Consider the following 47,638-nt stretch of genomic DNA (forward strand, 5'->3'; position numbering starts at 1 on the left):
GGCCGTCGGCCGGGTTGACCGAGAACTGCACGTTGGAGCCGCCCGTGTCCACGCCGATCTCGCGCAGCACCGCCAGCGAGGCGTTGCGCATGATCTGGTATTCCTTGTCGGTCAGCGTCTGCGCCGGGGCCACCGTGATGGAGTCGCCCGTGTGCACGCCCATCGGGTCCAGGTTCTCGATCGAGCAGACGATGATGCAGTTGTCGGCCTTGTCGCGCACGACCTCCATCTCATACTCTTTCCAGCCCAGCAGCGATTCCTCGATCAGCAGCTCGTTGGTCGGCGAGGCCTCCAGGCCGCGCTTGCAGATGGTCTCGAATTCCTCGGCGTTGTAGGCGATGCCGCCGCCGGTGCCGCCCAGCGTGAAGCTGGGGCGGATCACAGTGGGGAAGCCGACGGTCTTCTGTACGCCCCAGGCCTCGTCCATGGTGTGCGCGATGCCCGACCGGGCCGAGCCCAGGCCGATCTTGGTCATCGCGTCCTTGAACTTCAGGCGGTCCTCGGCCTTGTCGATGGCCTCGGGCGTGGCGCCGATCAGCTCGACCTTGTACTTGTCGAGCACGCCGTTGCGCCACAGGTCCAGCGCGCAGTTCAGCGCGGTCTGGCCGCCCATGGTGGGCAGGATGGCGTCGGGCCGTTCCTTGGCGATGATCTTCTCGACCGTCTGCCAGGTGATGGGCTCGATGTAGGTGACGTCGGCCGTGGCCGGGTCGGTCATGATCGTCGCGGGGTTGCTGTTGATCAGGATGACCTTGTAGCCCTCCTCGCGCAGCGCCTTGCAGGCCTGCACGCCGGAGTAGTCGAATTCGCAGGCCTGCCCGATGACGATGGGGCCGGCGCCGATGATGAGGATGCTCTTGAGGTCTGTGCGCTTAGGCATTCGCAGCCTCCGCCTTGTGTTTTTCGATGAGTGCCGTGAAACGGTCGAAGAGGTAGCCGATGTCGTGCGGGCCGGGCGAGGCTTCCGGGTGGCCCTGGAAGCAGAAAGCCGGCTTGTCGGTGCGGGCCAGGCCCTGCAGCGTGCCGTCGAACAGGCTCACGTGCGTGGGGCGCAGGTTGGCGGGCAGCGTCTTCTCGTCGACGGCGAAGCCGTGGTTCTGGCTGGTGATCGACACGCGGCCGTTGTCCAGGTCCTTCACCGGGTGGTTGGCGCCGTGGTGGCCGAACTTCATCTTGAAGGTCTTGGCGCCCGAGGCCAGCGCCAGGATCTGGTGGCCCAGGCAGATGCCGAAGGTCGGGATGCCGGTCTCGATCAGCTGGCGCGTGGCCTCGATGGCGTAGTCGCAGGGCTCCGGGTCGCCAGGGCCGTTGGACAGGAAGATGCCGTCGGGCTTGAGCTTCAGCACGTCGGCAGCGGGCGTCTGCGCCGGCACCACGGTGATGCGCGCACCGCGCTGCGCCAGCATGCGCAGGATGTTCTTCTTGACGCCGTAGTCGAACGCGACGACGTGGAACTTGGGCGTGATCTGCACGCCGTAGCCTGGCTTGCCATTGAGGCCCACGAGTTGCCACTCGGTCTCGGTCCAGGGGTAGGTCTCGCGCACCGAGACCACCTTGGCCAGGTCCAGCCCCGACATCGCCGGCGCGCCCTTGGCCTGGGCGATGGCGTTGTCGATGTCCTGTTGCGTCACGGCGCTGCCGGCGGTCAGCGCCACGATCGCGCCGTTCTGCGCGCCCTGGCTGCGCAGGTGGCGTGTGAGCTTGCGCGTGTCGATGTTGGCAATGGCGACGGTCTTGCCGGCCACCAGGTACTGGCTCAGGCTGGCGTTGCTGCGGAAGTTCGATTCCAGCAGCGGCAGATCCTTGATGATCAGGCCGGCGGCGTGGATCTTGTCGGCCTCGATGTCTTCGGCATTGGTGCCGTAGTTGCCGATGTGCGGATAGGTGAGCGTGACGATCTGCTGGCAGTAGCTCGGATCGGTCAGGATTTCCTGGTAGCCGGTGATGGACGTGTTGAACACGACTTCGCCGACGGTCGCGCCAGTGGCGCCGATCGAGTTGCCGAGAAAGACCGTGCCGTCAGCTAGCGCCAGGATCGCGGGCGGGAAGGATCCCTGGAGGGATGAAAGCACTGGGTTCTCCGGATGGTGACGGTCGCCCGGCGCCCTCGACAAGCACCTGGAGTGCTTCCCTGGACTGCTGCTCGAAGGGGGTGTGGCGGTGGATGCGGCCGGCGACGCGATTGCGAAAAAGCCCACGATTGTAGCGCGGGCCTCTGCTCCGCCTGCCGGCGGAGGCGCCGTCACGGGCCATGAACCTGGGATTTACCCTCGGTTTCAGGCTGCCACCAGACAAGCGCTCAGGGCCGCGGTGCGCTCGCGTGCAGGCAGATGGCCGCTGCGGCAGCCACGTTCAGCGACTCCTCGCCGCCCGGCTGGGCGATGCGGATGTGCAGATTGGCGCGCGCCTGCAGCGCGGGCGACACGCCCTGCCCTTCGTGGCCCATGAGCCAGGCGCAGGGATAGGGCGGCGGCGCCGCGTGCAACCACTGGCCCTGGTGCGAACTCGTGGCCACGAGAGGCACGCGCAGCGCGGCCACGTCCTCCTCCGTGGCGGCCTCGATCAGGCGCAGGCCGAAGTGCGCTCCCATGGCGGCGCGCAGCACCTTGGGCGACCACAGCGCGGCCGTGCCCGCCACGGCCAGCACCTGGCCGAAACCGAAGGCGCCGGCGCTGCGCAGGATGGAGCCGACATTGCCGGCATCCTGCAGGCGGTCCAGCACCACGGTGGCGGCCTGCGTGTCCAACGCCGGCGTGGCGGGCAGCGCCAGCACACAGGCAAAGCCTGCCGGCGAGCCCAGCGCGCTGAGCTGGCCCCACAGCGCATCGGCCAGCAGCAGGCGCGGCACGGCGGCGTCCAGGCCCAGCGCGGCCGCTGGTGCCTCGCCCTGCTCCGACATCACCAGCTGCGCGGGCTGCCAGCCGCGTGCCAGGGCGGCACGGCACAGATGTTCGCCCTCGATCCAGATGCGCCCCTGCCGGCGGTAGGCGCCGTTCTCCTGCGCCAACCGCCGCAGCTCCTTGAACTGCGGGTTCTCGCGCGAGCGGATTTCCAGCAGGCTCATGGGCCGACCACCAACTCCGCGCGGATCCCCGCCTCGCGCACCGGCGCGAAGGACTGGCGGTGCAGCGCGCAGGCGCCGTGCTGGCGCAGTGCCTGCAGGTGCGCTGCCGTGCCATACCCCTTGTGGGCATCGAAGCCGTACTGCGGGAACCGCACATGGATCTCGCTGCACCAGCGGTCGCGGTGCACCTTGGCGAGGATGGAGGCGGCCGAGATGGCGGGCACCAGTGCATCGCCCTTGACCACGGCCTCGGCCAGCACGTCGAGTACGGGCAGCTGGTTGCCGTCCACCAGCACACGCACGGGTTTGAGCCGCAGGCCCAGAACGGCGCGCTGCATGGCGAGCAGCGTGGCCTGCAGGATGTTGAGGCGGTCGATCTCCTCGACCGAGGCCTCGCCGATGGCGCAGCACAGCGCCTTGGCGCGGATCTCGTCGTACAGGCGCTCGCGCCGTGCCGCCGTCAGCGTCTTGGAATCGGCCAGGCCCTGGATCGGCCGCAGCTCGTCCAGGATCACGGCGGCCGCCACCACGGGGCCGGCCAACGGGCCGCGGCCTGCCTCGTCCACGCCCGCCATCAATCCGGGCGCCACCCAGCCGAGCACCTGCTGCTCAGCGCGCAAGAAGTTTTTCGATCGCATCACTTGCCAACTGTGCCGTGTCGCGCCGCAGCTCCAGGTGCAGCGCCATGAACCGTTGTTCCAGGGCGGCGATTGTCTCCGGGGATTCGTCCCGTGCGCGCAACCAGCGCTCCAGCGCCGCTGCCAGCGCCGCTGGCGTGGCTGCATCCTGGATCAATTCGGGCACGACGGTGTCGCGGCACAGGATGTTGGGCAGGCCGATCCAGGGCTGCAGGTTGCGCCCGCGCATGAGCCAGTAGGACAGCCGGTTCATGTGGTACGCGATGACCATGGGCCGCTTGTACAGCGCCGTCTCCAGCGTGGCCGTGCCGCTGGCCACCAACGCCACGTCGCAGGCCGCCAGCACGGTGTGCGACGCGCCACGCACGACCTGAAGGCGCGCGCCCAGCCCGGCTGCATCGGCCAGGCGCCGGATCTCGGCCTCCAGCGACGGCACGGCCGGCACCACGAACTGCAACGTCGGCCGGCTGCGCAGCAAGACGCCCGCCGCTGCGAAGAAGCGCGCCCCCATCTGTTGGATTTCCGAGCGGCGGCTGCCCGGCAGCACGGCGACCACGCCCGCACCGGCTGCAAGCCCGAGCTGGCGACGCGCGGCCAGGCGGTCGGGCTCCAGCGGGATCACGCTGGCCAGGGGATGGCCGACATAGGTGGCCGGCACGCCATGCACGGCCAGCAGTTCGGGTTCGAACGGGAAAATGCACAGCACATGGTCGGCGCTGCGCTTGAGCGTCTCGACCTTCCTGGCCCGCCAGGCCCAGAACGAGGGGCTGACGAAGTGCACCGTGGGAATGCCGGCGGTCCGCAGCCGCGCTTCCAGGCCGAAGTTGAAATCGGGTGCGTCGATGCCGATGAAGATCTCGGGCCTCTCGCGCAGCAGGCGGTCGCCCAGGTCGCGCCGGATGGCCAACAGGCGGCGCAGGTGCGGCACCACCTCCAGGTAGCCGCGCACGGCCAGCGTCTCGCTCGGCCACCAGGCCTCGAAGCCACGCGCCTGCATCTGGTGGCCGCCGATGCCCACGGACTGCAGTGCAGGCCAGCGGGCCCGCAGCCCGTCGAGCAGAAGGCCCGCCAGCAGGTCGCCGGAGGCCTCGCCGGCCACCATCGCGCAGCGCCGCGCCGAAGCCGCAGCCATCGCTAGCGCGCGATGCCGACGGTGGAGCTGCGCAGAAAGCCCAGCATGCCCGCCACCTCGCCAGCGGCCTCGGGGTGGGCAACGGTCAGGGCCTCGATGCCGGCGATGGCTTCGTCCAGCGTCTTGCCCTGGCGGTAGAGCAGCTTGTGCATCTCGCGCACAGCCGTCTGGCGTTCAGCGGAAAAATCGCGCCGGCGCAGGCCGACCAGGTTCACGCCGCGCACCTGCAGCGGATTGCCATCGACCACCAGGAACGGCGGCACATCCTTGTTGACATGGCTGGCGAAGCCGATCATGGCGTGGTCGCCGATGCGCATGCGCTGCAGCACGCCCGTCAGCCCGCCGACTGTGACGTGATCGCCCACCTGCACGTGGCCCGCCAGCGTGGCGTTGTTGGCCATGGTGGCGTGGTTGCCGACCTGGCAATCGTGCGCGATGTGCACGTAGGCCATGATCCAGTTGTCGCTGCCGATGCGCGTGACACCGCCGTCCTGCACGGTGCCGAGGTTGAAGGTGCAGAACTCGCGGACGACGTTGCGGTCGCCGATCACCAGTTCGGTCGGCTCGCCCGCGTACTTCTTGTCCTGCGGCACGGCGCCGAGCGATGCGAACTGGAAGATCCGGTTGTCGCGCCCGATGGTGGTGTGCCCCTCGATCACGCAGTGCGGGCCGACTTCCGTCCCCGCACCGATGCGCACGTGCGGGCCGACCACGCTGAACGCGCCGACCCGGACCGAGTCGTCGAGCTCGGCCGCCGGATCGACGATGGCGCTGCGATGGACATGGGCCATGGACCGCTCCCCGCGCTCAGGCCACCTTGCGCATGGTGCACATGAGTTCGGCTTCGCAGGCGATGGTTTCCCCCACGCTGGCCGTGCCCTTGAACTTGTAGATGCCGGCCTTCTGGCGCAGCAGCTCCACATCCAGGATCAACTGGTCGCCCGGCTCCACAGGACGCTTGAAGCGCGCGGCATCGATGCCGGCGAAGTAGTAGACCGTGTTGTCGTCCAGGTCCTTGCCGCTGCTGGCGAACGACAGCAACGCGGCAGCCTGCGCCATGGCCTCGAGCATCAGCACGCCCGGCATGACCGGACGGTTCGGGAAATGGCCGACGAAATACGGTTCGTTGATCGAGACGTTCTTGAGCGCCTTGATGCTCTTGTCCTTCTCGATGGCCAGCACGCGGTCCACCAGCAGGATGGGGTAGCGGTGCGGCAGCTTCTTGAGGATTTGGTGGATGTCCATCATGTCGTCGTCTCTTCTATTCATCGCGGGCGGGGAGCCGGCGCTCCAGCGCACGCAGGCGCTCGCGCAGGCTGGGCAGCTGGCGCAGCGTCGCTGCGGACTTCTCCCATTTGCCGAATTCGTCCAGGGGGTACACGCCGCCATACGCACCCGCCTTGCGGATGCTGCCCGTGACCGATGCGCCGCCGCCGATGTGCACGTGGTCGACGATGGTGGCGTGGCCGGTGATCTTGGCCGCGCCGCCGATGGTGCAGTGCTCGCCGACCGTGGTGCTACCGGCAATTGCGGCGCTGCCAGCGATGGCCGAATGCTTGCCGATGCGCACGTTGTGCGCAATCTGGATCAGGTTGTCGAGCTTGACGCCGTCTTCGATCACGGTGTCACCCAGCGCGCCGCGGTCGATGCAGGTGTTGGCGCCGATGTCCACATCGTTGCCGATACGCACCGCGCCCAGCTGCTCGATCTTCTCCCAGCGGCCCGCGTTCGGCGCGAAGCCGAAGCCGTCGGCACCGATCACGGCACCCGGCTGGACGGTGCAACGCTCGCCGATGCTGCAGCGCTCGCCCACGGTCACGCGCGAGGTCAGCACCGTGCCCGCACCGATGTGCGCACCGCGCTCGATCACGCAGAGCGGGCCGATCCAGGCCGTCGGATCGACCTCAGCCTCGGGATCGACGCAAGCGCTGGGATGCACACCGGCCGGCCGCGCCGGCATCTGGGTGTGCTTCCAGAGCTGCGTCAGCCGCGCGTAGTAGAGGTAGGGATCTTCGGTGACGATGCAGGCGCCGCGCGCCTGGGCCTGCTCGCGCAGTGCCGGGGCAACGATCACGCAAGCGGCCTGGCTCGGCGCCAACTGCGCCACGAGTTTGGCGTTGCTCAGGAACGTGATCTGCCCGGGACCGGCCGACGCCAGCGGCGCCAGTCCTTCGACCTGCGCTGCACGGTCGCCCTGCAGCTCTCCGCCCAATGCATCGACGATGCCACCCAGTGCGAGCGCCACGTCAGGTCAGCGCCCCGCTCACTTCGCGGGATTCGCCGCGTTCAAAGCCTTGATGACTTTGTCGGTGATGTCGTGCTTGGGATTGATGTACGCGGCCTCCTGCAGGATGGCGTCGTACTTCTCGGTCTCTGCGACCTGCTTGATGATGCGGTTGGCCTTGTCGATGACCTGCTGCAGCTCTTCGTTCTTGCGCAGGTTCAGGTCTTCCTGGAACTCACGGCGCTTGCGCTGGAAATCGCGGTCCTGGTCCACCAATTGCCGCTGGCGTGCGGTGCGCTGGCTTTCGGCCAGCGTCGGTGCCTCGCGCTCGAACTTCTCGGACGCGGCCTTGAGCACGTTGCCGGCATCCATCAGGTCCTTCTCGCGCTTGGAGAACTCGGCCTCGAGCTTGCCCTGGCCGACCTTCGCAGGATTGGCCTCGCGCAGCAAGCGGTCGATGTTGACGAACCCGATCCGGAACTCTTCAGCCTGCGCATGGGCCACCAGGGCAGCCAGCCCCAGCACCAGGGCGGCTCCGAACGGACGCAAAAAAGTCTTCATCAAAACGACGTACCTATCTGGAATTGCAGTTTCTGAATTCTATCGCCCGCAAACTTGCGCACCGGATTGGCGATGGCCAAGCGCAGCGGACCGACAGGGGAAATCCAGCTCACACCCACGCCTACGGAAGCGCGCATGTCGCTGAGTTCGAATTTTTCGTCCTCGCCGTACACGTTGCCGACGTCGACGAAGCCATACATGCGCAGCGTGCGGTCGTTGCCGGCACCGGGGAACGGCGTCAGGATCTCGGCGTTCAGCGTGACCTTCTTGCTGCCGCCGATGACGGAACCGGTCACGTCGCGCGGGCCCAGCGTGCCCTGCTCGAAGCCACGCACCGATCCCAGGCCGCCGGAATAGAAGTTCTTGAACACCGGGAACGCCCGCCCCGACAAGCCCTTGCCGTAGCCGAGCTCGCCGTTGAATGCCAGCGTGTACTGCTTGTTCAAGGCGATGAACTGCTGGTATTGGTAGCTGCTGCGCACGTAGCGCGTGTCACCGAACAGGCCGATCTCGGCATTGACCTTGTTCAAGGTGCCGGTGGTCGGCACCAGCGTGCTGTCACGGCTGTCACGCGCCCAGCCCACGGACAGCGGGAACGAGTAACTGGTGTAGCCGAACTTGTCGGCGTAGGCCAGGTAGGCGGCCGGGATATTGGTGCCCGGCTTGATGGTCGTGCGCTCCACCGTGCCGCCGAAGTACACCGTGTCGACCTCGCTGAACGGCACGCCGAAACGCAGGCCCGCGCCCGTGGTTTCGAGCTGGTAGTTGCCGCCCTGGTCGTTGTAGGGCCGCGAGTTGCGGTGGAACAGGTCCATGGACAGCGACACCCCATCGGTCGTGAAGTACGGGTCGACCGTGTTCAGCACGATGGCGCGGTTGTACTTGCTGGTGTTGATGTCCAGGCCCAGGTAGTTGCCGGAACCGAATGCGTTCTCCTGCTTGATGCCGAACGAGAGCGCCAGCTTTTCCGCGCTGGAGAAGCCCGCCCCCAGCTGCAGGCTGCCGGTGGGCTTCTCGGCCACGGTGACCTGCAGGTCGACCTGGTCGGGCACGCCGGGCACTTCCAGCGTCTCCATGTTGACTTCGGTGAAATAGCCGAGCCGGTCCACACGGTCGCGCGACAGGCGGATCTTGTTGCCGTCGTACCAGGACGATTCGAACTGGCGGAACTCGCGGCGGATGACTTCGTCGCGCGTGCGCGTGTTGCCGACCACGTTGACGCGGCGCACGTATGCGCGCCGCGATGGCTCGGCCGTCAGCAGCAGCGCCACGCTGTTGTTGGTGCGATCGATGTCGGGCCGCGCCTCCACATTGGCGAACGCGAAGCCGTAGTTGCCGAAGTTGTCGCGGAACGCCTTGGTGGTCTCGGCCACGCGGTCGGCGTTGTAGGCTTCGCCGGGGCGGATCGTGATCAAGGACTTGAACTCGTCGTCGCGGCCCAGGTAGTTGCCCTCGAGCTTCACGCTGGACACCACGTAGCGCTCGCCCTCGGTGATGTTCAGCACGATGGCGATGTCTTCCTTGTCGGGCGAGATCGCCACCTGGGTCGACTCGACCTGGAATTCCAGGTAGCCGCGCGACAGGTAGTACGAGCGCAGCGTCTCGATGTCGGCATTGAGCTTGGCGCGCGAGTAACGGTCGGACTTGGTGTACCAGCTGAGCCAGCCGCCGGTGTCCAATTCGAACAGGCCGCGCAGCGTGGACTCGCTGAAGGCCTTGTTGCCAACGATACGGATTTCCTTGATCTTGGCCGGCTCACCCTCGGTCACGGTGAAGGTCAGGTTCACGCGGTTGCGTTCGATCGGCGTGACCGTGGTGACGACCTGCGCGCCATACAGGCTGCGGTTGATGTATTGCCGCTTGAGTTCCTGCTCGGCACGGTCGGCCAGCGCCTTGTCGAACGGGCGGCCTTCGGTCAGGCCGATGTCGCGCAGCGCCTTCTTCAAGGCGTCCTGCTCGAATTCCTTGGTGCCGGCGAAGGTGACGTCGGCCACCGTGGGGCGCTCCTCGACCACCACCACGAGCACGTCGCCGCTGACCTCGATCCGGATGTCGGTGAACAGGCCCAGCCCGAACAGGGCGCGGATCGCCGAAGCCCCCATCTCGTCCGAATAGGTGTCGCCCACCCGCAGCGGCAACGAAGCGAACACGGTGCCGGGCTCCACGCGTTGCAAGCCTTCGATACGGATGTCACGCACCTTGAACGGGTCGACCGCCCAGGCCTGGTTGGCCACCAACAACAGGCCCAAGGCCGTGGTCAGTGCGCGCGTGCGAAAGCGATGCATGGAATGTTTCATGGATAAGAAAGAGAGCCGACGGCGCTGGCCGGGCCGTGCGGCCGACCGCGATGCCGGGTCAGCCGAAGATTCGTGTCACGTCGTTGAACAAGGCGATGGACATCATCACGAGGAGCAAGGCGACCCCGGTGCGCTGCATGCGTTCCATCCAAGCGTCCGACACGCCTTTGCCGGTCACGGCCTCCCAAAGATAATACATCAGGTGCCCCCCATCGAGGACCGGTAGAGGCAGCAGGTTGAGCACGCCCAGGCTCACACTGATCAGGGCCAGGAACACGAGGTATTGGGTGAGTCCGAGGCTGGCCGACTTGCCTGCGTAGTCGGCAATCGTCAGCGGCCCGCTCAGGTTCTTGAGCGAGGCTTCGCCGATCACCATGCGGCCCATCATGCGCAGCGTGAGCGCGGAAACCTCCCAGGTCCGCACGGCACCTTTCCACAGCCCATCCAGCGGGCCATGGCGCACCGTGACCATGGCCGGCGGTGCACCGACCATGGCGCCGACGCGGCCGATCCAGGCATCGCCCTCGCGCAGCGCCTGCGGCGTCACCTCGATGTCCTGGCGCTGGCCTGCGCGTTCGATCCGCCAGCGCTGCGTGAGCGGCTCTTCGCCACGCACAGATGCGCGGATGGTCTCGCGCAACTGGGGGCCGTCGACGATGGGCGTGCTGCCGATGGCCAACACCACGTCGCCGCTCTGCAGGCCGGCATGCGCGGCGGCGCCGTTCGGAACGACCTCGCCGATGACGGGCTGGGTCCACGGCGAGGCGATGCCGATGCGCCGGAACAGCTGCGCGTCCGCCTCGCGCACGCCCATCTGCGCCAGCGGCAGCACCAGCTCGCGCGTTGCCCCCTGCGCATCCAGCTCGAGCCGGACGTCGTGCCCGTCCAGCGCTCCGCGCGTCAGCAGCCAACGCAGTTCCTCGAACGAACGCAGCGGCTGCAGCTTTTCGCCATCCCAGGCACCACGCACCACACGTTCACCGCCGCGCACGCCCGCCTGCTCGGCGATGGAGGCCGGCACCGGGCTGGCAAGCACGGCCTGGGGCTCCTGCACGCCGCTCCAGTTCACCAGCGCATACAGCAGCACGGCCAGCAACAGGTTGGCTGCCGGCCCTGCGGCAACGATGGCGGCCCGCTTGCCCACGGTCTGGGTGTTGAACGCGCGGTGGCGCTCGGCGGGATCGACCGCCCCCTCGCGCTCGTCCAGCATCTTGACGTAGCCACCCAGCGGGAACGCGCCGATGACGAACTCGGTCGGCGATCCCTTCGGCTGCCAGCGCAACAGCACCTTGCCGAAGCCGATCGCAAAGCGCTCGACCTTGACGCCGCAGGCCACCGCCACGCGGTAGTGGCCGTACTCGTGGACCGCGATCAACAGGCCCAGGGCGACGACGAACGCCACGACGGTCAGCATGGGGATCCTTTCAAAGCCGGGCAATGTGCCGGTGCGCGTGTTCGCGCGCCAGCGCATCGAGCGCCAGCAGGTCTGCCAGCGACCCGGGGTTGGAGGGGGTCACGCCCTCCAAAGTTGCATGGTTCAGCTGGTGGATCTGGTCGAAGCTGATGCGGCGGTCCAGGAACGCCGCCACCGCCACTTCGTTGGCCGCATTCAGGACCGCACAGGTGCCTGACGGCGCGCGCAGCGCCGCCCAGGCCAGCGCCAGGCACGGAAACCGCGCGAGGTCGGGCACCTCGAAGGTCATGGCCGCGATGCGCGCGAAGTCCAGCCGCGGGGTGCCGCTCTCAATGCGCTCTGGCCAGGACAGGCCGTACGCGATCGGCACGCGCATGTCGGGCGTGCCCAGCTGGGCCATGACCGAGGCGTCGTGGAACTGCACCATCGAGTGGATGATCTGCTGCGGGTGGATCACGACCTCGATCTGTTCCGGCGTCACGCCGAAAAGGTACTTGGCCTCGATGACCTCCAGCCCCTTGTTCATCATGGTGGCCGAATCGACCGAGATCTTGCGGCCCATGGCGAAGTTCGGGTGCGCGCAGGCCTGCTCGGGCGTCACGTCGCGCAGCGTGGCCGGATCGCGCGTGCGGAACGGCCCGCCCGACGAGGTCAGCATGATCTTCTCGATGCGCCGGCTCCAGGTGGCGGGATCTTCGGGCAGCGACTGGAACACGGCCGAGTGCTCGCTGTCGATCGGCAGCAGCAGCGCACCGCCGGCCTGCACAGCGTCCAGGAACACCTGGCCGCCCACGACCAGCGCTTCCTTGTTGGCCAGCAGCAGGCGCTTGCCGGCACGCGCCGCCGCGAGGCAAGGCGCCAGGCCGGCGGCGCCGACGATGGCGGCCATCACGGCGTGCACGTCGGGATGTGCGGCAACCTGGGCAATGGCATCGGCACCGGCCATCACCTCGACCGGCAGGCCCTCGGCATGGATGCGCTCGCGCAGCCTGCGCGCCGCATCGGCATCGGCCATCACGGCAAAGCGCGGCCGGAACTGCGCGCACTGCTGCAGCATCGCGTCGACCTGGGTCGCTGCGGTCAGCGCCAGCACCTCGAAACGGTCCGGATGGCGGGCCACCACGTCCAGCGTGTTGGCGCCCACGGAACCCGTGGAGCCCAGAATGCTCAACCGCTGCTTCATGCCACGACGCAATACAACATCATCGCCAGGGGCAGGGTCGGCAGCAGTGCATCGACGCGGTCGAGCACACCGCCATGGCCCGGCAGCAGCTTGCTGCTGTCCTTGACGCCGGCGCTGCGCTTGATCAACGACTCGACCAGGTCACCGACCACGCTCATGGCGCACAGGAACAGAACGGCCAGGGGTGTCAACCAGGGCATGCCGACCCAGAGCCGGCTGAACAGGTTGTTGCCCGATGGCCCATCCACGAGGACCCAGCCCGCCGCCAGCAGCAGCACGCCGACGGCTCCGCCGTAGACGCCCTCCCAGCTCTTGCCAGGACTGATGGCCGGCGCCAGCTTGCGGCGCCCGAAACTGCGGCCTGCGGCATAGGCGCCGATGTCGGCCATCCAGACCAGCGTGAGCACCGACAGCAGGAAACCGATGCCGATCACACGCGCCTGCACCACCGCCAGCCAGGCCAGACACAGCGCCAGCAGGCCGCCGACGATGCGCAACCAGCGTGGAATCGGCGCCCAGCCGGGCACGCCGCCACGGATCAGCAGCACCGCCACCAGAACCCAGGCACCGCCAGCCAAGGCCCACAGCGTGAGCGAAGGCCTGACCAGCCAGCCCGCCTGCCACATCGCAGCGCACAGGCTGGCTGCCGCCAGCGCCAGCACGCAGGCGCCCGCCTGGCCCACCTGGTTGAGTCGGCCCCACTCCCAAGCCGCCGCAGCGATCAGCACGAGGGCGACGATCCCGAACGGCGTGGGGTTGGCGTAGAACAGCGCCGGCAGCAGAACGGCCAGCAGGACCAGGGCGGTGATGATGCGCGTGCGCAGCATGGCGCAGGCTCAGGCGGCCTGGTTGGCGACGACTTGCTCGGAAGTCTTCCCGAAGCGGCGCTCGCGCCGGCCATAGGCCCCAATGGCTTCGTCCAGTGCCGCGGGATCGAACTCGGGCCACAGCTTGTCGCTGAACACGAACTCCGAATAGGCCGACTGCCACAGCAGGAAATTGCTGATGCGGAACTCGCCGCCCGTGCGGATGACGAGATCCGGGTCGGGCACATGGGCCAATGCCATGGCACCGCTCAGGCTGGCCTCGGTGATCGGCTGCCCGGCGGCGGCCAGCCGCTGCGCCGCTTGCGCGATGTCCCAGCGGCCACCGTAGTTGAAGCAGATGTTCAGCACCAGGCGCTGGTTGCCCACGGTCTCGCGTTCGGCCTGCTCCAGGCCGGCTCGCACCTTGTCCGACAGCGCGTGCAGCGCGCCGACGAAACGCAGCTGCACCCCATTGGCCTTGAGCGGTTTCACTTCCTTGGACAGCACGCTGACCATCAGCGACATCAGGCCGGACACTTCGTCCTGCGGCCGGTCCCAGTTCTCGGACGAGAACGCGAACACGGTCAGCACGCGCACGCCGCGGTCGAGGCAGGCCTGCACGCAACGGCGCAGGGATTCGACGCCCTGGCGGTGACCGGCCACGCGCGGCAGGAAACGGCGGGTCGCCCAACGGCCGTTGCCGTCCATGACGATGGCGATGTGGTGCGGCACGACGCTCACTGGTGCACCCTTCGGCCTGCGGCCCGTTCCACCCAGCGCGAGCGCGCTGGCTCGGCGTGGCGCTGCGCTGCGCTCACGCGCGCATTCCCTGTTGACGGCGACGCAGCATGCGCATCAGACCGCCAGGAGATCCTGTTCCTTGGCCGCAACGATGTGCTCGACCTCGGCGATGTGCTTGTCGGTGACCTTCTGGATGTCGGCCTCGGCGCGCTTTTGTTCGTCCTCGGAGGCCAGCTTGTCCTTGACCAGCTTCTTGACCGCTTCGTTGGCATCGCGGCGCAGGTTGCGGATCGCGACCTTGGCGTTCTCGCCTTCGCCGCGCACGACCTTGGTCAGCTCCTTGCGGCGCTCCTCGGTCATCATGGGCATCGGCACGCGGATCAGCTCGCCCATGGACGCGGGGTTCAGACCCAGGTCGCTCTCACGGATGGCCTTCTCGATCTTGGCGCCCATGCCCTTTTCCCAGGGCTGCACGCTGATGGTGCGCGCGTCCAGCAGCGACACGTTGGCCACCTGGCTGATCGGCACCATGGAGCCGTAGTAGTCGACCTGCACCACGTCCAGCAGCGCCGGGTTGGCGCGGCCCGTGCGCACGCGCGCCAGCGCGTTCTTCAGCGAGGCCAGGGACTGGTCCATGCGGCTGTCGGCCGCGCTCTTGATGTCTGCAATCGTCATGCTCTCTCCGGCTTCTTGCGGGTCTGGCCGGCGGCGCACCGCGCCGCCCTGCCAACCTCAGGCGTAGACCAGGGTGCCCTCGTCCTCGCCCAGCACCACACGCTTGAGCGCGCCATGCTTGAAGATCGAGAACACCTTGATCGGCAGTTTCTGGTCGCGGCACAGCGCGAACGCGGTGGCGTCCATGATTCCCAGATTCTGCGAGATCGCCTCGTCGAACGAAATCCTGCTGTAGCGCGTGGCCGTCGGGTCCTTCTTCGGATCCGCGGTGTACACGCCGTCCACCTTGGTCGCCTTGAGTACCAGCTCGGCACCGATCTCGGCGCCGCGCAGCGCTGCCGCCGTATCGGTGGTGAAGAACGGGTTTCCGGTGCCTGCAGCGAAGATCACGACCTTGCCCTCTTCGAGGTACTGCAAGGCCTTGGGGCGCACATAGGGCTCGACCACCTGCTCGATGGCGATGGCCGACATCACGCGAGCGATGAGGCCGGCCTTGTCCATGGTGTCGGCCAGGGCCAGCGAATTCATGACCGTGGCCAGCATGCCCATGTAGTCGGCCGTGGCGCGGTCCATGCCGACCGAACCGCCCGCCACGCCGCGGAAGATGTTCCCCCCGCCGATCACCACGGCCACCTGGACGCCCAGGCGCGTGATCTCGGCGATCTCCTCGACCATGCGCACGATGGTGGCACGGTTGATGCCGAAGGCATCGTCACCCATGAGGGCCTCTCCCGACAGCTTCAACAAGATGCGCTTGTGGGCTGGCGCGAGATCGGGCATGGGCAATTCCTTCAGGTGGTGCAAATGGGGGGCAATGGTAGCGCGGGCCGACGACAGTTCAGCCGCCGCCGGACCCGCATGGCGCCATCAGGCGCCGGTCTTGGCCGCAGCGACCTGCGCCGCCACTTCGGCTGCGAAGTCGTCGACCTTCTTCTCGATGCCTTCGCCGACCACGTACAGCGTGAACGACTTGACCTGCGTCTCGCCGGCCTTGAGCATTTGCTCGACGGTCTGCTTGTCGTTCTTCACGAAGGGCTGGTTGTACAGCGAGACTTCCTTCAGGAATTTCTGCACGCCGCCTTCGATGCGCTTGGCCACGATGTCGGCGGACTGCACGGGCTTGCCGGCAGCTTCGGCGGCCTTCTTGTCTTCCTCGGCCTTGGCCGCGGCGACGGAACGCTCCTTCTCGACCAGTTCGGCCGGCACTTCGGCCGACGACAACGACACTGGCTTCATGGCGGCCACGTGCATGGCGACATCCTTGGCGGCTGCCTCGTTGCCTTCGTACTCGACCAGCACGCCAATGCGCGTGCCGTGCAGGTAGCCGGCGATCTTGCCGCCATCGGCGTAGCGCTTGAAGCGGCGGAAGCTCATGTTCTCGCCGATCTTGCCGATCAGGCCCTTGCGCACGTCTTCCAGCGTGGGGCCGAAGCCGTCCTGCTCGTAGGCCAGCGCACCCAGGGCCGCGATGTCCGCGGGGTTATGCTGGGCGATCAGGTTGGCAGCGGCCTGCGTCAGCGCCAGGAAGCTGTCGTTCTTGGTCACGAAGTCGGTTTCGCAGTTCACTTCGATCAGCGCGCCGACATTGCCCTGGATCGCGCTGGCGACCACGCCTTCGGCGGTCACGCGCGAAGCGGCCTTGCCGGCCTTGCTGCCCAGCTTGACGCGCAACAGCTCTTCGGCCTTGGCCATGTCGCCGCCGGCTTCGGTCAGCGCCTTCTTGCATTCCATCATCGGTGCGTCGGTCTTGCCGCGCAGTTCAGCAACCATGCTTGCGGTGATAGCAGCCATGTTCAGATCTCCATCTCGAATTCAAGAAACTAAAAAAAAGGGGGCCATGCAGCCCCACTTTGATCGCGCGGGATGCCGCGCGCGGGTCGGGCTCAGGCGGCCTCGTTGACCTCGACGAATTCGTCGTCGCTCTCACCGGCCACGGCCTTGACCACTTCGGCGCCAGCGCTGTTGCGGCCTTCGATGATCGCATCGGCGATGCCACGGGCATACAGCGCCACGGCCTTGGCCGAGTCATCGTTGCCGGGGATCACGTAGTCGATGCCCTGGGGCGAGTGGTTGGTGTCGACCACGCCGATCAGCGGAATGCCCAGCTTCTTGGCCTCGGCCACGGCGATCTTGTGGAAGCCCACGTCGATCACGAAGATCGCGTCGGGCAGCGCACCCATTTCCTGGATGCCGCCGATGTCCTTCTCCAGCTTGGCCATCTCGCGGGCGAACATGAGCTGTTCCTTCTTGCTCATGCTGTCGAGGCCGCCTTCTTGCTGGGCCTTCATGTCCTTCAGGCGCTTGAGCGAGGTCTTGACGGTCTTGAAGTTCGTCAGCATGCCGCCCAGCCAACGCTGGTCGACGAAGGGCACGCCGGCGCGGCGGGCTTCTTCGGCCACGATCTCGCGGGCCTGGCGCTTGGTGGCAACCATCAGGATGGTGCCGCGGTTGGCCGTCAGCTGCTTGGCGAACTTGGCCGCGTCCTGGAACATCGGCAGCGATTTTTCCAGGTTGATGATGTGGATCTTGTTGCGATGGCCGAAGATGAACGGGGCCATCTTGGGGTTCCAGAAGCGGGTTTGGTGGCCGAAATGGACACCGGCTTCCAGCATTTCGCGCATGGTGACGGACATACAGTAACTCCGAAGGTTGGGTCTAAAATCCCGCCCGTTTTGCGCCTTGCCTGCCCCGTGCTGAACGGGCTATAGAGGAAGGCGCAACACCTTGTAGTGGGCAGGTTTGCGATTTGTCTTGCGATTTCAAAGTCTCGAAGCTTGTCGGCTTCAACTTCTCGCGCGGCGCCGGCAGGCCGGACCACTTCGCAAAACCCAAAGAGTCTAGCACATCACGGGCGCCACCCGACCGGCGCCCCTCCCCCATGCACATTGCCATCATCGGTGCCGGCGTCGTCGGCATCACCACGGCCTACGAGCTGGCCGCGGACGGCCACCAGGTCACGGTCTTCGAACGCCACGCCGCGGCCGCGGCCGAAACCAGCTTCGCCAACGCCGGCGTGGTGGCGCCCGGGTACGTGACACCCTGGGCGGCGCCCGGCATGCCCGGCAAGGTGGCGCGCTACCTGCTCAAGCGCCATGCGCCGATCAAACTGGGATGGCCAATGGCCATGCGCGACCTTGCCTGGATGGCGCGCTGGCTCCGCGCCTGCAAGCTCGAAACCTACCTGGCGAACCGCGCCCGCCTGCAACGGCTGGCGTTCTACAGCCGCGACCGGCTGCACGCCCTGACGCAGGACCTGCACCTGGCCTACGACCGCAGCGACGGCTACATGGTGCTGCTGCGCTCCGAACAGGACGCCCGCCTGGTCGAACCTGGCCTGCAGGTGCTGCAGGACGCCGGTGTGCGCTTCGCGCGGCTGGATGCGGCGGCGGCGCGCCAGGTCGAGCCCGCACTGAATCCGGACGTCGACTTCCACGGCGCGATCCAGCTGCCCGATGACGAAGTCGGCAACTGCCGGCAGTTCTGCATGCTGCTGAAGGCCGAGGCGCAGCGTTTGGGCGTCGATTTCCAGTTCGGCACCGCCATTGCCCGCGTCGAGGCCGGGCCACCCGTGACGCTGCGTCTGGCGGACGGTTCGGCGCGCAGCTTCGATGCGCTGGTCTGCTGCGCCGGCCTCGGCTCCGCGCAGTTGCTGCGGCCGCTGGGCCTGCGCCTGCCACTGGCCGCGGTGTATGGCTACTCGATCACGGCCGCCATCCGCGAGCCACTCAACGCACCGCGCAGCGCGGTGATGGACGAGCGTTACAAAGTGGCCATCTCGCGGCTCGGCCAGCGCGTGCGTGTGGCCGGCAGCGCCGAGATCGGCGGCGCGCCGGACCGGCACCGGGAAGCCTCGGTCCAGACCCTCTACAAGGTGCTGCACGACTGGTTCCCGGGAGCCGCCAGGATGCAGGCTGGCGTACAGGTCTGGAAAGGCGCCCGGCCGATGTTGCCGGACGGCCCGCCGGTGCTGGGCGCCAGCGGCATTCCAGGCGTGTGGCTGAACCTGGGCCACGGCTCCAGCGGCTGGGCGCTGAGCTGCGGCAGTGCGCGCGTTCTGGCCGACCAGATCGCGGGCCGCACACCCGCCGTCGACACCGAAGGCCTGGGCATCGGGCGCCTGCGCCGCTGACGACGCAGCTGACCGCGCGGCGCGCCGCACAATGCGCGGCATGCGCCCCATCACGTTCGACCGCGCCTGGCCCCTGCATGGCAGCAGTGCCACCCGGCAACTCGAGGCCCGCGCGACCGCGGCAGCCGGACCACACGTGCTGATGCAGCGCGCCGGCTTGGCGGTGGCCAGGCTGGCGCAGGCAGTGGCGCCCCATGCACGCCAGGTCTGGATCGCCTGCGGCCCCGGCAACAACGGTGGCGACGGGCTGGAGGCCGCCATGCACCTGCAGCGCTGGGGCAAGCAGCCATGCGTGCAATGGTTTGGCGACGAACGCCGGCTCGCGCCCGATGCCGCGGCATCCCTGCAACGCGCACGCGCTGCCGGTGTGCCGTTCACCCACGCCACGCCAGAGCTGCAACCGGACGACCTCGCCATCGACGCACTGCTGGGCCTGGGCAGCACGCGGCCGGCCACGGGCGATATGGCCGCCTGCGTCGCCGCGCTCAATGCCAGCGCCGCGCCAGTGCTGGCCATCGACCTGCCGACCGGCCTGGCCGCAGACACCGGCCAGGCGACCGGGCCCGCGGTGCGGGCACGGTACACCTTGAGCCTGCTGACGCTCAAGCCCGGGCTGTTCACCGGCACGGGCCGTGACCTGGCGGGCCAGGTCTGGTTCGATGCATTGCAGGACGGCGACACCGCTCCAGCCGATGCGGTGCTGGCCGGACCACCGCCCATGCGGTTGCGCGCGCACGCCAGCCACAAGGGCAGCTACGGCGATGTGGCCGTGCTCGGCGGTGCGCCCGGCATGCGCGGCGCCGCCGTGCTGGCCGGCTCGGCCGCACTGCATGCGGGCGCGGGACGCGTCTACATCGCGGCGCTGGACGCCTCCGCGTCCGACCTGGCCACCGATGCCCCGGAACTCATGTGGCGCGCCCCTGCGGACCTGCCGCTGGCCCGGCTGGCCATTGCCTGCGGCTGTGGCGGCGGGCCGCAGGTGGCGGCCTGGCTGCCGCAGGTGCTGGCCGAGGCGGCGCAGCTGGTGCTCGACGCGGACGCCCTCAACGCGGTGGCCGCGGACATCCATCTGCAGGACCTGCTGCGCCAGCGCCGGCAGCCCACGGTGCTGACGCCGCACCCGCTCGAAGCCGCACGGCTTTTGGAAAGCAACACCGCCGCTGTGCAGGCCGACCGACTGGCGGCCGCACAGGCGCTGGCCGAGCGCTTCGGCGTCGTGGCGGTGCTCAAGGGTTCTGGCACGGTGGTCACCGCGCCGGGCCGCACGCCGGCCATCAATCCGACGGGCAACGCACGGCTTGCCACCGCAGGGACGGGCGACGTGCTCGCAGGCTTCGTGGCCGCGCGGCTGGCTGCAGGCGCCCCCGCGTGGGAGGCCGCCTGCCACGCCGTGTTCCAGCATGGCGCGCTGGCCGATGCCTGGCCCGCTGACCAGGCCCTCACGGCATCGGCGCTGGCCCGCGCTGCGGCCTGAGTTTCAGCCGCGGCCGGCGAACGGCATCTTGGTCGCCATGACGGTGTGGAACATCACGTTGGCCTCCAGCGGCAGGTTGGCCATGTAGAGCACCGACTGGCCGACGATGTTGACGTCCATCAGTGGCTCCACCGCGATCTCGCCATTGGCCTGCGGTACGCCCTTGGCCATGCGCATGGCCATCTCGGTCCCGGCATTGCCCACGTCCACCTGGCCGACCGCGATGTCGTACTTGCGCCCGTCCAGCGAAGCCGCCTTGGTCATGCCTTTGACGGCATGCTTGGTGGAGGTGTAGGCAATCGAGTTCGGCCGCGGCGTGGTGGCCGAGATCGAGCCGTTGTTGATGATGCGGCCGCCCCGCGGCGTCTGCGACTTCATGACGCGGAACGCCTGCTGGATGCACAGGAACATGCCGGTGAGGTTGATGTCGACCACGTTCTGCCACTGCTCCAGCGTCAGGTCTTCCAATGGAACGCCCGGCGCGTTGACGCCTGCGTTGTTGAACAGCAGGTCCACCCGGCCATGGGCTTTCACCGCGGCGTCGAACAGCGCACCCACCGAAGCCGCGTCGGCCACATTGGTCGGAACGACCAGGGCACCGGTGCCCACGGCCGCCTTGACCTCTTCCAGTGGCTCAGGCCGGCGCCCGGCCAGCACCACGCGCCAGCCGCCACCGGCCAACGCCAGCGCCGCCGCCTTGCCGATGCCCGTGCCCGCACCGGTCACGATTGCCACTTTTTCATTCGATTGCATTGCCATCTCCTAGTTTTGCGTTCGTCGTACAGGACACGCCGGGTTCAGCGCCGGCTGCGTCCCTTGTTCTTTGCTGCGGCCTTCTTGCCAGCGGCCTTGAGTGTCTGGGCCAACCCCGAGCTCCTGTCCTCGCGCCGTTGCTGGCCTTCCTTGCGGCCCGCTTCGCGGCCTTCGCGCGGTGCACCCTTGTCTCGCGGGCCGCGTACGGCGAGATCCTCGCCTTCGCGGATCAGCCGGAAGTCGATCTTGCGGCCGTCCAGGTCCACCCGGCTGACCTGCACCTGGACCCGCGTGCCCACGGCATAGCGGATGCCGGTGCGCTCGCCGCGCAGCTCCTGGCGGGCCTCGTCGAACTTGAAGTACTCGCCGCCCAGCTCGGTGATGTGGACCAGTCCCTCCACATACATTGCATCCAGCGTGACGAAGATGCCGAAGCTCGTGGCCGCCGTGACCACGCCGCTGTACTCCTCGCCGAGGTGCTCGCGCATGTACTTGCATTTGAGCCAGGCCTCGACATCGCGGCTGGCCTCGTCGGCACGCCGCTCGTTGGCGCTGCAGTGCAGGCCCGCCGCCTCCCAGGCCTGCACTTCGGCGCTGACCTTGCGCGGACGCACGTCGGGCTCGGCCACCTTGTCGCCCAGGCGCGCGGCCTGGTTCTTCTGCAGGCGCTTGGCCAGCTTGGCATGGGCCTCGCCGGGCGTCGGCAGGGCCGGCAGCTGGTAGCGGCTGCGCGTGAGGATGGACTTGATCACGCGGTGGACCAGCAAGTCCGGATAGCGCCGGATCGGGCTCGTGAAGTGCGTGTAGGCCTCGTAGGCCAGCCCGAAGTGGCCGCTGTTGGTGGGCGTGTAGATGGCCTGCTGCATGGAGCGCAGCAGCATGGTGTGGATCTGCTGCGCGTCCGGCCGGTCCTTGGTGGCCTCGGCGATGGCCTGGAACTCCGATGGCTTGGGATCGTCGCTGACCGTCTGCGCGACGCCGACGGCCTTGAGGTAGTTGCGCAGCGTTTCCTTCTTCTCGGGCGTGGGGCCTTCGTGCACGCGGTACAGGCCCGGGCGCTTGTTCTGCGCGATGAAGTCGGCGCTGCAGACGTTGGCGGCCAGCATGGCCTCCTCGATCAGGCGGTGCGCGTCGTTGCGCGTGCGCGGCACGATGCGCTCGATGCGGCCGTTCTCGTCGCAGACGATCTGCGTCTCCACGGTATCGAAGTCGACGGCACCGCGTTTGCCGCGCGCGCCCAGCAAGGCACGGTAGACATCGTGCAGGTGCTCCAGCTGCGGCACCAGCGCGCGCCGGCGCACTGCCTCGGGGCCGCGCGTGTTGGCCAGGATGGCGGCCACCTCGGTGTAGGTGAAACGGGCGTGGCTGAACATCACGGCCGGGTAGAACTGGTACGCGTGCACCTCGCCCTTGGAGTTGACGAGCATGTCGCAGACCATGCACAGCCGCTCGACCTCGGGGTTCAGCGAACACAGGCCGTTGGACAACTTCTCGGGCAGCATGGGGATCACGCGGCGCGGGAAGTACACGCTGGTGGCGCGCTCGTAGGCATCGACGTCGATGGCCGAGCCGGTTTCCACGTAATGGCTCACATCGGCAATCGCGACCAGCAGGCGCCAGCCCTTGCTGCGGCCCACCTTGGTGGGCTCGCAGTAGACAGCGTCGTCGAAGTCGCGCGCATCCTCACCATCGATGGTCACCAGCGGCACATCGGTCAGGTCGACGCGCTGGCGCTTGTCCTGCGGCCGCACCTTGTCGGGCAGCGTGCGCGCCAGCGCGATGCAGGCGTCCGAGAACACGTGCGGCACGTCGTACTTGCGCACCGCGATCTCGATCTCCATGCCGGGGTCGTCGACCTCGCCCAGCACCTCCTTGACGCGGCCGACCGGCTGGCCGTACAGCGCCGGCGGCTCGGTCAGCTCGACCACGACGACCTGGCCCGGCTTGGCCGTGCCGGTCGCGCCCTTGGGGATCAGGATGTCCTGGCCGTAGCGTTTGTCTTCAGGCGCCACGAGCCAGACGCCGCTCTCCTGCAGCAGGCGGCCGATGATGGGCTGCGGCGGCCGCTCCACGATCTCGACGACGCGCCCCTCGGGCCGCCCCTTGCGGTCGTAGCGCACAACGCGTGCCTTGACACGGTCCTTGTGCAGCACCGCGCGCATTTCGTTCGAAGGCAGGTAGATGTCCGATTGGCCATCGTCGCGCTGCACGAAACCGTGGCCGTCGCGGTGTCCCTGGACCGTGCCCTCCACTTCTTCGAGAAGGCTGGTTGTGTAGTTTGAATTTTTGATGATATGATCGCTTTCTTTCCTGAAATGCCCAGGTGGCGGAATTGGTAGACGCACTAGTTTCAGGTACTAGCGAGTAACATCGTGGGGGTTCGAGTCCCTTCCTGGGCACCAATCATCGATTGGAACACATCAGAAAGAACACAACGAAGCCGCTGAGTCATCAGCGGCTTTTTTGTTGCCTGCGCGACAGCAGTCGCGCATGCAGAACGGCACAAGACCATACCCTTGCGGGCTACGACCGTGCGATTTTGGCCAGCGCAGCAGCAAGGCATCGGAAATCGACGCAAAAATCTTGCTATAATCGAAGACTTCCTGAAATGCCCAGGTGGCGGAATTGGTAGACGCACTAGTTTCAGGTACTAGCGAGTAACATCGTGGGGGTTCGAGTCCCTTCCTGGGCACCAGCCATCGATTGGCAAATCGATCGGTTCAGGTCAGAAAAAACGCAACAAAGCCGCTGAACCATCAGCGGCTTTTTTGTTGCTGCCATCAAACCGGCACCGCCACGAGGTCGTGGCCCTGCGTGCCGACAACACGGGCACGCGTGAACTCACCCACCTTGAGCGTCTTGCTGATCTTCTCGGGCGGCAACAGGTGCACCACACCATCGATCTCGGGCGCATCCGCATAGCTACGGCCCTTGCCGCCCTTGCGCCCCAGACCCAGCGCCGAATCCACCAGCACCTGCATGTTGGCGCCGATGCGCCGACGCAGTCGCGCGGCCGAGACCTCTTCGGCAACCGCCATGAAACGCGCACGGCGCTCCTCACGCAGCTCCAATGGCAGCATCGGCGCGATGGTGTTGGCCGTCGCGCCCTCGACCGGGCTGTAGGCGAAGCAGCCGGCGCGGTCGATCTGCGCTTCGCGCATGAAGTCGAGCAGGTGCGCGAACTCCTCTTCGGTCTCGCCCGGGAAGCCGGCGATGAAGGTGCTGCGGATCACCAACTCGGGGCAGATCTCGCGCCAGCGCTGGATCCGCTCCAGGTTTTTCTCGCCGCTGGCCGGGCGCTTCATGCGGCGCAGCACATCGGGGTGGCTGTGTTGCAGTGGCACATCCAGGTACGGCAGAACACGGCCGGAGGCCATCAACGGCAGGATGTCGTCGACGCTGGGATAGGGGTACACGTAGTGCAGCCGCACCCAGGCGCCATGCGGCTCGGCCAGCTCGCCCAGCGCCTGCACGAGCTCGAGCATGCGCGTCTTGACCGGCTTGCCGTCCCAGAAGCCGGTGCGGTACTTGAGGTCCACGCCGTAGGCCGAGGTGTCCTGGCTGATGACCAACAGTTCCTTGACGCCGCCCTCGAACAGCGCCCGCGCCTCCTTGAGCACGTCACCCACCGGCCGCGACACCAGGTCGCCGCGCATCGACGGGATGATGCAGAAGGTGCAGCGGTGGTTGCAGCCCTCGCTGATCTTGAGGTAGGCGTAGTGCTTGGGCGTGAGCTTGACACCTTGGGCCGGCACCAGGTCCACGAAGGGATCGTGCGGCTTGGGCAGGTTGGCGTGGACCGCGTCCATGACCTCCTGCGTGGCATGCGGCCCGGTCACCGCGAGCACGCTCGGATGCATCTCCCGCACCATGTTGCCGCCGCCCTGCCCGGTCTTGGCGCCCAAGCAGCCAGTGACGATCACGCGCCCGTTGTCGGCCAATGCCTCGCCGATGGTGTCCAGGCTTTCCTTGACCGCATCGTCGATGAAGCCGCAGGTGTTGACGATCACCAGATCGGCACCTTCGAAGGTCTTGCTGGTCTGGTAGCCCTCGGCGCTCAGCTGCGTGAGGATGAGTTCGGAGTCCGTCAACGCCTTGGGGCATCCAAGGCTGACGAAGCCGATCTTCGGGGCTTTCGTGGGGGCTTCTGCAACTGTCATCGCGCTATTGTCGCCGCGATGGCGGCAACGGGCGTCAGCGCTTGACGACCAGCGATCCGAGCAACTGCTCGGTCTGCTTCTGCATCTGCTCCTGCAACTGCACGAAGACGTTCTTGGACTGCTCGACGTAGTTGCCCATCATGCCCTGCATCATGGGCGACTGCATGCTCAGGAACTGCGACCACAGCTCGGGCGACATGCCCTTGGATTGCTCGGTCATCTTGGCCTGCATGTCGACAAAGGCCTGCATGTTCTTCTCGAGGTAGGGCCCGATGAAGCTCTGCATGGTGTTGCCGTAGAAACGGATGATGTTGGCCAGCGCCTGTTCGGTGAACAAGGGAGCGCCGCCAGCCTCTTCCTCCAGGATGATCTGCAGCAGGATGGAACGCGTCAGATCCTCGCCGGTCTTGGCATCGCGCACGACCAGGGGCTCGCTGCCCATGACCAGCTTCTTGACTTCCGACAGCGTGATGTAGGTTGACGTATTCGTGTCGTACAGGCGACGGTTCGGATACTTCTTGATCACACGCTGGGCCGGCTTCTCGGCGCTGGGCTTCTTGGTCTGCACTGCGTTCCTCGGGTTGGTGCTCGTTGCACTGCAACAGATTCTAGAGAGGCACCCACAGCCAGCGCCCAAGGATAACCCTGACGGTACGCCAGGCTCGGCATGCATGCCGACAGCGGCTTGTCCGCCCACTCCTACAGAGCGCGCCAATGGATGTGCTTACGCTGCAAGGCGATGACTTCCTCCATCCCGCAGCACCCGCCCCCCAAGCAGTCCACGCCCACTTCATGCATGGAACAGCTTGGCACGCGCGGCGCGTGTGATGGCGGCCACACTGGGATGGCTGATGCGCCGCTCCACAGAGATCGCGAAAAACTCCTCGACCAGCTCTTCGGTCCTTCCCAACACGCCCACGCGGTATTGCGCCGCGATCTGCGCCTCCAGCACGGTCGGCCCCATGAACACGCCGCGACCCTCGCGGCCGAAAGCGTTGGTGAGCGCGGTGTCGTCGAACTCACCGACGATGCGTGGCCGCAACCGATGCCGCACCAGCCAGGGATCGAGCTGGCGGCGCACCGATGCCGTGGGGCCTTGCACCAGCATCGGCGCGTCGTCCAGGCACTGCGGAAAGCCCTCTGCCAGCCGCCCGCGCAGGCTGTCGGCGCAGAAAAAGCTCATCGGGCTGCGGCCCAGCAAATGGTTGAAGGCGCGCACACTGACCTTGGGCGACACGCGCTCGTCCGCGATCAACAGGTCCAGCCGGTGCAGCGCCAGTTGGGCCAACAGGTCTTCGTACTTGCCCTCGTGGCAAATGAGGCGCACCGGCTCGTCGCCGTCCAGCGCCGGCTCCAGCAGCTGGTAGACGACCGACTTGGCCACCGCGTCGGCAACGCCGACGCGAAAGTCCAGCGTCCGCCGCTCGCCGCGCTTGTGCCGCACCGAGGTCTCCAGTTCGGCGCCCAGCGCGAAGATTTCTTCGGCGTAGTCCAGCGCAATGCGGCCCTGCTCGGTCAGCTCCAACCGGCGGCCGACCTTGCGGAACAGCTTGTGCCCGATCCATTCCTCGAACAGCTTGATCTGGCCAGACAAGGTCTGCGGCGTGGTGTGCAGTTGCTCGCCGGCGCGCATGACGCCGCCTGCCTTGGCCACCACCCAGAAATAGCGCAAATGCTTGAAGTTCATGGAACCTCCAGCCGAAAGCTGGGTCAACCGCTCAGAAGGTTCCATCGCTTTTCTCGAAGAGTTTTTGTCTCAAATACGAATATACGCGAAGTGTCCCAACCTTTAGAGTTTCATCTTTCCGCCCATAGCCCGCTACAACAAGGAGCCCAGCCATGCGATTGACCACCAAGAGCCGTTTCGCCGTGAACGCGATGATCGACGTCGCCCTGCGAGAACACCTCGGTCCCGTGACGCTGTCGGCCATCGGTGCCCGGCAGAAGATCTCGCTGTCGTACCTGGAGCAGATGTTCAGCCGCCTGCGCCGCTCCGGCCTCGTCGAAAGTGCCCGCGGCCCGGGCGGCGGCTACACGCTGGCACGCAAGGCCAGCGCCGTGAGCGTGGCCGACATCATCCTGGCCGTGGACGACCAGGCCGCGCAGGATGCGCAAGGCGCCGTGGCGCTCAGCGATCCGGACGCCAAGATGGCCGGCGACCTCTGGGACAGCCTGTCCGCCTGCATGCTCGACTACATGCAAGGCATCTCGCTGCGCCAGCTGGCCGACGAGCAGCGCGCCAAGGGCGTGGAGATCGAGGCCGCACCCAGCCGCCGCCGTGCCGCCGTGCAGCCTCGGCCGCGCCAGGCCACCGTGCGCGCGCCGAATTCGGTGTTCGCCTATGGCCAGTACCTGCAACTCAAGGGCTGAGCCCCACGCGCTGCAAGGCCTGGACACAGGCCTTGCAGCAGTTGACTTCCAGGTGCATCCTGTGCGCATCGTCCCCCATTCCGGGAGCCTGCCATGCGCACCATCCGATCCGCCTGCCTCGTCCTGGCACTGGCTCTCGCACCGGCGTTCGGCCCGTTGCGCAGCATCGCAGCCACCCCTTCTCCCATACAGCAGACCATCGATGCGATGAGCCGCGCGCACGCGGCGGTGGTCGGCGTGCAGGTGCTGGCCAGCGAAGATGCGCCTTCGGCCGAAACCCTGGGACGCCAGCGCCGCGGCTCCGGCGTGGTGATCGGGGCAGACGGCCTCATCCTCACCATCGGCTACCTGATGCTGGAGGCCGAACACATCCAGATCCTGACGCAGGACGGCCGGCAGCTGCCGGCACAGGCGGTCGCCTACGACCTGGCGACCGGTTTCGGCCTGCTGCGCCCGCTGCTGCCCTTGCGCGGCGTGGCGGCGGTGCCGCTCGGCAGCCATCCCGAACTGGAACCCGGCACAGTGCTTATGACTGCCATCGGCGGCGAGGGCGGCGACGTGGCCATGACCCAGCTCGTGGCCAAGCGTGCGTTCTCGGGCTACTGGGAGTACTTCATCGACACGGCGCTGTTCACGAGCCCGCCGATTGCCAACCACTCCGGCGCGCCGCTGTTCAACCAGAAGGGCGAACTGGTGGGCATCGGTAGCCTGCTCGTAATGGACGCGCTGGGCACGGGCCGGCAATGGCCCGGCAACATGTTTGTGCCGGTGGACCTGCTCAAGCCCATCCTCGCGGAAATGCGCAGTACGGGCAGCACGCGGCTCAGCAAGCGGCCCTGGCTCGGCGTCAACTCGGTGGAGCAATCGGGCCGGGTCCAGGTTGCGCGCGTCAGCAAGGCCAGCCCGGCATCGGTGGCCGGCCTGCAGCCTGGCGACGTGGTGCTGGCCGTCGACGGCACCAAGGTGACCACACTGGAGGGCTTCTACAAGAAGCTCTGGGACCGCGCCGATGCGCAGGCCGAGGTGCAGCTGACGGTGCTGCAGGGCGCCGACGTGAAGACGCTGACGGTCAAGCCCGTGGACCGCATGAGCACGCTGCGCAAGCCCAAGGGAATCTGAACAGCTTGCTCAGCGCAGCCCGGCCGCCACCGTCGGGTAGTGCAGCACCAGCCGCAGTTCGCGCCGCATGCGCGTGTTCAGCAGCCGGCGCGACTCGGACATGAAGCTCAGCACCATCAGCGAGAGCTGCCCCCGCGCCTCCTCGGCCGCCACGCGCGGCGGGCGCGCCATGCCGTACAGGTCGGCCGCCTGGTCGAAGTAGTCGCCCATCTTCAGCACCGTGTCGTCGTTGACGTTGACCACGCGCTGCGCCCGCCCGCGCCACAGCGCGGCGATGCACGCGCGCGCGAGGTCGTCGGCGTGGATGTGGTTGGTGTAGACGTCGTCCTCGGCCCGCAGCACCGGCGTGCCCCGGGCCAGACGTTCGCGCGGCGTGCCGCCGGCGCGGTCGGGCGCGTAGATGCCCGGAATGCGCAGCACGCTGGCGCGCACGCCGCCGGCACGGCCCAGGAAGCGCACCGCAGCCTCGGCATCCAGCCGGCGCAGGGCGCGTTCCGTGCCGGGCGCCGGCCGGCGCGTCTCGGCCACCCAGTCGCCCCCGCAGTCGCCGTAGACGCCGCTCGTCGAGCCGTAGACCAGCGCCCGTGGCGGCGTGCGCCGCAGCAGCGCCTGGCCCAGCGCGCGCGTGCGCGGATCACGGGGACCTTCGCGCGGCGGCGGCGCCAGGTGCAGCACGCGGTCGGCCAGCCCGGCCAGCCGGCGCAGCGAGGCCGCATCGTCCAGATCGCCGCGCAAGGGCACCAGGCCCTGCGCGCGCAGCGCGGCCACGCGGTCGGCCGACGAGGTCAGCGCCAGCACGCGCACGCCCGCCGGCAGGCGCGCGGCAACGCGCTGGCCCACGTCGCCGCAGCCGACGATCAGCACGCGGGTGCGGCGAAAGCGCGCGGGCAGCGCGCCGAGCGGTGATTGGTTTGAAGGCAAAATCCTGCGGTTCAGTGAAGCGGCGAAAAGCCCACGAGGATACCCAAAGATGACCCCCACGACGGCCGCCGCGCCCCCGTTCAAGATCACCGTGCAGCCCAGCGGCCGCGCTTTCGAAGCCACCGAGGGCGAAGCGATCCTGGCTGCCGGCATCCGCCAGGGTGTCGGCCTGCCGTATGGCTGCAAGGACGGCGCCTGCGGCTCGTGCAAGTGCAAGATGCTCGAAGGCCGTGTCGAACATGGCCCGCACCAGAGCAAGGCGCTGTCGGCCGAGGAGGAGGCCGCCGGCCTGATCCTGACCTGCTGCGGCGTGCCGCTGTCCGACGTGGTGCTCGAGTCGCGCCAGGTCACCGACGAGAGCGCCTTCCCCATCAAGCGCATGCCCGCGCGCGTGAGCAGCCTGTCCAAGGTCTCGCACGACGTGATGGTCGTCAGGCTGCAGCTGCCGGCCAACGACACCATGCGCTTTCACGCCGGCCAGTACGTCGAATTCCTGCTGCGCGATGGCGCGCGCCGCAGCTATTCCATGGCCAACGCGCCGCACACCGCGGGCGGCCAGCCCGGCGCCGTGCCACCGGTCGGCCCCAGCGTGGAGCTGCACATCCGCCACATGCCCGGCGGCAAGTTCACCGACCACGTGTTCGGCGCGATGAAGGAGAAGGAGATCCTGCGCATCGAAGGCCCCTACGGCAGCTTCTTCCTGCGTGAGGACTCCGACAAGCCCATCGTGCTGCTGGCCTCGGGCACCGGCTTCGCGCCGATCAAGGCCGTCATCGAGCACCTGCAGTTCAAGGCCATCGCGCGCCCGGCCACGGTCTACTGGGGCGGCCGCCGCCCGGCCGACCTGTACATGGACGCATGGCTGCGCGAGAAGCTAGCCGAGATGCCGCAGCTGCGCTACGTGCCGGTGGTCTCCAACGCCCTGCCCGAAGACAACTGGACCGGCCGCACCGGCTTCGTGCACCGCGCCGTGCTGGAAGACCTGCCGGACCTGTCGGGCCACCAGGTCTATGCCTGCGGCGCGCCCATCGTGGTCGACTCGGCCCGCGCCGACTACACCGCCCAGGCAGGCCTGCCGCCCGAGGAGTTCTTCGCCGACGCCTTCACCACCGAAGCCGACAAGGCCCAAGCATGACCGCGCTCTCCCACGCCCTGCGCCGCACCGCGCTGCTGTGCACGCTGGCGGCCTTGTCCGCCGCCGCCCTGCCCGCGCTGGCCCAGACCAAGCCGATCCGGCTCATCGTGCCGTACGCGGCTGGCGGCCCGATCGACGTCACGGCCCGCGTGCTGGCCGAGCGCGTCAAGGACCAGCTGGGCACCGTGATCATCGAGAACAAGCCCGGTGCCGGCGGCAACATCGGCGCCGATGCCGTGGCCAAGGCGCCGCACGACGGGTTGACCATCGGCATCGCGGCAACCGCCACGCACGCCGTCAACCCCTGGCTGTACCGCAGGATGCCGTTCGATGCCGCGCGCGACTTCGCACCCATCACGCAGATGGTGCGCGTGCCCAACGTGCTGGTCATGAACGCCGACGCGGCCCGCCGCCTCAAGATCGAAACGCTGGCCGACCTGGTCGCGTATGCCAAGGCCAACCCGGCCAAGCTCAACTACGGCTCGGGCGGCAACGGCAGCGCCGGCCACCTGGCCGGCGAGATGTTCAAGGCCCAGGCGGGCATCTTCGCGCTGCACATTCCCTACAACGGCGGCAACCCGGCCCAGCTGGCCCTGCTGTCGGGCCAGGTCGACTTCAACTTCGACAACCTGGCCACGGCCGCGCCCGGCATCCGCTCGGGCAAGCTCAAGGCGCTGGCCGTCACCACGCTGCAGCGCTCGCCGGCCCTGCCCGAGGTACCGCCCGTGGCCGAGTTGCTGCCGGGCTTCGCCATCGACACCTGGTGGGGCCTCGTGGCGCCGGCCGGAACGCCCGACGATGTGCTGGCGCGCTTGAACCAGGCCTTTGTCGCGGCGCTGCAGTCCGAAGAAACGCGCCAGCGCTTTGCCAACCTGCTGGCCGAACCCGTGCCCAGCACGCCGGCGCAGTTCGGCGCCTTCCTGCAGGCCGAGCTGGCCAAGTACCAGAAGCTTGTGAAGGCCTCGGGCGCACAGGTCGACTGATCGCCGTCGGGCTTCGTGGCCCGGTACCGTCCGACAGCGAAAACCCAGTCCATGCACCACTCTGGATGCAGGGGCCGCGCATCCCGCGCGGCCGATCACCAGGGAGCACACCATGGGCACACTGTTGGCCATTGCCATCGTCGCCGGCGTTTGCTACTTCTGCCACCAGGTGCCGTGAGCATCTGGACAGCTGCAGAAAAAGGGCTGCCCGAGGGCAGCCCAATCGATGCATCCGCTTCCCAGAAAGCACCTTGTCTGGATGCATCGAAGACCCATCATGGCCTTCTCGCCACTGCGCGCCTGTAGGAAAGCGGCGTCTGGGCGGGCAAGTCAAGCGCCCGGGGGCATCGGCTCGACGACCAGCTGGCGCGCTTGCGGCAACCTGGCAGCGCCGCGCGCGCTGCAGTGTTCAGACAGATGGCAAGGCCAGCCTGGAGACGCCATGTCCGTCGAGCTGGAAGACACCCACGATCTGCGCCTGCTTGTGCGCCTCGGCGCGCAGCGAAGAAGCAGCGGCCGCCGCCTCCTCCACCAGTGCGGCGTTCTGCTGCGTGGTGCTGTCCATCTCGGTGATGGCGGTGTTGATCTGCTCCAGACCGCTGATCTGCTCGGCGCTTGCCGCGCTGATCTCGGCCATGATGCCGGTGATGCGCTCCACGCTCTGGACCACCTCGTCCATGGTGCTGCCGGCGCGGGCCACGAGCAGGCTGCCGGCCTCCACCTGCTGCACCGAATCGTGGATGAGGCCCTTGATCTCCTTGGCCGCTGCGGCCGAGCGCTGCGCCAGGCTGCGGACCTCCGAGGCCACCACCGCGAAGCCGCGTCCCTGCTCGCCGGCGCGTGCCGCCTCCACCGCCGCATTCAGCGCCAGGATGTTGGTCTGGAACGCGATGCCGTCGATCACCGCGATGATGTCCACCACCTTCCTGGACGAGGCGTTGATCGACTGCATGGTCTGCACCACCTCGCCGACCGCCTGGCCGCCGCGTTGGGCCACCTGCGCGGCCGCCTGCACCAGTTGGTTGGCCTGGCGCGCGCTGTCGCTGTTCTGGCGCACCGTGCCGGTCAGCTGCTCCATCGCCGCAGCCGTCTGCTGCAGCGCGCTGGCCTGGCGCTCGGTGCGCACCGACAGGTCGTCGTTGCCACGCGCGATCTCGTTGGTGGCGGTGGCGATGTTGTCGGCACCGGAACGCACCTCGCCCACGATGCGCTGCAGGCTGCCGTTCATCTCCTGCAGCGCGCGCAACAGCTGGTCCGGTTCGTCGGGGTAGCGCACGCGGATGCGGCTGTTCAGCACGCCCGAGGCCACCACCCGGGCCACCTCCACGGCATGGCGCAGCGGCGCCGTGATGCTGCGCGCGACCAGCAGCGCCACCACGACGGCCGCCACCATCGCCAGCACCATGATGCCCAGAAGCAGCGCCGAGTCGCGCCAGATCAGCGTGCGCGCCTCGCCTTCGTCGGTCGCCACGCGCTGGCTGGCCAGCACGACCACCTTGTCGATGGCGGCGCGGTGTGCCTCGTACGCCGCGTCCAGCCGCTGCAGTGCGGCAGCCACCTGGCCGGCGTCGCCCGCGCGTGCGGCGGGCACCAGCGCGTCGAAGGCCAGGCGGTAGAACTCCTGGGCCGGGCGGTAGGCATCGTCCAGCAGCAGCCGGCCCGTCTCGGGGTCCAATCCCTGCTTCTGCCAGAACGCATGGCGTGCGTCGAATTGCCCCTGGAGGCTGCGGATGCGCCCGGCCAGCGCCTGCTGCCGGGCCGCGTCCGGCGTGCGCGACAGCTGCAGCGCCAGCAGGTAGGACTCGATGATGTATTCGGGGGGCGGCAGGATGTCGGCGATCAGGTCCTTGCCCTGCACGATCCGGTCGTAGATCGGCCCGTTCACCTTGAGGGTGTCCAGCGTCTTGAAGGCCCAGGCGCCGGATAGCACGAAGCCCATGGCGAAGATGGCGATCAGCACGCCCAGCCGGGCGGACAGCTTCAGCTTTCTCAACACATGCATGCGCAGCACCTCTGATGCAGCAATTTGTAAGCGCATGATTCACCATTCCACATGGAATGTCCACAAAGACAAGCAGCACGGCGGGTGAGTGCTGCCCCATTCGATACACGGTGCTGTGACACGGACCGAAGGCAAACCAGGCCGTGCACACAAAGCAACGCCCCGGTATAAGTCGGATCAGCTGTTGCACAAAGCTGGACTTTCCCGCCATGAACCGCCCATCGCGCCCCTTCGGTCTCTCCGCCGCCGTGGCCGCGCACGGCGGGATCTGCATGGGCTGAGTGTGGCCATGGACCCGCGGATGCCCGACGCCCAGATCCTGGCGCTCGCCCTGCAGGCGACGGTCTTGGCGCATGGGCGGCTGCGCGAGGCGGCCACCGCCTTCGCCAGCGAGCTGGCCAACGGCAGGGGCTGTGCGCGGGTCGGTGTCGGCTTCGTGCGCGGCCACCAGGTCGAGCTGGTCGCCGTGTCGCACGGCAGCGGCGAGAACCTGCACCGCCAGGCCTTCAATGCGCTGACCGCCGCGATGGACGAAGCCGTGCAGCAGGGCGCCAGCGTGCACTGGCCGGCCGAGGGCGCGCCGGCCATCCGCCACGCCCACCGGTTGCTGCTGGGCGAGCGCGGCGGTGCCGTGGCCACCGTGCCCATCGTGCACCTGGGCCGCGCAGTCGGCGCCGTGACCTGCGAGTGGACCGGTGCGCCGCCCGGGCTGCCGGCCCTGGTGTCCGAGCTGGAGAACAACGTCAGCCTGGCCGGCCCGGTGCTGCACCTGATGGCCCAGCGCGAGCAACCCTGGCACCGGCGGCTGCGCCAGGGCGCGGGCCACGTGCCCGGGGCCGATGGCGGGCGGCGCCGCACGGCCTGGCTGCTGGCCGGCGCCGCCGTGGCGCTGGCCGGGCTGCTGGCCCTGCCGGTCGAGTACCGCGTGGGCGGCCACGCGCGGGTCGAAGGCCAGCAGATGCGCGCCATCGTCACCCCGGCCGACGGCTACCTGCAGGCCGTGCACGTGCGCCCGGGCGACCGCGTGCAGGCCGGCCAGCTGCTGCTGGAAATGTCCGACCAGGACCTGCAGCTGCAAAAGCGCAAGTGGAGCAGCGAGCTGGGCCAGCACGAGAGCGCCTACGCCAGCGCCCTGGCGCGCGCGGACCGCGCCGCCATGGTCATCGCGCTGGCGCGCATGGAGGAGGCCCGCGCCCACCTGGGGCTGGTCGAATCCGAGCTCGTGCGCGCACGCATCACGGCGCCGTTCGCGGGCATCGTCGTCGACGGCGACCTGAGCCAGTCGCTCGGCGCGCCGCTGGAGCGCGGCAAGCCGCTGCTGCAGCTGGCGCCGCTGGACCGCTACCGCGTCATGCTGCAGGTGGACGAACGCGACATCGGCCGCGTCCGCGTCGGCCAGCGCGGCCAGCTGTCCCTGTCGGCGCTGCCCTGGGATGCGCTGCCGATCCGCGCCGTGCGCATCACGCCCCTGGCCCGGCCCGCAGAGGGCCGCAACGTGTTCGAGGTCGAGACCGACATCACGGCCGACGCCGAACGCATCCGCCCCGGCCTGGAAGGCGTGGGCAAGCTGGACACCGGCCGCGCCGCGCTGGGCTGGGTCTGGTTCCACGGCGTGGCCGACTGGCTGCGCCTGGCCCTGTGGTCCTGGGCGGTGTAGCCATGCAGCGGCCCGGCTCCCGCGAGGCTGGCGCGCCCAGCGCAGGCGCCGCGCAGGAATCGTTGTTCAACCCGCGCTGGCACCGCGTGGCCGGGCTGCGGCCGCAGCTGCGGCCCCACGCCGAGCTGCGGCTGCAGGTGCAACGCGGCACGCCCTTTCATGTGCTGCGCGACCTCACCAACGACAACGCGCTGCGCCTGAACGGCGCTGCCTACGCCTTCGTCGGCCGCTGCGACGGCCAGTCCAGCGTGCAGCAGATCTGGGACGCCATGCTGGCCGCGCACCCCGAGCAGGCCGTCACGCAGACCGAGGTCATCGAAATGCTGGTCGGCCTGCACGGGCGCAACCTGATGCAGTTCGACGTCACGCCCGACGTGGAGAACCTGTTCCACGCGCAGGACCGGCGCCGCCGCAGGCGCCGCGTCGGCGGCGTCAACCCGCTGGCCTTCCGCCTGCCGCTGGGCAACCCCGCGCGGCTGCTGGCGCCGCTGCGCCCGCTCGGGCCGTGGCTGTTCTCGCGCACCGGCCTCGCGCTGTGGCTGGCCGCCGTGCTGCCGGCGCTGCTGGCCGCCGCCATGCATGCGGACGAACTCGCGCGCGAGGCCGGCAAGGTGCTGGGCTCGCCCGGCTACGTGCTGCTGGCCTGGCTGTGCTACCCCATCGTCAAGGGCCTGCACGAGGCCGCCCACGCGCTGGCGCTGCAGCGCTACGGCGGCGAGGTGCACCAAGCCGGCGTGACGCTGATCGCGCTGAGCCCGGTGCCCTTCGTCGATGCCTCCGCCGCCGAAGGCCTGCGCCAGCGCGGCCAGCGCGCGCTGGTCAGCGCCGCCGGCATCCTGGCCGAGCTGGCCATCGCCGCGCTGGCCATGGGCGTGTGGCTGGCGGTGCAGCCCGGCCTGCTGCGCGACCTGGCCTTCATCGCCATGCTGACCGGCGCGCTGTCGACCGTGCTGACCAACGGCAACCCGCTGCTGCGCTACGACGGCTACTTCGTGCTGTGCGACCTGCTGGACCTGCGCAACCTGGCCACGCGCAGCGGGCGCTGGTGGTCCGAGGCGCTGGGCCAGCGGCTATTCGGCGTGCGCCTGCGCGCACCGGTGGAGCCGCTGCCCGGCGAACGCGTCTGGCTGCAGCTGTACGCCCCGCTCTCCTGGACGTACCGCGTGGTGCTGTCCGTCGTCGTCGGTCTGTGGCTGGGCGGCTTCTCGGCCGCGCTGGGCGCGGCCGCCCTGGCCCTGCTGCTGGGTGCCAACATCCTGGTGCCGCTGCGGGGCATGCTGCAGATGCTGGGGCTGTCCACGCGCGAGGACGCCGAGCGCCGGCGCGCCTGGCTGCGCGCCAGCCTGGTTGGCGCGGCGCTCGCGGCGTTCGCCACGCTGGTGCCGCTGCCACAGTCCAGCGTGGCCGAGGGCGTGGTCTGGCTGCCCGAGAACGCCCAGCTGCGCGCCGGCACCGACGGCTTCATCGCCGCGCTGGACGCCGGCAACGGCCAGCAGGTGCGGGCCGGCGCGCGCATCGCGCTGCTGGACGACCCGGTGCTGCCGGCCCGGCGCGCCACGCTGGCCGGCGACGTGGCCGAAGCCGACGTGCGCCTGTTCCAGGCCATCGACCGCGCGCCGCAGGACGCGCCCGACCTGCGCCAGCGCCTGGCCTACCACGAGGCCGAGCTGGCGCGGCTGGACCAGCGCCTGGCCGTGCGCGCGGTGACGGCGCAGGCAGACGGCCAGCTCGTGCTGCAGGCGCAGGACCAGCTCGTCGGCCAGTTCCGCCACCGCGGCGAGACCATCGGTCATGTGCTGACGGCCGCGCCGACCACGGTGCGCCTGGCCCTGCCCCAGCAGCAGGCCGAGCTGGTGCGCGGCCGCTCCCGGGGCATCGCCGTGCGGCTGCTCGACAACCCGGGCCAGGCCTACACCGGCCGCATCGCGCTGCGCGTGCCCGGCACGCTGAACCAGCTGCCCAGCGCCGCGCTCGGCGAAGCCTTCGGCGGGCGCATCGCCACCGACCCGGGCGACCCGGACGGCCTGCGCACGCGCCAGCCGGTGGTGGTGATGGACATCGACCTGGACACCCGCGCCAGCCCGCGCTTCGGCACGCGGGCGCTGGTGCGCTTCGACCATGGCACGGCGCCGCTCGCGCAGCAGGCGCTGCGCGGCCTGCAGCAGCTGCTGCTGGGCCACTTCAATCCGAGAACATGAACGCCGCCATGCACGCTGCGATGCATCCCGCGCTGGCCCTGCCCGCCCCCGGCATGCGCTGGGGCAGCTACCCCGAACGGCCCGAGCCGCCCGGCGGGCGCAGCTGGCGCCGCGGCCTGCCGCTGCCGTTCACGCTGCACTGGCCCGGTGCCTGGCGCCGGCGTGCGCAGGCGGTGTGGCAGCAGGCCGCGCAGTGGCAGGCACTCGCCGACCCCGCCTTCGCCGCGCTGCGCGAGGGCATCCAGCAGCAGCTGCTGCAAGGCGGCCTGGACGGCGTGGCCGCCAGCCAGGCGCTGGCCTACGTGGCCGAGGCCGCACGCCGCAGCCTGGGCCGCCAAGCCTACGTCACCCAACTCATGGCCGCGCTCGCGCTGCTGCGCGGCCACCTGGCCGAGATGGCCACCGGCGAAGGCAAGTCGCTGGCCGCCGCGCTGGCGGCCGGCGTCGCCGCGCTCGCCGGCATCCCGGTGCACGTGCTGACCGCCAACGACTACCTGGTGCAGCGCGATGCCGAGACCTTCACGCCGCTGTACCGGCGCCTGCACCTGCGCTGCGCCTGGGTCGGCGCGCGCCACGGCGAGGCCGAGCGCCGCCACGCCTACGCCGCCGACGTGGCCTACGCCACCGCGCGCGAGGCCGCCTTCGACTACCTGCGCGACCGCATGCGCCACGGCACCGGCAGCGCGCCGCTGCAGCAGCGCGCGCGCGCCCTGGCCGGCCAGCAGGGCGACGGGCCGGTGCTGCGCGGCCTGTGCATGGCCGTCATCGACGAGGCCGACAGCATCCTGATCGACGAGGCGCAGATGCCGCTGGTGCTCGCGCGCGAGGTGGCCGACCCGGCCGCCCGCGCCTTCCTGTGGCAGGCCTGGGCGCTGTCGGGCCGGCTCGTGGCGGGGCAGGACTTCACGCTCGAGGGCGCGCCCGCGCGCGCCGTGCTGCACCCGGCCGGCCTGGAGCGGCTGGCGCGGCTGGCCGCGGGCCTGGGGCCGCTGTGGGTCAACGCCCAGCACCGCGCCGAGACCGTGACCACCGCGCTCACCGCGCGCCACCTGCTGCAGCGCGACCGCGACTACCTGGTGGTGCCGGGCGATGCCGCGCAGCGCAGCCCGCCCGCGATCGCCATCGTCGACGGGCTGTCCGGCCGCCTCGCCGAAGGCCGGCGCTGGTCGCGCGGGCTGCATGGCCTGGTGGCGCTCAAGGAGGGCATCGCCATGCCGCCCGAGTCCGAGACGCTGCTGCAGATGACCTACCAGCGCTTCTTCCGCCGCTACCACCGCCTGTGCGGCATGAGCGGCACGCTGGCCGAGGGCCGCACCGAGCTGCGCCAGCTGTATGGCTGCAGCCTGCTGCGCGTGCCGCTGCGACTGCCCGACCGCAGCACCGCCTGGCCGCTGCGCTGCTATGCCGACGAGGCCGCACGGCAGCAGGCCGCCGTGGCGCGCATCCAGGCCCTGTCCGCGGCCGGGCGGCCCGTGCTGGTCGGTTGCGACTCGGTGGCCGCCAGCGAGGCCATGGGCGCCGCCCTGGCCGCCGCCGGCGTCGCGCACCAGGTGCTGCATGCGCGGCTGGACGCGGCCGAGGCCGCCATCGTGGCCCGGGCAGGCAGGCACGGCCAGGTCACGGTGGCCACCAACATGGCCGGCCGCGGCACCGACATCCACCTGGACGCGCTGGCCCTGGCGGCCGGCGGCCTGCACGTGCTGAGCTGCCAGCACAACGCGTCGCGCCGGCACGACCGCCAGCTCTGCGGCCGCGCCGCGCGCCAGGGCCAGCCCGGCAGTCACGAGACCTGGCTGGTGCCCCGGCCGCCGCCGGCCGCGGCAGATGGACAAGCCGGTGGCAGCGGCGCCCGGCTGTCCGGCCTCCACCGACTGCTGCGCCTGCTGCGCCGCGTGCCCGGCAGCATGCGCGCCGACGGCAGCACCGCCCTGCCGCAGCCGCTGCTGGCCTGGGCCCTGCGGCACGAGCAGGGCCGCACCGAACGGCTGCAGGCCCGGCGGCGGCGCCAGCTGTTCCAGCACGACATCCGTTTCGACGCCAGCCTGTGCTTCACAGGCCAGCGCCGCTGAACCCGCTTCCGCGAGCCCTTCCATGCCGATGCCCCTCCCCCCGACGATGCATGCGCGGCCACGCCGCGGCGCCCTGCCCGGGCTGGCCCTGCTGGCCGCCCTGCTGGCCCCGGCCAGCCAGGCCCAGCCAGTGCAGCAGGCGCCGCAGGCGCTCGCCTGCCTGATCCAGCCAGCCCAGGTGGCCGAGGTCGGCAGTGCGGTGATCGGCGTGGTGCAGACCCTGCAAGCCGACCGCGGCGACCGCGTGCGCCGGGGCCAGGTGCTGGCCACGCTGCGCTCGGACGTCGAGCGCGCCAGCGCCGAGGCCGCCCAGTCGCGCGCCGGCAGCCTGGGCGAATTGCGCGGCGCCGTGGCCGCGCTCGAACTGGCCGAACTGCGGCGCGACCGCGCGCGTTCGCTCAAGGACGAGAACTTCGTCTCGGCCCAGGCGCTGGAGCAGGCCGAGGCCGAATTCCGCGTCGCGCGCGAACGCGTGGCCCAGGTGCGCGAGGCGCTGCGCACCGCCACGCACGAGGTCGGCACCTCCGAGGCCCAGCTGGCCCAGCGCACGCTGCGCGCACCGTTCGACGGCGTGGTGGTCGAGCGCTACGCCAACCTGGGCGAGCGCTTCGAGGAAAAGGCCCTGTTCCGCATCGCCGCCGTCGCCACCCTGCGCGTGGAGGTGGTCGCCCCGCTGCCGCTGTTCGGCCAGCTCCAGCCCGGGCAGAAGATCCAGGTGACGCCCGAGCTGCCGGGCGCAGCCGTGCGCACCGCCAGCATCGTGCAGATCGACCAGGTGCTGGACCCGGCCAGCAACACCTTCCGGCTGCGGCTGGACCTGCCCAACGCCGACGGCAAGCTGCCCGCCGGCCTGCGCTGCCGCGCCGACCTGGGCGGGGCTGCCCAGGCGGCCCCGCCGGCCGCCCCGGTGATCGGCGCCGCCTCCACGCGCTGAACGCCATGCCATCGCCGCCGCGCCAGCGTCCGCTGCTCGAAGACATCGAGCGGCGCATCCTGTACTCGGCCGACACGCCGGCCGGGGCGCTGGCCGCCGCGCTGCCCCATGCCGAGCCCCGGGCCGAGCAGGCCGAGGCCCACCCCACGGCGCCCGCGCAGCCGGCGGTGGAGCTGGTGGTGCTGGACGAGCGCGTACCCGACGCCGACGCGCTGCTGCAAGGCCTGGCCACCCAGGCCGCCGAAGGCCGGCACCTCGCGGTGGTGCGCGTCGGCGCGGAAGAAGACGGCGTGGCCGCCATCGCCGCCGCCCTGGCCGGCCGCAGCGATGTGGCGGCGCTGCACATCGTGAGCCACGGCGGCGCCGGCGAGGTGCAGCTGGGCCGGGGCGCGCTGGACAACGAGGCCCTGCTCGCGCGCGCGCCCGACATCGCCGGCTGGGGCAGCCACCTGGCCCGGGGCGCCGACATCCTGCTGTACGGCTGCGACGTGGCCAGCGACGCCAACGGCCGCGCCCTCGTACAGGGCCTGGCCGCGCTCACCGGCGCCGACGTGGCCGCATCCACCGACGCCACCGGTGCCGCCACGCTGGGCGGCAACTGGCAGCTGGAGATGCAGACCGGCCACATCGAGGCCCAATTGGCCTTCGGCCTGCAGGCACAGGCCCGGTGGCAGGGCCTGCTGGCCACCTACACCGTGACCAGCACGGCCGACAGCGGCGCCGGCTCGCTGCGCCAGGCCATCCTTGACGCCAACAACACCCCTGGCGCCGACACCATCGGCTTCGCCATCGCCGGCACGGGGGTGCACACCATCGCGCTGGCCTCGGCGCTGCCGGCGATCACCAGGCCCGTGGTCATCGACGGCACCACCGACACCGCAAGCTTCGCGGCCAACGGCGGCCGGCCGGCCATCGTGCTGGACGGCGGCGACGGCAACTACACCGGCCTGGTGCTGGCCGCAGGCTCCGGCGGCAGCACGATCCGGGGGCTGGTGATCACCAACTTCCAGCAAGGCGGCATCGGCATCGCCACGGGCTCCGACGGCAACACCATCGCCGGCAACTACATCGGCGCGCTGGACGCCAGCGGCACGGAAGCCGCCACCACGGTCGGCAGCAACTCGGCCAGCGCGGTCGAGGTCGGCAGCGCGGGCAACACCATCGGCGGGCTCACGGCGGCGGACCGCAACGTGATCGCCGGAGCGCGCTCGCGCGCCATCCGCATCGGCGGTGCCGTGGCCGTAGGCAACACCGTCATCGGCAACTACATCGGCACCGACGCGAGCGGCACCACCGCACTGGGCAACGGTTTCTGGGGCGTGGACATCAATGTCTCGGCCAGCGGCACGACGGTGGGCGGCACCAGCGCGGCGCAGCGCAACGTCATCGCGGACAACGGCGACGGTGTCGCGATCAACGACGCGACCGGCACCACGGTGCAGGGCAACTACATCGGCGTAGGCGCGGATGGCACCACGGCACTGGGCAACGGCAGCGGCATCCAGGTGTTCGGCACGACGGCCGGCACGCTGATCGGCGGAACCGCGGCCGGCGCCGGCAACGTGGTCGCCCACAACGGCGACGCCGGCATCGTGCTCGCCGACGCCGACAGCCTGGCCACGGTGCTGGGCAACCGGGTCTTCGCGAACGCCGGCCTGGGCATCGACCTGGCCTGGGACGGCGTGACCGCCAACGACACGGGCGACGCCGACAGCGGCCCCAACCAGCTGCAGAACTTCCCGGTGCTGGCATCGGCGAGCCTGGCGGGCGACCAGTTCACGGTGGCGGGCAGCCTCGACAGCGAGGCGGGCAAGACCTACCGCATCGAGTTCTTCGGCATTCCCTATGGCAGCGCGGACGGCAGCGGCCACGGCGGGGGCAATGTGTTCCTGGGTTTCGTGGACGTCACGACCGACGGCAGCGGCCATGCCGGCATCCAGGCCACGCTCGCGGCGTCCGGGTTGGCGGGCGGTGCCTACGTCACGGCCACGGCCACCGAGCAGACCGGGGCCGGCATCTATGGCGCCACCTCGGAGTTCTCGGCCAACGTGCAGGCCAACACGGCGCCGGTGCTCACGGTGGCGGCCAACGCGGCCTACACCGAGAAAGGCACTGCGGTGGCGCTGGCGCCCGCGGCCACCGTGGTGGACACCGAATTGGCCGCCGCCGGGAACTATGCCGGCGCCACGCTCACGCTGGCGCGCAGCGGCGGCGCCAACGCCGAGGACACGTTCGCGGCCACGGGCGGCACGCTGGCGGCGCTGGCGCAGGGCGCCAGCCTGGTCTACGGCGGCACGACGGTCGGCACGGTGGCCATCAACAGCGGCGGCACGCTGGTGCTGGACTTCAACGGCAACGCCACGCAGGCGCTGGTCGACGACGTGCTGCGCGCCATCGGCTATGCCAACAGCAGCGCAGCACCGCCGGCATCGGTGCAGCTGGCCTGGTCGTTCAGCGACGGCAACACCGGCGCGCAGGGCGCAGGCGGCGCGCTGGCCGGCTCGGGCAGCACCACCGTCGGCATCACGGCGGTCAACGACGCGCCGGCCGGCGCCGACGCGCGCGTGGCCACGCCGCAGGACACCGCGTACACCTTCACCGCGGCCGACTTCGGCTTCAGCGACGTGGACGGCAACGCCCTGCAGGCCGTGCGCATCGCCACCGTCCCGGGCGCCGGCAGCCTGACGCTCGGCGGGGTGGCCGTGGCAGCCGGCCAGGCCATCGGCGTGGCCGACATCGACGCCGGCAACCTGCGCTTCACGCCGGCGGCCCGTGCCAGCGGCGCGGGCTATGCAAGCTTCACCTTCCAGGTGCAGGACGATGGCGGCACGGCGCTTGGCGGCGTCGACACCGACCCCGTGCCGCGCACCTTGGCCATCGACGTGACGCGCGTGAACGCCCCACCCGTGATCACCAGCAACGGCGGCGGTGCGAGCGCGGCCATCGCCGTCGCCGAGAACACCACCGCGGTGACGACCGTCACCGCCACCGATGTCGACGGCCCCGGCCTGGGCTACACGATCAGCGGCGGGGCCGACGCCGCGCTGTTCACCATCGACGCGGGCACGGGCGTGCTGCGCTTCCTCGCGCCGCCGGACCACGAGCGCCCGGCCGACGCGGGCGGCGGCAACGTCTACCACGTGGTGGTGCGGGCCAGCGACGGCAGCGCCTTCGCCACGCAGGCCATCGCGGTGACGGTGACCGACGTGGACGAGGCACCCGTGGGTGCGGTGGTCGACGCCGACCCTGCTGCGAACCAGGTGGCCGGCCATGCGGCCCACGGCACGCCGGTCGGCATCACCGCGCATGCCGTCGACCCCGATGGCACGGCCACGGTGGGCTACAGCCTTGCGGACGACGCAGGCGGCCGCTTCGCGATCGACGCCGTGACCGGCGTGGTGACGGTGGCCGACGGCACGCTGCTGCAGGGCGCCGACGGCTTCACCATCCAGGTGCTCGCCACATCGACGGACGGCAGCACCAGCACGGTGGCGTTCGACGTGGCCGTGGTCTCCACCGACACGCAGGCACCGGTGATCACCAGCCCCGCCAGCGTGGCCGTGCCCGAGAACACCGCCAGCGTGCTGCAGGTCACCGCCCGCGACGCCGATTCGCCGGCCGGCGCACTGGTGTTCAGCATCGCCGGCGGGGCCGATGCGGCGCGCTTCGCCATCGACGCGCGGACGGGTGCGCTGCGCTTCATCGCCGCGCCGGACTTCGAGATGCCGGCCGACGCCGATGGCGACAACCTGTACGTGCTGCGCGTGCGCGTGAGCGATGGGCGCCAGTCCAGCGAGCAGGCGCTGGCGGTGCAGGTGACGCCCGTCAACGACAACGTGCCGCGCTTCACCACGCCGGGCGGCGTGGTCGAGGTGCTGCCAGGCCATGTGGAGGTCATCCGCGTGCAGGCCACGGACGACGACCTCCCGGCCCAGGCGCTGCGCTACGCCATCGTGGGCGGCGCCGACGCGGCGCGCTTCGCGGTCGATGCGCAGACGGGCGCGCTGCGCTGGGCCGCGGCGCCGGATGGCGAGGCTCCTGGCGGCGCTGCTGGCCCGCGCGACTACGCCGTGGTGGTCGGCGTCAGCGACGGCCTGTACGGTGCGCAGCTGGCCTTGACGGTGCACGTGCGCGATGTGGCCGGTACGGCGCTGCCCGGGGGCACCGTGCAGGTCAGCGTGCCCGAGCAGCAGACCGCCGTGACGACCGTCACGGCTACCGGCACGGACGGCCAGCCGCTGCAGTACGCGCTGGCCGGCGGTGCCGATGCGGCGCTGTTCGACATCGACGCGGCCACCGGCCGGCTGTGGTTCCGCGAACCGCCCTGGTTCACGCTGCCGCGCGACGCCGACCGCGACAACCTCTACGAGGTGCTGGTGCGCGTCAGCGACGGCGACCGCACGGGCGACTACCGGATCCTGGTGACCGTGACGGGCCATCCCGTCGAACCGCAAGCCCCATTGCCGGCCGCGCCCGTTGCCGGCACCACGCCACCTGCCGTGCTGCAGGTGCTGCCGGCGTTGCCTGCGGCAGGCACCGGCCAGGGCGTCGGCAGCGCATCCACGCCGGCGGGCAGGACAGGCCAGGGCGGCCTGGCGCTCGCGGGCGGCCCCGCGGCGGTGGAGGCCAACCAGGTGCCCGGCACCCGGCCTGCCCCCGGCGTGCTGCTGGCGCCGGCCACGCAGCAGCCGCTGCCGGCCGACCTGTTGCCGCGGGTGCCATGGCGCCAGTTCACGTTCCACGCCACCTGGGCCGAGGCCGGCACCGCCGACCTGCTGCTGCCCGCCCTGCTGGGCAGCCAGCCCGCCACGGGCGCGGCGCTGGCCGGCCGCGGCGCGCCGCCCGGTGGCGTGCCGGTGGTCGCCGGCGCGGCCGAAGACACGCGGGGCAGTGCGCTGCAGGCCAGCGCCGTGCTCGACCAGGCCCTGGCCGGCGGCATCGCCATCGGCCTGGGGGCCGCCTTCTGGGCCAGCCGCGGCAGCGCGCTGCTGGCCAGCCTGCTGGCGATGTCGCCGGCCTGGGCCGGCATGGACCCGCTGCCCGTGCTGGACCGGCGCCAGCGCGGTGCGCGCGACCCGCGCGCGCAGCCACCGCTGGCCGGCGACGCACAGGACGACCAGGCCCGCAGCGCCGCACCCGAGGCTGCCCGGAGCAAGGACGGTGCGGCCGTGCCGGAGGACGGCACGTGAAGCCGATGGGACGGTGGCGCCAGCCGTTCACACCTGCCGTGCGCATCGCACTCGGGATGGTGTCGCTCATGGTCACGCTGGTGCTGGTCGCCGAAATGTTCACGGGCTACCCGAGCGACCGTGGCGAGCTGGTGCGCCACCACCATGCCCAGGTGGCCCATGCCCTGGGCCTGGACGTGGCCAGCGCGCTGAGCACCGGCGGCCAGGGCGCCCCGCAGCTGCAGCGCGTGCTGGCCGATGCCCGTGCGCGCGAACCGCGGCTGCTGTCGGCCAGCGTGCTCGACACCCAGGGCCGGGTGCTGGGCCAGGTCGGCAACCACCAGCAGGGCTGGCACCTGGAACCCGGCGCCAGCTCCACGCTGGACAACATCCGCATCCCGCTGCTGGTGGGTGGCCAGCGCTGGGGCGAGGTGCAGGTCGTCATGCAGCCGCTGTACCCCACCACGCTGGCCGGCTGGCTGCGCGAGCCGCTGGTGCACTGGCTGGCCTTCATCTCCGTGGTCGGCCTGGTGGTCTATTCGCTCTACCTGCGCCGCGTGCTGCGCCACCTGGACCCCAACGCCGCGGTGCCCGAGCGCGTGCGCACGGCCTTCGACACGCTGACCGAGGGCGTGCTGGTGCTGGACACCGTGGGCCGCGTGATGCTGGCCAACCGGGCCTTCACGCACGTCGATGGCCAAGACGCCAAGGCCCTGACCGGCCGGGACGCCGCGGATCTGCGCTGGCTGCTGGACAGCCTGCCGGCCGGGCGCCGCAACCCGACGCCCTGGCGCCAGGCCGTGCACGACAAGGCGCCCGTGCTGGGCGTACCGCTGCATGTGGTGCGCGCGCAGCAGCCCACGCTGCGGCTGGTGCTGAACTGCTCGCCCATCGCCGACAACGGCCGCGTGCGCGGCTGCCTGGCGAGCTTTGCCGACGTCACCGAACTGCAGGAACGCACCGAACGCCTGCGCGTGGCGCTGGAGGACCTGGGCGCCTCGCAGAAGGAGATCGAACGCAAGAACGAGGAGCTGACGCTGCTGGCCACGCGCGACGCGCTGACCGGCATCTTCAACCGCCGTTCGCTGATGCAGCAGGCCGAACAGTGCTTCGCCGATGCGCGGGCCGGCGGCACCCCGCTGGCCTGCATCATGTGCGACATCGACCACTTCAAGTCCGTCAACGACAGGTATGGCCATGGCGGCGGCGACCAGGTGATCCAGGGCGCCGCCAAGGCGCTGAGCCGGGGGCTGCGGCTGCACGACTTCGTCGGCCGCTACGGCGGCGAGGAGTTCTGCGTGGTGCTGCCCGGCAGCACGCTGGCGCAGGCGCGCGAGGTCGCCGAGCGGCTGCGCGAGGACACGGCGGCCAACCTCGGCGCGTCGCTGCGCGAGCACCCCGGCGTGCGGGTGACGATGAGCTTCGGCGTGGCCGAGCTGGAGCCGGCCATGGCCGACCCGGCCAGCCTCATCGACCTGGCCGACCAGGCGCTCTACCACTCCAAGAAGAACGGCCGCAACCGCGTGACCGCGTGGCGCACCGATGACACCGACACGGCAGGAGCCTGTGCATGACCGACACCCCCATCCCCCATGCCAAGCCCACCGTGCTGGTCGTGGACGACACGCCGGACAACCTGTCGCTGATGAGCGCGCTGCTCAAGGACCTGTACAAGGTCAAGGTGGCCAACCACGGCGAGCGCGGCCTGCGCATCGCCAACGCCGAGCCGCCSCCGGACCTGATCCTGCTGGACATCATGATGCCGGACATCGACGGCTACGAGGTCTGCGCGCGGCTCAAGGCCGAGCCGCGCACGCGCGACATCCCGGTG

The 47,638-nt window shown here is 69.9% G+C and carries 38 protein-coding genes and 2 tRNA genes (1 of these 40 running past the window's edge); 15 read left to right on the plus strand and 25 right to left on the minus strand.

Features of this window, described 5'->3' with window-relative positions; translation table 11 throughout:
- The 18 genes from carB to rpsB all read right to left on the minus strand — a co-directional run.
- Window positions 1-880, minus strand: the 5' portion of a protein-coding gene (gene carB / locus ASF44_RS12480; RefSeq protein WP_056899546.1) for a carbamoyl-phosphate synthase large subunit. It extends 2,363 nt beyond the left edge of the window; the window shows 880 of its 3,243 coding nt (coding positions 1-880); the start codon lies at window positions 878-880; the stop codon falls past the left edge of the window.
- Window positions 873-2,072: a glutamine-hydrolyzing carbamoyl-phosphate synthase small subunit gene (gene carA, locus ASF44_RS12485; protein WP_056899547.1), complete on the minus strand. Its 1,200-nt coding sequence runs from the start codon at window positions 2,070-2,072 to the stop codon at window positions 873-875. The genes carB and carA overlap by 8 nt, the downstream gene beginning before the upstream one ends.
- 227 nt (window positions 2,073-2,299) lie before the next feature.
- Window positions 2,300-3,064 carry an RNA methyltransferase gene (locus ASF44_RS12490; protein ID WP_056899548.1) on the minus strand — a complete coding sequence of 255 codons (765 nt, stop codon included), beginning with the start codon at window positions 3,062-3,064 and terminating at the stop codon, window positions 2,300-2,302.
- The gene (gene rnhB / locus ASF44_RS12495; protein ID WP_056899549.1) at window positions 3,061-3,702 is read right to left on the minus strand and encodes a ribonuclease HII; all 642 of its coding nucleotides are present in this window, start codon (window positions 3,700-3,702) and stop codon (window positions 3,061-3,063) included. Before rnhB ends, ASF44_RS12490 begins: the two co-directional genes overlap by 4 nt.
- Complete coding sequence (gene lpxB, locus ASF44_RS12500; RefSeq protein WP_235579206.1) at window positions 3,674-4,834, minus strand: lipid-A-disaccharide synthase; 1,161 nt, start codon at window positions 4,832-4,834, stop codon at window positions 3,674-3,676. The genes rnhB and lpxB overlap by 29 nt, the downstream gene beginning before the upstream one ends.
- A 2-nt stretch (window positions 4,835-4,836) precedes the next feature.
- A complete protein-coding gene (gene lpxA, locus ASF44_RS12505; protein ID WP_056899550.1) occupies window positions 4,837-5,625 on the minus strand; it encodes an acyl-ACP--UDP-N-acetylglucosamine O-acyltransferase in 789 nt (262 codons plus the stop codon).
- A 16-nt stretch (window positions 5,626-5,641) separates the two neighbouring features.
- Window positions 5,642-6,082 carry a 3-hydroxyacyl-ACP dehydratase FabZ gene (gene fabZ, locus ASF44_RS12510; RefSeq protein WP_056899551.1) on the minus strand — a complete coding sequence of 147 codons (441 nt, stop codon included), beginning with the start codon at window positions 6,080-6,082 and terminating at the stop codon, window positions 5,642-5,644.
- Window positions 6,083-6,095: 13 nt separating this feature from the next.
- Complete coding sequence (lpxD, locus tag ASF44_RS12515; protein WP_056899552.1) at window positions 6,096-7,079, minus strand: UDP-3-O-(3-hydroxymyristoyl)glucosamine N-acyltransferase; 984 nt, start codon at window positions 7,077-7,079, stop codon at window positions 6,096-6,098.
- A gap of 18 nt (window positions 7,080-7,097) precedes the next feature.
- Complete coding sequence (locus tag ASF44_RS12520; RefSeq protein WP_056899553.1) at window positions 7,098-7,619, minus strand: OmpH family outer membrane protein; 522 nt, start codon at window positions 7,617-7,619, stop codon at window positions 7,098-7,100.
- Window positions 7,619-9,904, minus strand: coding sequence for an outer membrane protein assembly factor BamA (gene bamA, locus ASF44_RS12525; protein WP_369820921.1), 2,286 nt, complete (start codon window positions 9,902-9,904; stop codon window positions 7,619-7,621). The genes ASF44_RS12520 and bamA overlap by 1 nt, the downstream gene beginning before the upstream one ends.
- Window positions 9,905-9,974: 70 nt before the next feature.
- Window positions 9,975-11,330, minus strand: a complete 1,356-nt coding sequence (gene rseP / locus ASF44_RS12530; RefSeq protein ID WP_056899555.1) for an RIP metalloprotease RseP — start codon at window positions 11,328-11,330, stop codon at window positions 9,975-9,977.
- Between the two features lie 10 nt (window positions 11,331-11,340).
- Window positions 11,341-12,513, minus strand: coding sequence for a 1-deoxy-D-xylulose-5-phosphate reductoisomerase (gene ispC / locus ASF44_RS12535; protein ID WP_056899556.1), 1,173 nt, complete (start codon window positions 12,511-12,513; stop codon window positions 11,341-11,343).
- Window positions 12,510-13,340 carry a phosphatidate cytidylyltransferase gene (locus ASF44_RS12540; protein WP_056899557.1) on the minus strand — a complete coding sequence of 277 codons (831 nt, stop codon included), beginning with the start codon at window positions 13,338-13,340 and terminating at the stop codon, window positions 12,510-12,512. The genes ispC and ASF44_RS12540 overlap by 4 nt, the downstream gene beginning before the upstream one ends.
- A gap of 9 nt (window positions 13,341-13,349) precedes the next feature.
- Window positions 13,350-14,060, minus strand: a complete 711-nt coding sequence (gene uppS, locus ASF44_RS12545) for a polyprenyl diphosphate synthase (protein ID WP_255358198.1) — start codon at window positions 14,058-14,060, stop codon at window positions 13,350-13,352.
- 114 nt (window positions 14,061-14,174) lie between these two features.
- Window positions 14,175-14,735, minus strand: coding sequence for a ribosome recycling factor (gene frr / locus ASF44_RS12550; RefSeq protein ID WP_056899558.1), 561 nt, complete (start codon window positions 14,733-14,735; stop codon window positions 14,175-14,177).
- A 57-nt stretch (window positions 14,736-14,792) separates the two neighbouring features.
- Complete coding sequence (pyrH, locus tag ASF44_RS12555) at window positions 14,793-15,515, minus strand: UMP kinase (RefSeq protein ID WP_056899559.1); 723 nt, start codon at window positions 15,513-15,515, stop codon at window positions 14,793-14,795.
- Window positions 15,516-15,602: 87 nt separating this feature from the next.
- A complete protein-coding gene (gene tsf / locus ASF44_RS12560; RefSeq protein ID WP_056899560.1) occupies window positions 15,603-16,526 on the minus strand; it encodes a translation elongation factor Ts in 924 nt (307 codons plus the stop codon).
- 92 nt (window positions 16,527-16,618) lie between these two features.
- Window positions 16,619-17,368, minus strand: coding sequence for a 30S ribosomal protein S2 (gene rpsB / locus ASF44_RS12565; RefSeq protein WP_056899561.1), 750 nt, complete (start codon window positions 17,366-17,368; stop codon window positions 16,619-16,621).
- Window positions 17,369-17,613: 245 nt separating this feature from the next.
- Here rpsB and ASF44_RS12570 point away from each other — a divergent pair, with 245 nt between their 5' ends.
- Together ASF44_RS12570 and ASF44_RS12575 are read left to right on the plus strand one after the other, a co-directional pair.
- Window positions 17,614-18,864, plus strand: coding sequence for a D-amino acid dehydrogenase (locus ASF44_RS12570; RefSeq protein ID WP_056899562.1), 1,251 nt, complete (start codon window positions 17,614-17,616; stop codon window positions 18,862-18,864).
- Window positions 18,865-18,904: 40 nt separating this feature from the next.
- The gene (locus ASF44_RS12575) at window positions 18,905-20,338 is read left to right on the plus strand and encodes a bifunctional ADP-dependent NAD(P)H-hydrate dehydratase/NAD(P)H-hydrate epimerase (protein ID WP_056899563.1); all 1,434 of its coding nucleotides are present in this window, start codon (window positions 18,905-18,907) and stop codon (window positions 20,336-20,338) included.
- A 3-nt stretch (window positions 20,339-20,341) separates the two neighbouring features.
- Here ASF44_RS12575 and ASF44_RS12580 read toward each other — a convergent pair whose 3' ends face one another.
- Complete coding sequence (locus ASF44_RS12580) at window positions 20,342-21,091, minus strand: SDR family oxidoreductase (protein ID WP_369820922.1); 750 nt, start codon at window positions 21,089-21,091, stop codon at window positions 20,342-20,344.
- Between the two features lie 44 nt (window positions 21,092-21,135).
- Entirely contained in the window at window positions 21,136-23,385 is a 2,250-nt protein-coding gene (gene rnr, locus ASF44_RS12585; protein ID WP_056899596.1) for a ribonuclease R, read from the minus strand.
- A gap of 23 nt (window positions 23,386-23,408) precedes the next feature.
- On the opposite strand from rnr, the gene ASF44_RS12590 reads away from it, so the two are divergent.
- Window positions 23,409-23,493: transfer RNA gene (locus ASF44_RS12590), tRNA-Leu, on the plus strand.
- 208 nt (window positions 23,494-23,701) lie between these two features.
- A tRNA-Leu gene (locus tag ASF44_RS12595) sits at window positions 23,702-23,786 on the plus strand.
- An 85-nt stretch (window positions 23,787-23,871) separates the two neighbouring features.
- On the opposite strand, the gene rimO is transcribed toward ASF44_RS12595, so the two are convergent.
- The 3 genes from rimO to nhaR all read right to left on the minus strand — a co-directional run bounded on the left by rimO (window position 23,872) and on the right by nhaR (window position 26,938).
- Window positions 23,872-25,251 (minus strand): 30S ribosomal protein S12 methylthiotransferase RimO, encoded by a 1,380-nt coding sequence (rimO, locus tag ASF44_RS12600; RefSeq protein ID WP_056899565.1) that lies wholly within the window; start codon window positions 25,249-25,251, stop codon window positions 23,872-23,874.
- Between the two features lie 34 nt (window positions 25,252-25,285).
- The gene (gene phaR / locus ASF44_RS12605) at window positions 25,286-25,819 is read right to left on the minus strand and encodes a polyhydroxyalkanoate synthesis repressor PhaR (protein ID WP_056899566.1); all 534 of its coding nucleotides are present in this window, start codon (window positions 25,817-25,819) and stop codon (window positions 25,286-25,288) included.
- Between the two features lie 222 nt (window positions 25,820-26,041).
- Window positions 26,042-26,938, minus strand: coding sequence for a transcriptional activator NhaR (nhaR, locus tag ASF44_RS12610; protein WP_056899567.1), 897 nt, complete (start codon window positions 26,936-26,938; stop codon window positions 26,042-26,044).
- 152 nt (window positions 26,939-27,090) lie between these two features.
- Between nhaR and ASF44_RS12615 the strand changes: the two genes are divergently transcribed.
- Window positions 27,091-27,621, plus strand: coding sequence for an Rrf2 family transcriptional regulator (locus ASF44_RS12615; protein WP_056899568.1), 531 nt, complete (start codon window positions 27,091-27,093; stop codon window positions 27,619-27,621).
- A 93-nt stretch (window positions 27,622-27,714) separates the two neighbouring features.
- Entirely contained in the window at window positions 27,715-28,740 is a 1,026-nt protein-coding gene (locus tag ASF44_RS12620) for a S1C family serine protease (RefSeq protein ID WP_056899569.1), read from the plus strand.
- Window positions 28,741-28,749: 9 nt separating this feature from the next.
- Here ASF44_RS12620 and ASF44_RS12625 read toward each other — a convergent pair whose 3' ends face one another.
- Window positions 28,750-29,661, minus strand: coding sequence for an SDR family oxidoreductase (locus ASF44_RS12625; RefSeq protein WP_056899570.1), 912 nt, complete (start codon window positions 29,659-29,661; stop codon window positions 28,750-28,752).
- Window positions 29,662-29,710: 49 nt separating this feature from the next.
- Between ASF44_RS12625 and ASF44_RS12630 the strand changes: the two genes are divergently transcribed.
- Both ASF44_RS12630 and ASF44_RS12635 read left to right on the plus strand, forming a co-directional pair.
- Window positions 29,711-30,796: a CDP-6-deoxy-delta-3,4-glucoseen reductase gene (locus ASF44_RS12630; protein WP_056899571.1), complete on the plus strand. Its 1,086-nt coding sequence runs from the start codon at window positions 29,711-29,713 to the stop codon at window positions 30,794-30,796.
- A complete protein-coding gene (locus ASF44_RS12635; RefSeq protein WP_082524728.1) occupies window positions 30,793-31,779 on the plus strand; it encodes a tripartite tricarboxylate transporter substrate binding protein in 987 nt (328 codons plus the stop codon). Before ASF44_RS12630 ends, ASF44_RS12635 begins: the two co-directional genes overlap by 4 nt.
- A gap of 409 nt (window positions 31,780-32,188) precedes the next feature.
- On the opposite strand, the gene ASF44_RS33160 is transcribed toward ASF44_RS12635, so the two are convergent.
- The gene (locus ASF44_RS33160) at window positions 32,189-33,781 is read right to left on the minus strand and encodes a methyl-accepting chemotaxis protein (protein WP_056899598.1); all 1,593 of its coding nucleotides are present in this window, start codon (window positions 33,779-33,781) and stop codon (window positions 32,189-32,191) included.
- A 289-nt stretch (window positions 33,782-34,070) separates the two neighbouring features.
- On the opposite strand from ASF44_RS33160, the gene ASF44_RS12645 reads away from it, so the two are divergent.
- The 7 genes from ASF44_RS12645 to ASF44_RS12675 all read left to right on the plus strand — a co-directional run.
- Complete coding sequence (locus ASF44_RS12645; RefSeq protein ID WP_082524729.1) at window positions 34,071-35,438, plus strand: efflux RND transporter periplasmic adaptor subunit; 1,368 nt, start codon at window positions 34,071-34,073, stop codon at window positions 35,436-35,438.
- Between the two features lie 2 nt (window positions 35,439-35,440).
- Window positions 35,441-37,636 (plus strand): hypothetical protein, encoded by a 2,196-nt coding sequence (locus ASF44_RS12650; RefSeq protein ID WP_056899573.1) that lies wholly within the window; start codon window positions 35,441-35,443, stop codon window positions 37,634-37,636.
- Entirely contained in the window at window positions 37,633-39,705 is a 2,073-nt protein-coding gene (locus tag ASF44_RS12655) for a hypothetical protein (RefSeq protein ID WP_056899574.1), read from the plus strand. Before ASF44_RS12650 ends, ASF44_RS12655 begins: the two co-directional genes overlap by 4 nt.
- 22 nt (window positions 39,706-39,727) lie before the next feature.
- On the plus strand, window positions 39,728-40,639 hold the full coding sequence (locus ASF44_RS12660; protein WP_162243805.1) for an efflux RND transporter periplasmic adaptor subunit: 912 nt from the start codon (window positions 39,728-39,730) through the stop codon (window positions 40,637-40,639).
- A 5-nt stretch (window positions 40,640-40,644) separates the two neighbouring features.
- The gene (locus ASF44_RS12665) at window positions 40,645-45,828 is read left to right on the plus strand and encodes a DUF4347 domain-containing protein (RefSeq protein ID WP_056899576.1); all 5,184 of its coding nucleotides are present in this window, start codon (window positions 40,645-40,647) and stop codon (window positions 45,826-45,828) included.
- Between the two features lie 38 nt (window positions 45,829-45,866).
- The gene (locus ASF44_RS12670) at window positions 45,867-47,381 is read left to right on the plus strand and encodes a diguanylate cyclase (protein WP_156374472.1); all 1,515 of its coding nucleotides are present in this window, start codon (window positions 45,867-45,869) and stop codon (window positions 47,379-47,381) included.
- On the plus strand, window positions 47,378-47,638 hold a 261-nt coding region (locus ASF44_RS12675; RefSeq protein WP_156374473.1), incomplete at its 3' end, for a response regulator. The genes ASF44_RS12670 and ASF44_RS12675, both read left to right, overlap by 4 nt.

It is taken from the genome of Pseudorhodoferax sp. Leaf274 (genome assembly GCF_001422445.1).
GTDB lineage: Bacteria > Pseudomonadota > Gammaproteobacteria > Burkholderiales > Burkholderiaceae_C > Pseudorhodoferax.

What these genes read in the sequence shown, in the direction of transcription:
- rpsB (WP_056899561.1), bottom strand. Translation starts at nt 17,368, where the DNA reads ATGTCCGTCACCATGCGCGAAATGCTGGAAGCCGGTGTCCATTTCGGC.
- pyrH (WP_056899559.1), bottom strand. Translation starts at nt 15,515, where the DNA reads ATGCCCGATCTCGCGCCAGCCCACAAGCGCATCTTGTTGAAGCTGTCG.
- ASF44_RS12665 (WP_056899576.1), top strand. Translation starts at nt 40,645, where the DNA reads ATGCCATCGCCGCCGCGCCAGCGTCCGCTGCTCGAAGACATCGAGCGG.
- ASF44_RS12540 (WP_056899557.1), bottom strand. Translation starts at nt 13,340, where the DNA reads ATGCTGCGCACGCGCATCATCACCGCCCTGGTCCTGCTGGCCGTTCTG.
- bamA (WP_369820921.1), bottom strand. Translation starts at nt 9,904, where the DNA reads ATGCATCGCTTTCGCACGCGCGCACTGACCACGGCCTTGGGCCTGTTG.
- ASF44_RS12660 (WP_162243805.1), top strand. Translation starts at nt 39,728, where the DNA reads ATGCCGATGCCCCTCCCCCCGACGATGCATGCGCGGCCACGCCGCGGC.
- ASF44_RS12635 (WP_082524728.1), top strand. Translation starts at nt 30,793, where the DNA reads ATGACCGCGCTCTCCCACGCCCTGCGCCGCACCGCGCTGCTGTGCACG.
- frr (WP_056899558.1), bottom strand. Translation starts at nt 14,735, where the DNA reads ATGACGATTGCAGACATCAAGAGCGCGGCCGACAGCCGCATGGACCAG.
- rnhB (WP_056899549.1), bottom strand. Translation starts at nt 3,702, where the DNA reads ATGCGATCGAAAAACTTCTTGCGCGCTGAGCAGCAGGTGCTCGGCTGG.
- ASF44_RS12520 (WP_056899553.1), bottom strand. Translation starts at nt 7,619, where the DNA reads ATGAAGACTTTTTTGCGTCCGTTCGGAGCCGCCCTGGTGCTGGGGCTG.
- ispC (WP_056899556.1), bottom strand. Translation starts at nt 12,513, where the DNA reads ATGAAGCAGCGGTTGAGCATTCTGGGCTCCACGGGTTCCGTGGGCGCC.
- ASF44_RS12630 (WP_056899571.1), top strand. Translation starts at nt 29,711, where the DNA reads ATGACCCCCACGACGGCCGCCGCGCCCCCGTTCAAGATCACCGTGCAG.
- fabZ (WP_056899551.1), bottom strand. Translation starts at nt 6,082, where the DNA reads ATGATGGACATCCACCAAATCCTCAAGAAGCTGCCGCACCGCTACCCC.
- ASF44_RS12490 (WP_056899548.1), bottom strand. Translation starts at nt 3,064, where the DNA reads ATGAGCCTGCTGGAAATCCGCTCGCGCGAGAACCCGCAGTTCAAGGAG.
- ASF44_RS33160 (WP_056899598.1), bottom strand. Translation starts at nt 33,781, where the DNA reads ATGCATGTGTTGAGAAAGCTGAAGCTGTCCGCCCGGCTGGGCGTGCTG.
- ASF44_RS12620 (WP_056899569.1), top strand. Translation starts at nt 27,715, where the DNA reads ATGCGCACCATCCGATCCGCCTGCCTCGTCCTGGCACTGGCTCTCGCA.
- lpxA (WP_056899550.1), bottom strand. Translation starts at nt 5,625, where the DNA reads ATGGCCCATGTCCATCGCAGCGCCATCGTCGATCCGGCGGCCGAGCTC.
- ASF44_RS12570 (WP_056899562.1), top strand. Translation starts at nt 17,614, where the DNA reads ATGCACATTGCCATCATCGGTGCCGGCGTCGTCGGCATCACCACGGCC.
- ASF44_RS12650 (WP_056899573.1), top strand. Translation starts at nt 35,441, where the DNA reads ATGCAGCGGCCCGGCTCCCGCGAGGCTGGCGCGCCCAGCGCAGGCGCC.
- ASF44_RS12645 (WP_082524729.1), top strand. Translation starts at nt 34,071, where the DNA reads ATGGACCCGCGGATGCCCGACGCCCAGATCCTGGCGCTCGCCCTGCAG.
- nhaR (WP_056899567.1), bottom strand. Translation starts at nt 26,938, where the DNA reads ATGAACTTCAAGCATTTGCGCTATTTCTGGGTGGTGGCCAAGGCAGGC.
- tsf (WP_056899560.1), bottom strand. Translation starts at nt 16,526, where the DNA reads ATGGCTGCTATCACCGCAAGCATGGTTGCTGAACTGCGCGGCAAGACC.
- rseP (WP_056899555.1), bottom strand. Translation starts at nt 11,330, where the DNA reads ATGCTGACCGTCGTGGCGTTCGTCGTCGCCCTGGGCCTGTTGATCGCG.
- ASF44_RS12580 (WP_369820922.1), bottom strand. Translation starts at nt 21,091, where the DNA reads ATGCAATCGAATGAAAAAGTGGCAATCGTGACCGGTGCGGGCACGGGC.
- rimO (WP_056899565.1), bottom strand. Translation starts at nt 25,251, where the DNA reads ATGACAGTTGCAGAAGCCCCCACGAAAGCCCCGAAGATCGGCTTCGTC.
- ASF44_RS12575 (WP_056899563.1), top strand. Translation starts at nt 18,905, where the DNA reads ATGCGCCCCATCACGTTCGACCGCGCCTGGCCCCTGCATGGCAGCAGT.
- ASF44_RS12615 (WP_056899568.1), top strand. Translation starts at nt 27,091, where the DNA reads ATGCGATTGACCACCAAGAGCCGTTTCGCCGTGAACGCGATGATCGAC.
- lpxB (WP_235579206.1), bottom strand. Translation starts at nt 4,834, where the DNA reads ATGGCTGCGGCTTCGGCGCGGCGCTGCGCGATGGTGGCCGGCGAGGCC.
- ASF44_RS12655 (WP_056899574.1), top strand. Translation starts at nt 37,633, where the DNA reads ATGAACGCCGCCATGCACGCTGCGATGCATCCCGCGCTGGCCCTGCCC.